This is a genomic window from Amycolatopsis sp. NPDC003865, assembly GCF_053605345.1.
This window is the reverse complement of sequence record NZ_JBSGJA010000008.1, coordinates 1-55521: the sequence shown is the minus strand read 5'-3', so window position 1 is coordinate 55521 and position 55521 is coordinate 1. Positions and strand designations below refer to the sequence as shown.

The 55521-nt window shown below is 73.1% G+C and carries 53 protein-coding genes and 1 pseudogene (1 of these 54 only partly in view); 26 read left to right on the top strand and 28 right to left on the bottom strand.

What is annotated here, in order from left to right; genetic code table 11:
• The 3 genes from ACWEVP_RS20145 to ACWEVP_RS20135 form a co-directional block, all read right to left on the bottom strand.
• Positions 1-54, bottom strand: partial view of a sulfatase family protein gene (locus ACWEVP_RS20145; RefSeq protein WP_452064068.1) — the 5' portion only. The gene continues 1407 nt to the left of window position 1, outside the view; only the first 54 of its 1461 coding nucleotides appear in the window; its start codon is at positions 52-54; the stop codon falls past the left edge of the window.
• Between the two features lie 89 nt (positions 55-143).
• Entirely contained in the window at positions 144-728 is a 585-nt protein-coding gene (locus tag ACWEVP_RS20140) for a DUF3885 domain-containing protein (protein WP_452064067.1), read from the bottom strand.
• A 122-nt stretch (positions 729-850) separates the two neighbouring features.
• Positions 851-1756, bottom strand: a complete 906-nt coding sequence (locus tag ACWEVP_RS20135) for an oxidoreductase (RefSeq protein ID WP_452064066.1) — start codon at positions 1754-1756, stop codon at positions 851-853.
• A 133-nt stretch (positions 1757-1889) separates the two neighbouring features.
• Here ACWEVP_RS20135 and ACWEVP_RS20130 point away from each other — a divergent pair, with 133 nt between their 5' ends.
• On the top strand, positions 1890-2750 hold the full coding sequence (locus ACWEVP_RS20130) for a helix-turn-helix transcriptional regulator (RefSeq protein ID WP_452064065.1): 861 nt from the start codon (positions 1890-1892) through the stop codon (positions 2748-2750).
• A 13-nt stretch (positions 2751-2763) separates the two neighbouring features.
• Here the strand turns inward: ACWEVP_RS20130 and ACWEVP_RS20125 are convergent, their stop codons facing one another.
• Positions 2764-3498: a hypothetical protein gene (locus ACWEVP_RS20125; RefSeq protein WP_452064064.1), complete on the bottom strand. Its 735-nt coding sequence runs from the start codon at positions 3496-3498 to the stop codon at positions 2764-2766.
• A 226-nt stretch (positions 3499-3724) separates the two neighbouring features.
• A complete protein-coding gene (locus ACWEVP_RS20120) occupies positions 3725-4660 on the bottom strand; it encodes an amidohydrolase family protein (protein ID WP_452064063.1) in 936 nt (311 codons plus the stop codon).
• Between the two features lie 57 nt (positions 4661-4717).
• Between ACWEVP_RS20120 and ACWEVP_RS20115 the strand changes: the two genes are divergently transcribed.
• Both ACWEVP_RS20115 and ACWEVP_RS20110 read left to right on the top strand, forming a co-directional pair.
• Positions 4718-5176 carry a MarR family winged helix-turn-helix transcriptional regulator gene (locus ACWEVP_RS20115; protein ID WP_452064062.1) on the top strand — a complete coding sequence of 153 codons (459 nt, stop codon included), beginning with the start codon at positions 4718-4720 and terminating at the stop codon, positions 5174-5176.
• Positions 5177-5252: 76 nt separating this feature from the next.
• On the top strand, positions 5253-6101 hold the full coding sequence (locus ACWEVP_RS20110; RefSeq protein ID WP_452064061.1) for an SCO6745 family protein: 849 nt from the start codon (positions 5253-5255) through the stop codon (positions 6099-6101).
• 7 nt (positions 6102-6108) lie between these two features.
• On the opposite strand, the gene ACWEVP_RS20105 is transcribed toward ACWEVP_RS20110, so the two are convergent.
• Positions 6109-7440 (bottom strand): hypothetical protein, encoded by a 1332-nt coding sequence (locus ACWEVP_RS20105; protein WP_452064060.1) that lies wholly within the window; start codon positions 7438-7440, stop codon positions 6109-6111.
• Between the two features lie 317 nt (positions 7441-7757).
• On the opposite strand from ACWEVP_RS20105, the gene ACWEVP_RS20100 reads away from it, so the two are divergent.
• Entirely contained in the window at positions 7758-8108 is a 351-nt protein-coding gene (locus ACWEVP_RS20100) for a hypothetical protein (RefSeq protein WP_452064059.1), read from the top strand.
• Positions 8101-9102: a hypothetical protein gene (locus ACWEVP_RS20095; RefSeq protein WP_452064058.1), complete on the top strand. Its 1002-nt coding sequence runs from the start codon at positions 8101-8103 to the stop codon at positions 9100-9102. Before ACWEVP_RS20100 ends, ACWEVP_RS20095 begins: the two co-directional genes overlap by 8 nt.
• A gap of 67 nt (positions 9103-9169) precedes the next feature.
• Here the strand turns inward: ACWEVP_RS20095 and ACWEVP_RS20090 are convergent, their stop codons facing one another.
• The 3 genes from ACWEVP_RS20090 to ACWEVP_RS20080 all read right to left on the bottom strand — a co-directional run bounded on the left by ACWEVP_RS20090 (position 9170) and on the right by ACWEVP_RS20080 (position 14114).
• Positions 9170-12457, bottom strand: a complete 3288-nt coding sequence (locus tag ACWEVP_RS20090) for a hypothetical protein (protein ID WP_452064057.1) — start codon at positions 12455-12457, stop codon at positions 9170-9172.
• 88 nt (positions 12458-12545) lie between these two features.
• Positions 12546-13076 carry a GNAT family N-acetyltransferase gene (locus ACWEVP_RS20085; protein ID WP_452064056.1) on the bottom strand — a complete coding sequence of 177 codons (531 nt, stop codon included), beginning with the start codon at positions 13074-13076 and terminating at the stop codon, positions 12546-12548.
• A gap of 90 nt (positions 13077-13166) precedes the next feature.
• The gene (locus tag ACWEVP_RS20080; RefSeq protein ID WP_452064358.1) at positions 13167-14114 is read right to left on the bottom strand and encodes a ketopantoate reductase family protein; all 948 of its coding nucleotides are present in this window, start codon (positions 14112-14114) and stop codon (positions 13167-13169) included.
• An 89-nt stretch (positions 14115-14203) separates the two neighbouring features.
• On the opposite strand from ACWEVP_RS20080, the gene ACWEVP_RS20075 reads away from it, so the two are divergent.
• The 4 genes from ACWEVP_RS20075 (at position 14204) to ACWEVP_RS20060 (ending at position 19391) form a co-directional block, all read left to right on the top strand.
• Positions 14204-14773 (top strand): TetR/AcrR family transcriptional regulator, encoded by a 570-nt coding sequence (locus ACWEVP_RS20075; protein ID WP_452064055.1) that lies wholly within the window; start codon positions 14204-14206, stop codon positions 14771-14773.
• Positions 14774-14893: 120 nt separating this feature from the next.
• Positions 14894-16258: a hypothetical protein gene (locus tag ACWEVP_RS20070; protein ID WP_452064054.1), complete on the top strand. Its 1365-nt coding sequence runs from the start codon at positions 14894-14896 to the stop codon at positions 16256-16258.
• A gap of 360 nt (positions 16259-16618) precedes the next feature.
• Positions 16619-18049 (top strand): amidase, encoded by a 1431-nt coding sequence (locus ACWEVP_RS20065; RefSeq protein ID WP_452064053.1) that lies wholly within the window; start codon positions 16619-16621, stop codon positions 18047-18049.
• A gap of 364 nt (positions 18050-18413) precedes the next feature.
• On the top strand, positions 18414-19391 hold the full coding sequence (locus tag ACWEVP_RS20060) for an ABC transporter substrate-binding protein (RefSeq protein ID WP_452064052.1): 978 nt from the start codon (positions 18414-18416) through the stop codon (positions 19389-19391).
• Between the two features lie 219 nt (positions 19392-19610).
• Here the strand turns inward: ACWEVP_RS20060 and ACWEVP_RS20055 are convergent, their stop codons facing one another.
• Positions 19611-20465, bottom strand: coding sequence for a DeoR/GlpR family DNA-binding transcription regulator (locus tag ACWEVP_RS20055; RefSeq protein ID WP_452064051.1), 855 nt, complete (start codon positions 20463-20465; stop codon positions 19611-19613).
• Between the two features lie 183 nt (positions 20466-20648).
• Here ACWEVP_RS20055 and ACWEVP_RS20050 point away from each other — a divergent pair, with 183 nt between their 5' ends.
• From ACWEVP_RS20050 to ACWEVP_RS20030, 5 genes are read left to right on the top strand one after another with little or no spacing between them, the layout of a single operon-like run.
• Positions 20649-21764, top strand: a complete 1116-nt coding sequence (locus ACWEVP_RS20050; protein WP_452064050.1) for an SIS domain-containing protein — start codon at positions 20649-20651, stop codon at positions 21762-21764.
• Between the two features lie 3 nt (positions 21765-21767).
• The gene (locus tag ACWEVP_RS20045) at positions 21768-22739 is read left to right on the top strand and encodes an N-acetylglucosamine kinase (RefSeq protein WP_452064049.1); all 972 of its coding nucleotides are present in this window, start codon (positions 21768-21770) and stop codon (positions 22737-22739) included.
• Positions 22736-23674, top strand: a complete 939-nt coding sequence (locus ACWEVP_RS20040) for a DMT family transporter (protein WP_452064048.1) — start codon at positions 22736-22738, stop codon at positions 23672-23674. Before ACWEVP_RS20045 ends, ACWEVP_RS20040 begins: the two co-directional genes overlap by 4 nt.
• Positions 23671-24618 carry a 1-phosphofructokinase family hexose kinase gene (locus tag ACWEVP_RS20035; RefSeq protein ID WP_452064047.1) on the top strand — a complete coding sequence of 316 codons (948 nt, stop codon included), beginning with the start codon at positions 23671-23673 and terminating at the stop codon, positions 24616-24618. The genes ACWEVP_RS20040 and ACWEVP_RS20035 overlap by 4 nt, the downstream gene beginning before the upstream one ends.
• Entirely contained in the window at positions 24615-25439 is an 825-nt protein-coding gene (locus ACWEVP_RS20030) for a class II fructose-bisphosphate aldolase (protein WP_452064046.1), read from the top strand. Before ACWEVP_RS20035 ends, ACWEVP_RS20030 begins: the two co-directional genes overlap by 4 nt.
• Positions 25440-25454: 15 nt before the next feature.
• Here ACWEVP_RS20030 and mdlC read toward each other — a convergent pair whose 3' ends face one another.
• Together mdlC and ACWEVP_RS20020 are read right to left on the bottom strand one after the other, a co-directional pair.
• A complete protein-coding gene (gene mdlC, locus ACWEVP_RS20025; protein WP_452064045.1) occupies positions 25455-27041 on the bottom strand; it encodes a benzoylformate decarboxylase in 1587 nt (528 codons plus the stop codon).
• A gap of 9 nt (positions 27042-27050) precedes the next feature.
• Positions 27051-28253, bottom strand: a complete 1203-nt coding sequence (locus tag ACWEVP_RS20020; RefSeq protein WP_452064044.1) for an MFS transporter — start codon at positions 28251-28253, stop codon at positions 27051-27053.
• Between the two features lie 99 nt (positions 28254-28352).
• Between ACWEVP_RS20020 and ACWEVP_RS20015 the strand changes: the two genes are divergently transcribed.
• On the top strand, positions 28353-29429 hold the full coding sequence (locus ACWEVP_RS20015; RefSeq protein WP_452064043.1) for a DUF5937 family protein: 1077 nt from the start codon (positions 28353-28355) through the stop codon (positions 29427-29429).
• 101 nt (positions 29430-29530) lie between these two features.
• Here the strand turns inward: ACWEVP_RS20015 and ACWEVP_RS20010 are convergent, their stop codons facing one another.
• The 7 genes from ACWEVP_RS20010 to ACWEVP_RS19980 are packed head-to-tail and all read right to left on the bottom strand — an operon-like array spanning position 29531 to position 35883.
• The gene (locus ACWEVP_RS20010; protein ID WP_452064042.1) at positions 29531-31015 is read right to left on the bottom strand and encodes an FAD-dependent oxidoreductase; all 1485 of its coding nucleotides are present in this window, start codon (positions 31013-31015) and stop codon (positions 29531-29533) included.
• Positions 31012-31719, bottom strand: coding sequence for a class I SAM-dependent methyltransferase (locus ACWEVP_RS20005; RefSeq protein ID WP_452064041.1), 708 nt, complete (start codon positions 31717-31719; stop codon positions 31012-31014). Before ACWEVP_RS20005 ends, ACWEVP_RS20010 begins: the two co-directional genes overlap by 4 nt.
• Positions 31716-32033, bottom strand: a complete 318-nt coding sequence (locus tag ACWEVP_RS20000; RefSeq protein WP_452064040.1) for a lycopene cyclase domain-containing protein — start codon at positions 32031-32033, stop codon at positions 31716-31718. The genes ACWEVP_RS20005 and ACWEVP_RS20000 overlap by 4 nt, the downstream gene beginning before the upstream one ends.
• Entirely contained in the window at positions 32033-32389 is a 357-nt protein-coding gene (locus ACWEVP_RS19995; protein WP_452064039.1) for a lycopene cyclase domain-containing protein, read from the bottom strand. Before ACWEVP_RS19995 ends, ACWEVP_RS20000 begins: the two co-directional genes overlap by 1 nt.
• 1 nt (position 32390) lies before the next feature.
• Positions 32391-33335: a phytoene/squalene synthase family protein gene (locus ACWEVP_RS19990; protein ID WP_452064038.1), complete on the bottom strand. Its 945-nt coding sequence runs from the start codon at positions 33333-33335 to the stop codon at positions 32391-32393.
• On the bottom strand, positions 33332-34804 hold the full coding sequence (gene crtI, locus ACWEVP_RS19985) for a phytoene desaturase family protein (RefSeq protein ID WP_452064037.1): 1473 nt from the start codon (positions 34802-34804) through the stop codon (positions 33332-33334). Before crtI ends, ACWEVP_RS19990 begins: the two co-directional genes overlap by 4 nt.
• Positions 34801-35883 carry a polyprenyl synthetase family protein gene (locus tag ACWEVP_RS19980; RefSeq protein ID WP_452064036.1) on the bottom strand — a complete coding sequence of 361 codons (1083 nt, stop codon included), beginning with the start codon at positions 35881-35883 and terminating at the stop codon, positions 34801-34803. Before ACWEVP_RS19980 ends, crtI begins: the two co-directional genes overlap by 4 nt.
• Before the next feature lie 179 nt (positions 35884-36062).
• On the opposite strand from ACWEVP_RS19980, the gene ACWEVP_RS19975 reads away from it, so the two are divergent.
• On the top strand, positions 36063-37073 hold the full coding sequence (locus ACWEVP_RS19975) for a DUF5914 domain-containing protein (protein ID WP_452064035.1): 1011 nt from the start codon (positions 36063-36065) through the stop codon (positions 37071-37073).
• Positions 37074-37227: 154 nt separating this feature from the next.
• Here the strand turns inward: ACWEVP_RS19975 and ACWEVP_RS19970 are convergent, their stop codons facing one another.
• Positions 37228-37755: a MarR family winged helix-turn-helix transcriptional regulator gene (locus tag ACWEVP_RS19970; RefSeq protein WP_452064034.1), complete on the bottom strand. Its 528-nt coding sequence runs from the start codon at positions 37753-37755 to the stop codon at positions 37228-37230.
• A gap of 165 nt (positions 37756-37920) precedes the next feature.
• On the opposite strand from ACWEVP_RS19970, the gene ACWEVP_RS19965 reads away from it, so the two are divergent.
• The gene (locus ACWEVP_RS19965; RefSeq protein ID WP_452064033.1) at positions 37921-39933 is read left to right on the top strand and encodes a phosphocholine-specific phospholipase C; all 2013 of its coding nucleotides are present in this window, start codon (positions 37921-37923) and stop codon (positions 39931-39933) included.
• Between the two features lie 2 nt (positions 39934-39935).
• Here the strand turns inward: ACWEVP_RS19965 and ACWEVP_RS19960 are convergent, their stop codons facing one another.
• Positions 39936-40850 (bottom strand): AraC family transcriptional regulator, encoded by a 915-nt coding sequence (locus tag ACWEVP_RS19960; protein WP_452064357.1) that lies wholly within the window; start codon positions 40848-40850, stop codon positions 39936-39938.
• A gap of 80 nt (positions 40851-40930) precedes the next feature.
• Between ACWEVP_RS19960 and ACWEVP_RS19955 the strand changes: the two genes are divergently transcribed.
• Positions 40931-41731, top strand: a complete 801-nt coding sequence (locus ACWEVP_RS19955; protein ID WP_452064032.1) for an NAD(P)H-binding protein — start codon at positions 40931-40933, stop codon at positions 41729-41731.
• On the opposite strand, the gene ACWEVP_RS19950 is transcribed toward ACWEVP_RS19955, so the two are convergent.
• Positions 41715-43223 carry a DUF2235 domain-containing protein gene (locus ACWEVP_RS19950; RefSeq protein ID WP_452064031.1) on the bottom strand — a complete coding sequence of 503 codons (1509 nt, stop codon included), beginning with the start codon at positions 43221-43223 and terminating at the stop codon, positions 41715-41717. The genes ACWEVP_RS19955 and ACWEVP_RS19950 overlap by 17 nt on opposite strands.
• A gap of 111 nt (positions 43224-43334) precedes the next feature.
• The gene (locus tag ACWEVP_RS19945) at positions 43335-44033 is read right to left on the bottom strand and encodes an ArsR/SmtB family transcription factor (protein ID WP_452064356.1); all 699 of its coding nucleotides are present in this window, start codon (positions 44031-44033) and stop codon (positions 43335-43337) included.
• 80 nt (positions 44034-44113) lie between these two features.
• Here ACWEVP_RS19945 and ACWEVP_RS19940 point away from each other — a divergent pair, with 80 nt between their 5' ends.
• Together ACWEVP_RS19940 and ACWEVP_RS19935 are read left to right on the top strand one after the other, a co-directional pair.
• Positions 44114-45313, top strand: coding sequence for an MFS transporter (locus ACWEVP_RS19940; protein ID WP_452064030.1), 1200 nt, complete (start codon positions 44114-44116; stop codon positions 45311-45313).
• Entirely contained in the window at positions 45303-46253 is a 951-nt protein-coding gene (locus tag ACWEVP_RS19935) for a threonine ammonia-lyase (RefSeq protein ID WP_452064029.1), read from the top strand. The genes ACWEVP_RS19940 and ACWEVP_RS19935 overlap by 11 nt, the downstream gene beginning before the upstream one ends.
• On the opposite strand, the gene ACWEVP_RS19930 is transcribed toward ACWEVP_RS19935, so the two are convergent.
• On the bottom strand, positions 46243-46776 hold the full coding sequence (locus ACWEVP_RS19930; protein ID WP_452064028.1) for a hypothetical protein: 534 nt from the start codon (positions 46774-46776) through the stop codon (positions 46243-46245). The two genes, ACWEVP_RS19935 and ACWEVP_RS19930, sit on opposite strands and share 11 nt — an antisense overlap.
• A 67-nt stretch (positions 46777-46843) precedes the next feature.
• Here ACWEVP_RS19930 and ACWEVP_RS19925 point away from each other — a divergent pair, with 67 nt between their 5' ends.
• From ACWEVP_RS19925 to ACWEVP_RS19900, 6 genes are read left to right on the top strand one after another with little or no spacing between them, the layout of a single operon-like run.
• Positions 46844-47479, top strand: coding sequence for a helix-turn-helix domain-containing protein (locus ACWEVP_RS19925; protein ID WP_452064027.1), 636 nt, complete (start codon positions 46844-46846; stop codon positions 47477-47479).
• A gap of 37 nt (positions 47480-47516) precedes the next feature.
• Positions 47517-48662, top strand: a complete 1146-nt coding sequence (locus ACWEVP_RS19920; protein WP_452064026.1) for an NAD(P)/FAD-dependent oxidoreductase — start codon at positions 47517-47519, stop codon at positions 48660-48662.
• Entirely contained in the window at positions 48662-48913 is a 252-nt protein-coding gene (locus ACWEVP_RS19915; protein WP_452064355.1) for a (2Fe-2S)-binding protein, read from the top strand. Before ACWEVP_RS19920 ends, ACWEVP_RS19915 begins: the two co-directional genes overlap by 1 nt.
• On the top strand, positions 48910-50391 hold the full coding sequence (locus ACWEVP_RS19910; protein WP_452064025.1) for an FAD/NAD(P)-dependent oxidoreductase: 1482 nt from the start codon (positions 48910-48912) through the stop codon (positions 50389-50391). The genes ACWEVP_RS19915 and ACWEVP_RS19910 overlap by 4 nt, the downstream gene beginning before the upstream one ends.
• Positions 50388-51299 carry a dihydrodipicolinate synthase family protein gene (locus ACWEVP_RS19905; protein ID WP_452064024.1) on the top strand — a complete coding sequence of 304 codons (912 nt, stop codon included), beginning with the start codon at positions 50388-50390 and terminating at the stop codon, positions 51297-51299. Before ACWEVP_RS19910 ends, ACWEVP_RS19905 begins: the two co-directional genes overlap by 4 nt.
• Positions 51300-52301, top strand: coding sequence for a proline racemase family protein (locus tag ACWEVP_RS19900; RefSeq protein WP_452064023.1), 1002 nt, complete (start codon positions 51300-51302; stop codon positions 52299-52301).
• Here ACWEVP_RS19900 and ACWEVP_RS19895 read toward each other — a convergent pair.
• From ACWEVP_RS19895 to ACWEVP_RS19880, 4 genes and pseudogenes are all read right to left on the bottom strand, one after another.
• Positions 52298-52648: a darcynin family protein gene (locus ACWEVP_RS19895; RefSeq protein ID WP_452064022.1), complete on the bottom strand. Its 351-nt coding sequence runs from the start codon at positions 52646-52648 to the stop codon at positions 52298-52300. The genes ACWEVP_RS19900 and ACWEVP_RS19895 overlap by 4 nt on opposite strands.
• Positions 52645-53535: an NAD-dependent epimerase/dehydratase family protein gene (locus ACWEVP_RS19890; protein ID WP_452064021.1), complete on the bottom strand. Its 891-nt coding sequence runs from the start codon at positions 53533-53535 to the stop codon at positions 52645-52647. Before ACWEVP_RS19890 ends, ACWEVP_RS19895 begins: the two co-directional genes overlap by 4 nt.
• Positions 53536-53641: 106 nt before the next feature.
• A complete protein-coding gene (locus ACWEVP_RS19885) occupies positions 53642-55030 on the bottom strand; it encodes a family 2B encapsulin nanocompartment shell protein (protein ID WP_452064020.1) in 1389 nt (462 codons plus the stop codon).
• Positions 55031-55035: 5 nt separating this feature from the next.
• Positions 55036-55521 (bottom strand): annotated as a pseudogene (locus ACWEVP_RS19880) (Crp/Fnr family transcriptional regulator); the annotation flags it as partial.

The following is a 55521-nucleotide window of genomic DNA, read 5'->3' as shown; positions in this document are numbered from 1 at the left end:
CGAGGCGAGTGCCACGGTCAGTGCCGGAATCAGGAGACGCGTCACGGGGGCCATGCCTGCACGCTAAGAGCCGCACGACAGAGCGGGATCAGCGTGGTGTTCGGGTTCGGTAAAGTGCCCGGCGGCGCGTGAAGCCCGAATACTCAGTAGCCGGAAGGGTGGTCGGAGAGCCAGTCGGCGTGGCGGCGTTCGAGGGCGTCGCGTTCGTCGGTGGTGGGCAGCAGGATGTCGGCGCCTCCGTCGTACGGGTGATGTACGCGGTCGAAGGCAAGGCTGGTGATCATCACGCCGACGGTGGCGTCGTCGGCGGCGGCGCGGAGCAGTTCGTTCGCGAGGCCGGGTTGCCAGAGCCGGCAGCTGACGTAGAGGTGGGTGTAGCTGATGTAGTCGGGATCGGTTTCGTCCTCGTCGGTGAGCAGGGACGTCCAGTGTTCGGCGCCCGGGTTCCAGCGTGCGTGTTGTGCGGACAGCGCCGGGGGTTCGCTCGCGTCGGACCAACCGGTGGTGACGATCCGGACTTCCCGGTCGTGGAACAGTTCGTCCAAGACGGTGTTGTAGCGATTGAGCACGATGTCGTACTCGGCTTCGGTTTCGGGATAGCGCTGGGATTCGGGCAGGCTGTGAAACCGTACCCATCGGTCGCGGTAGGCCAGCTTGAGCTCATCGGCGAGCGGAGGGCAATCGGGCCACTGCCGCTGCCACAGCGCTGACAGTTCGTCGTCCGGCACGCGATCAACTTCCCTGGTACTCGGGTGAAGTCGCTGAAACTACGCGCCAAGTGCTCCGCGTGCATCCTGTTATCACCTCATCGGCACGAGAGGGCGGACGGCCGTTCGGCCGGTGGCCGAGTTCAGAGGTAATCGACCCCGGTCAGTGCCTGGGCCGCGGCCCAGAGCCGCCGTCCGGTGGTCGGGTCGGCTGCTTTCGGGGTGAGCCGAGCCTCGGTGACGCGGCCGCGCGTCTCCGCGAGGCCGGCCGGTCCGAAGAACTGGCCGCCCTGCACGCCGGGTGCCGTGGCGGCGTACAGCTGGGGCAGCGCGCCCCGTTCCACCGGCTGGGTGGCCAGCAGGCCGAGCCGCGCGATCGTCCGCCCCAGCCGGCCACGGTGTTCCCAGGCGCGCGGGGTCAGGTTGGTCCGGGTGATACCGGGGTGGGCCAGCACGCTCGTGATCGGCAGCCGCGCGGAGCGCAGACGACGGTCCAGCTCGAGCCCGAAGATCGTGGTGGCGAGCTTCGACCGGCCGTAGGCGGTGGCGGCCCGGTACCCGCGCTCGTACATCAGGTCGTCGAAGTCCAGGTCGGCGGTTTTGTGGGTGATGGAGCTGAGGTTGACCACCCGCGCGTCCTTCCCCGCGGCCAGGTTGTCCAGCAGCAGGCCGGTCAGGGCGAAGTGGCCCAGCACGTTGGTGGCGAACTGCAGCTCGAAGCCGTCGGCCGAGGTGCGGCGCGGGCCGAGCAGAACCACACCGGCGTTGTTGACCAGCAGGTCCAGCGCCGGGTGGTCGACGGCCAGCTTGGCGGCGAAGGCGCGGACCGAGCCGAGGGAGGCCAGGTCGAGTTCGCGCACCTCGGTGTCGCCGCCGATCCGGCGAGCGGCCTGCTCGCCGGCGGCGGTGTCGCGGACGGCGAGGACGACGTGGGCGCCGTGACGAGCCAGTTCGGTGGCGGTGACCAGGCCGAGGCCCGAGTTCGCCCCGGTCACGACGGCGACGCGGCCGTGCTGGTCGGGAATGCGGTCGGCGGTCCATCCGGTCATCTGCTGCTCCTGCGGGAGGTCGGGGTCGCTGTGCCGACGACGTTAGGAGCCGTCCGGGCGGACTCGGTCGGTCTCGGGTGCCTGGGTCTGCGCGAACCACCCTGGGCACCCGCGGAGCAGTCACACTGGGGGTATGAGCAGTCCGCATCCCTTCGCCCGCGAACTCGGGGAGTTCCTGCGGGCCCGGCGCACCCGGTTGCGTCCCCACGACGTCGGACTGGAGCCCGGCGGCAGGCGCAAGGTCACCGGGCTGCGGCGCGAAGAGATGGCGTTGCTGGCCGGGCTGAGCACCGACTACTACCAGCGGATCGAGCAGGGCCGCGACGTCCGCCCGTCCGACGACGTCCTGGCGGCGCTCGCCGGCGCGCTCGGCCTCGGCGAAGAGGAACGCCGGCACCTGTTCGCCCTGGGCCACGCCGCCCGCCGCCCGGCGCCCGTCCCGGTAACCCGCGAGCCGGAGCGCGTGCCGGACCGCACCCGCCGGCTGCTGCGGGTGATCGACACCCCGGCGGTCGTCCTCGGCAGGCACCTCGACCTGCTCGACTGGAACCCGATGGCCGAGGCGCTGCTCGGCGACCCGGACGACTACCCGCCGGACCGGCTCAACATGCTTCTGCTGCTGTTCGACGACGCGCGGACCGCGCAGAGGAGCTGTCCGGACTGGGAGAAGCAGGCGCTGGACTACATCGGCATGATGCGCGCGGCCGTCGCCACCGATCCCACCCATCCCCGCGCCACCGCGATCGTCGGCGAGCTGAGCATCCGCAGCGCCGAGTTCCGCCGGTTGTGGGCGCGCCACGACGTCCGCGAGTCGGTGCGCGGCACCAAGACCTTCCGGGTCCCCGCGGTGGGCGACATCCTGCTGGACTGGGACACCTACCCGCTACCCGGCAACCCCGGGCCGGTCATGCTGGTGTTCACCGCCGAGCCGGGCAGCCCCGACGCGGACTGGCTGCGGCTCTTGGCGTCGTGGCACGCGTCCCGCGTCGTCTGAGGCGCGTCGCTGCCTAGCCGCGACGAAGACCGGCTGCGACGGTCCGCCGGTACGCTTGGTTCACGCGGGCGAACCGCAACTCGTCGACCGCAGCCGGATCCGTCGACAACGCGATCACAGCCGCGCCACCGGGGGATCGGCGGATGTCGGCGCCAAGCTCCGCGGTGACGGGTGCGGGCAGCCGGTGGTGGTCGGCGGCGAAGTAGGTCCACCAGCTCAGCCAGTCCGGCCAGGCACCCCGAGCCGGCGGAGCGTCCCCGGCGAGCGGATCAGGGAGCTCGGACCAGATCTGCTCCAGCGACCACTCGTCCTCGACGCGACCGAACAACGCCCCGGTCTCGTCCGCGATCGCGATCCACAGTTCGGTCAGCAGCCGGTGCAGCCGCCGGAACGGTTCGGCCCTGGCACCACCGGGAGTCCGCGCGCAGTAGCACGCGTCCAACGACAGGTAGGCGAAGTCCCAGCCACTCCCGCGGTCCGGCTTGGTGGACAGCCAGACGTCCTCTTCGGCGGCGGTCCACAGGTTGGTCGACCACGATCCGGTCGCGAGGCCCTGCACCAGCTGGTCCCAGTCGTGCACCCGGTGCTCGCCTTCGCGGCCCGCCGCGTTGTCGAAGCCGTTGATCCCGCCACCCGGCCGGTGCGGCGTCAGCCCGGACGTGTGCGCCAGGTCCAGCAGCAGCTCGATCGTCGCGGGGTTCAGGGTGCCGCTCGGAAATGACAACGTCCAGTCCCAGTCCGAGCCCATGATCGCATCCTCGCACGGACCGCCGCACCGACGCCTTGGCGGTCACCAGTTTGCTGCAAGGCAGCGACAGCTTCTGAGGGAGGACCGGAACTACGCGTCGTGGAAGGGTGCCGGTTCGGCGGGGATCCGTTTGGACATCGGACAGGACGGGCGAGCTCCTCGTCCTGTCCGCGATCGGTGGGGCAAACGTTGATGCGCGCCATGCTGCGTGACAGCGCGAACGACGTCAGCCGGTGGTGAGCCGGGGGAACAACGCCTCCGCCGCGCCGCGGTCGATGTCGGGGAACCGTTCCGCGCCGGGGCCGTCGTAGGTGGTGAGGTACCGGTCGAACTCGCCTCGCCACTCCTTCGGTGCGAACGGGAAATCACTGCCGTAGAGGACGTGCCCCGGCTCGGCGAAGGCGAACAGCGACGGCAGCGACGTCGCCGAGGCGGACAACGCCGTGTCGAAGTAGAACCTGCGCAGCCCGGCCAGGATGCCGTCCGGAGTGGTGCCGGGGTTGAACATCGCCGCGCCGGTGAACCGGTGCGCCGCGAACGGCAGGAACCCTCCCGCGTGCGAGAGGATGATCCGCAGCTGCGGGTGCCGGTCGAACACCCCGTGCGCCACCAGGTCGAGTGCGGTGCGCGTGGTGTCGAACGGGAAGTCCAGCAGCGGGCTCGGCAAACCGTCGAGGCGCGCGATCGGCGGCTCGGCCGGGTGCACGAACACCACGGCGCGGCGCGCGGCCAGCTCCGTCCACAGTGGTTCGTACGCGGGGTCGCCCAGGTAGCGACCCCGGGCGTTGGACAGCAGGACGACGCCGTCGGCGTGCAGCTCGTCGAGTGCGCGCACCGCCTCGGCGACCGCGCCGTCGAAGTCCGGCAACGGGAGCACGGCGAAGTGCCCGAAGCGATCAGGGGCGTCCTTGACGAGCTCGGCCTGGAAGTCGTTCACCTCGCGCGCCAGGTCGCGAGCCGCGGCGTCGTCGCCGAAGTGGACACCTGGTGCGCTGAGGGACAGCACTCCGGTGGCGATGCCCGCGTCGTCCATCATCGCGGTCGCGTCGCCGGGACTCCAGGAAGGCGTCGGCCACCCGCCTGCCGTCGTGCCGCTGCTTTCCAGTGCTGCCCGGTAGCGGGCGGGGAGGAGATGCTGGTGGACGTCGATCCGGTCGCTCATGGTGCCTAGCCTCCTAATAGCTAGGTTGCTAACTATTGCTTTGCTAGACTAACTCGCATGACGACGACCGGCAACCACCCGCCGACGGCCGCCGAGGTCGACGAGCTCGTCCAGGCGGCCGACGCGGTGTTCTTCGCCATGCGCAAGGCCCGCTCGGCGGGCGCGGACCGCGACGGCGGGCTGTCGCTACCCCAGGTCACGCTCCTCGAGCCCCTGGCGGCCGAACCGGAACTGCCGGTCGGCCGGCTCGCTGCCGCGGCCGACGTGTCCATCCCCACGGCCACCCGGATGCTCCAGCAACTGGAAGCCGCCGGAGTCGTGGTGCGTCGCCGGTCACCCGAAGACGAGCGCAAGGTCCTGGTGACGTTGACCCCGAACGGCAGCGAACGGCTGACCCGCCTGCTGGCCCGCCGGCGCGAGCGTCAGGCGGAGGCCTTCGCCGCGTTCTCTCCCGCGGAACGCCGGCAGCTCGTCGCCTTGCTCCACAAGCTCGTGCCGGTGATCACTCTCGGCTGACCTCGCGAATCGCACTCGAGTGGTGCCGTGCCGCCGGAAGGCCACCGCCGTACCGACCGGCTGGTATGTTGACCCGGTGATCGAAACGGCGCGGCGGACCTGGCGAGTGCTCGAGCCCTACCACGGAATGATCTACTTCGCTCCGGAAGCCGTGGCCGCGTACGGGGAACTCGGCCTCCGGGGCCATGCCGGCTACTTCGCGTCGCGGTCGGCGGCGCTCGGCGCGGTCCCGGCGCCGGTCGTCGTCGCCACCTTCTACAACTTCAACCCGGTCCTCGTCGAGGAGTCGATGGCCGGCGCCTGGTCCGTGACCGGCCCGGCCGCGGTCATCGCCGCCCGCTACGCCGCGGCCGATCGGGCCCTGCGCGGCATCTTGGGGGACGCGATCACCTCCCCCGAGATGCGCCGGGCCGCCGCACTCCTTCGCGAGGCCGCCGAGACGGTGACCGGCGACGTCACCGGCCGTCCCTTGTTCGCCGCTCACGCGGCCCTGCCGTGGCCTGCCGAACCCCACCTGGTGCTGTGGCACGCGCAGACCCTGCTCCGTGAGTACCGCGGCGACGCCCACGTGGCCGCTCTGCTGACGGCCGGCCTCAGCGGCATCGAAGCGCTCGTGACCCACGCGGCATCCGGTGCCGTTCCCGCCGAGTCCCTGCGCACGTCCCGGGCGTGGTCCGCGGCGGACTGGAGCGAAGCCGTCAGTGGTCTGCGTGAGCGGGATTGGCTCACCGGCGACGCCGACCTGACGTTCACCCCCGAGGGTGCCGCCCGCCGGGCGGAGATCGAGAAAGCGACCGACGAGAACAGCGTGACGCCCTACGCGCACATCGGCGAGTCCGCCTGTACCGAACTCCAGGACCTGGTCCGCCCGTTCAGCCGGGCGCTCGCCGCGAAACTCATGCCCTGGGCCCTGGCGAGGCAGTAGCGGGCCGTCACCGGCGCGCGCTGCGCTGGGCGGCTGCCGGCAAGTTCAGCCACCACGTGACTCGTCGGCTCACCCGGGAGTCGGCGCGCAGGGTCCAGAGGGTCGCGCGGTCCTGGTTCATGCCGGCCGCGTAGGCGACCGCTCTGACGACGTCCGGCACCGGGTGCAGTGCCAGGACCCGCAACCAGGTGGCGGGGTCGGTCCGACCGGGCAGGTGGGCCAGTCCCTGGGCGGCCGCGGCGACGGCGCCGGGAGCGGGGGTGGTCAACACGGACTCCAAGGACTGTCGGTGGGTGGCGTCGCCGAGGCTGCCCACGAGATCGGCCAGCGCCGCCACGTCGTCGGGGCGGCGGCCGCTGCCGGGCTCCGCGAGGTGCCGGCACGCTGCCGCCACGAGCGTCGCGCGGAACGGTGACGCGCCGAGCACGTTGACAGCGTTGACCTTCGCGTCGCTGTTCGTGCTGTACATCGCCTGGTGGATGAGAGCGGGGAGGGCCGAGCCGTCGTCGACGGCGTCCTGGACGGCCGCGGTGAGTGTGGCGACCACGGCGGAAGCCGACGTGGGCGTGATCAGGGCACGGTGGTCGAGGATGGCACGAAGGTCCTGGTCCACCCGCAGCCCCCGGCGGACGTGGCGCACGCCGGTGTCGAGCGTGTCGGCGGGGCAGGTGGCGAGGAGGTCGGCCGCCGCTCGCCGCACCGCGGGCGGCTGGCCCGGGTCGAGGAGGTGCCCGGCGGCCACAGCGGCGATACGGCGTACGACGTCGTCCGACGTGCCGGTGGTGCGTACCGACCAGGCGACCATCGCCGCGCGCAGGTGGTGCTCGTCGGGCGGGTGCCGGAGCAGCCGTAGGAGCACCGGCTGGGCCGAGGGGTGCGGATTGGCGGCCAGGAGGGCCAGCGGATCGGCGATCACCTGGCACGACGGGGAGGTGACGAACTCGGCGATCACCGGCACGAGTACGCGGCCGGCTTCCGGGTGGCGGTGGAGGCGGTGGAGCGCGGTCAGGCGGAGGAGGTAGTGCCAGCCGACGGAGACCGACATCTCGGTGAGCAGCCGCGTCGCCAGCAGGTGCCAGTCCCGCGTCGGCAACAGGTTCCGGGAGGCGACGAAGAATCCGATGAGCTCCAGCCAGTCGACGCCGCTCAGTTCGTCCGCGCCGAAACACCGGTCGAGCAGGTCCGACGTGCGGGAGCGCACCCTCGACGTCGTGTGGTCGACGGCGGCGCGGTTCGGTCCGTACCCCAAACTCGTCAGGACCGCCGTGAGTTGTCCTGCCGGCAGGTTGCACAGGTTCTCGTAGCGACCGACGGCCGCCGCCGGCATTTTCGTGGTCAACCGCTCCCAGCGGGATATCGTGCTCGCGTCCGTGGGCCCGTTCAGTGCCGTGGCGAACCCGCGTACCGTCGACAGAGCCGGATCGGGCGAGTGTGTCCGGCACGTCCGCAAAAGCCACCGCGCCGCGCTCCGGTTGGACACGGTGCCGAAAAGATCTCTTTCGATGTCGTCGGGGAAGGTGTTCGGCCTGCCTCGCCGCGGTGGGGTCACGCCACCAATGTTGCACCAGCGGATCGGTGAAGCAACAAAACCCGGCGCCGCGCCTTCGGGGCGTACATTTCGATGTTCACCCTGACGGACGAGCCGGAGGGCGCCGCATGCGGATGAACGAGACCCATGAAGATTTCGCGCGAATTCGGATGGTGCAGGAAAACGTCCGGCAGGCCCTCGGTCGCTGGGACGCGAGCGAGGAGAAGTCCAGGGACTTCGGCGACCTCGCCCTGGTCGTCGGCGAGCTGGAAGACGCGCTGCGAGAACTGCAGCGGCGTCGCGCGAAGGCAAGCGCCGCAAGGCTGTCCCGGCTCGGCGGGTGGGCCGGTTCGGCGGCGGGCCTGGTGTTCCTGGCGCTGGCGGCTTTCGGTGGATGGAACGCGGTGTTGCTCGTCATGACAGTGGTGGCCGTGACGTCCGGCGCACTCCTGCTGGTCGTGGGAGGCCGACGTGTCTGACGGCCGCGACGAGCTGACGAGCGCGCTGCGCGAGTTGCATGAATGGGCGTCGGGCGAGCTGAACAGCACCAGGAAACTCGTCGCCGAATCGCAGCGAAAACTGGCCGATGAGGTCGGCGAGCGGATCCGGAAGATGAACACAAGGCTCGACGAGGCGGGAAGGGAATGGAAGAAACTCCTCGGCGAGCAAAGCGGTTCTGTGGACAAGAAGTTCGCCGCATTGAGCAAGGAGGTGACCTCGGTCGCGAAGAATGCGGAAAGCGCACAGCGCCAGTGCGTCGTCCTGAACCGGCAGATCCGGATGATCCAGGCGCCGGGAATGACGGCCGAGATCGACGACTGGGCGGCCGGCCAGGCCGAACTCGGCGTGCTGGCGGCCGACGGCCGGGAGGCGGCGCACCAGTTGCGCGGCATGACGGACACCCGGGAACCGACGGCCCGGATCAAGCAGTACCGCGACGAGGACGCCGCTTACCAGCGCCATCTGCACGAAGCCGTCACGGCCGCTCGTCAACTGACCACAGTGGATCCGACGACGAGCAGGAGGGTGCTGGCCGAGCTGGTGGAACGGTGGGCCGGTAACCGAAAGGAGGCAACGCGTCTCGCTCAACTCCTTCCTCACGTGAAGGCCGATGCGCGCCGGGCACAGGACGACCTGGACACCGCCTCGCGGAAAAGGGCCGACCTCCGGCACCGCGCCGAACGGGGTGAACAAGCGGAACGCACCCTGTACCAGAACATCGATACCTTCCTCTATCCCGTTCTCGACGGCGGGAAAGTGCTGCCGCTCTGGTTCGACCTCGCGCTGGGATGCGGCATAGCCGGGCGGGACTGGCCCGACTGGCTGGACACCGCCATCCGCCTGATCCGCTACCGGATCGTCTACCAGGTACCTCCGGGATGCGACGCACTCGGGCCGCGTCCGACAGCCGAAGGACAGCAGAGCGCCGAGTACGACCGGCTGCGCGCGGACTGCGCCGCGTACCGCCTCTGACGTACGACGACACGTGGATGTCCACGCGGGCTCGGCGGCTGCGGTCGCCGCTGCCGGGCCGGGCGCATCACTCAGGAGCGAAGAAGATGCGCGACGCGCGTTCGCGGACGTCGGCGTCCGGGTGGTCGCGAAGCACCGACACCAGCTCCCGCCACGGAGCCGGCCACCCCGCGTGCGGGCCGGCCTGACCTGCGATGGTCGCTGCCAGCAAGGCCTCCGCCGGGCTCGCCGTGAGTGCTCGCGCGGTGCCGAGCAGCTCGGGGCGGCCCGGGTCGTGGCCGGCCAGCCAGGCGGCCAGCCGGTGCGTCACCTGCCACGCCGGCACGGGACGGTCGGCGAAGGCGGCGATCCGGCGGAGGTCCGGCAGCAGGTCGCCCCGGCGGGGGAGGGCGGTGACGGCGAGCAGCAGTGCGTCCGATCGGTACTCCGCCCGTTCCGCCAGCGTCATGGCCAGCCGCTGCGCCGCAGCGCGCATCGTTTCGCCCCCGGTGTCCAGGCAGGCGGCGAAGTGCACCAGGAAGTGACGCAGTCGCTGCCACGCCGGCTGGTCCCGGCCGTCGACGACGACGTCGCCCAGGCCGGCGAGCGTCGTGACCACCGCGTGCAACGGCGCCGGATCGCCGGTGACCGCGCACGCGGCGAGCAGGGCCCGGACTGCGGACCGCCACGTCGCCGTGCCGGTCAGGTCACCGATCAGGGTGACCAGCGCGGCCGGGCCTTCGCGGTCCCAGGCGCTCCACGCGGGCCAGGCGGCCAAGCCGACCTGTGCGGTGTCCGGGTCGGCGCTGCCCGCCACGGACCGCACCAGCGCGCCGTAGCGGGCACGGTGCTTCTCGGCGATGGTCAGCGGGCCGGCTTCGGTCACCGCGGTGGCCACCGCGGACGTCGTGGTCGCTTCGGCCAGCCACTGCCACGCGCGTTCGTCGTCGAGCAGCCGGCGCGCGGCCGACACGATGGCGCGGCGGAGGTCGCGGTGCAGATCCGGATCCGCCCACAGGGTGGCCAGTTCGCCGGCCGCGCCCGGGACGCGGTGCTCGGCGAGCAGCCGGATCGCCTCCTTGCGCGACGTCACCTTCTTCCCGGCCAGCACCGGCCGGAGTGCGGCGCCGAGTTCGGCGGGCGGGACGGTCCGGGCGGCCCGGCCGGCCGCGTACACCGCGACCCGCGCGCGTTCGGTGTCGGCGTACCCGAGCAACGTGCCCAGCGCGTCGCCGGGCCGGTCGATCTGGGCCAGCCCGGCCAGCGCGGCCTCGACCACGGCGACTTCGTCGTCGAGGAGGAACGGTTCCACGTCTTCGGCGACGGCGCCGGGCAGGCTCGCCAGGCGCCGCACGGCCGACAGCCGCTCCCAGACCGGCTTGCGGGGTGCGGTGGCGAGGTCGGCCAGCAGCTCGCCGTACCGGCCGACCTGACGCGGCAGCCAGTGCCGCGACGAGCCGCCGAACGTCGGGACCAGCCGGACCCCGCGCGCGGCGAACCGGCCGCGTGGCGGCCGGTCCAGCACCCGGTCGAGCAGGTCGGTCCGGCGCCCGCCGACCGCGTTCGCCACCGCGGTGACGGTGATCGTGGACGAGTCGCGGCGGAGTACGGCCGCCACGCGTTCGTCCCGGGTCGCGGGCGGAGCCAGCCACAGCTCGATCGCCCGGCGGACCGTGCTGTCGTCGGCCGCGGCGGTCGCTTCACCCACGGCGTCCTGGAGGTCCGGCATCGTCCACGCGCGCCGCCGCAGGCCCGCGGCGAGGGACAGGACCAGGCCGTAGCGGCCGGCGCGGGCGTCGGCGGCGATGCGAGGCCGCAGCGCCGAGAACACACCGTGCTCGGCGCCGCGGGGGAGGGCCTGGTCGAGCCGGGGCAGGGTGAGGGTGTGCGCGTGGCTGCCGGACAGCTCCAGGATGTGCAGCCCGCTTTCGACCAGGTCGGGCCGCGTCGTGAGCGTCCCCTGCCGGATCACGGTGACGGCCAGCGTGCCGACGGCCTGACGGGTGCCCCAGGACGCATCCCTGGCCTGGACGGCGTCGGTGGCCAGCTTGACCAGCACCGCCGGATCGGCCGACCGCAGCAGCCAGCCCGGGATCGCGGCGACGGCCGCGAGGGCGGCGTGGCGAACCGGATCCTGCTCGTTGGGCAGCCGGGTCAGCGAATCCAGCAGGCCGGCGACGACGTCCGGGTCGCGGGTCGCGGCCGCCGCGCCGATCAGCAGCGGATAACCGAGGCCGCGCTCCGCGGCGGCCGGCCGGGCGGTCACGACGCGCAGGGCGGGCTCGGCTTCCGGCCACGGCAGCCGGGCGGTCGCCTCCCGCCGCAGATCGGGGTGGTCGGCCACCGGGCGGGTGCCGAGCAGCAGGCGGGCCTGCTCGTGCCGGACCTGCCACGGCAGCAGGTCGAGCAGCGTCAGCGGCAGCCCGGCCTGCTGGAGGTTCCGGCCGCCCAGCGCTCCACTCAGGACGGTCGCGCGCCGGGCGGGCGGGAGCCCGCGCAGCAACGCCGTCAACCGGGGCACGTCGGCGAAGCAGGTGCGCGCCAGCGAGGTCAGTGACTCGTCCGATGCCCGCCGCAGCGCGCGCTCGGCGCTCCGGCCCGGCCGGAACCGGATGCGCCGCACGGGATCGGCCAGGATCGCGACGACGCGGTCCGGATCGGCCGCGATCGCCGTGGCCAGCCAGCGGTCCGCGCCGGCCGGGAGCCCGGTGAGCGGTCCGGAGCGCGCGAGCAGGCCGACGAGTTCGGCGGGGGCGTGCCGGACCAGCCGGCCCAGCGCGGGACCGAAGCGCACCCAGGTGGCGTCGCGGCCGGCGTCGCCGGCTTCGGTCAGCCTCCGGCGAAGGTGCCCGAGGACGGCAGCGGGGTGCCGGCGGGTCAGCGCGGCGAGGTTGGGCACGGCGAAGTCCAGTTCCGGCAGCAGAGCCGTCACCGTGCCGGCCTCGCAGGCCGCGAGCATCGCGGCGGCCTCGTGGTCCCCGAAGCGGGCGCGCACCGACGGCAGCAGGGCCTCGGCCCACTCGGTGGCGCCGGTGGCGCGCAACACGCGGTACAGGGAGTGCCGCCACGCGAGCGGAGCGGTCGGAAGCGCCGCCGCGACGACGTCGAAGTGCCGGCCGCGGCGGACGCAGTGGTTCATCGCCAGACCGGCGACCCGGGTGTCGGCCGCGACGAGGCTGTGGCGCAGGTGCGTGTCGTCGTCCGCGATGACGGCCATCATCACGGCCCAGACCCGCGGAAGCCCGGGGTGGGCGTCCAGTTCCGCGAGCAGAGCGGTCAGCTCCGGCGAACCGGCCAGCGCGCGAGCGGTCTCGGCGAAGACCCGCCGCCGGGCCGGCGCGGCCAGCGGATCGATCCTGGAGAGAAGAGCGCGCATGTCCATTCCGGCGATTGTTCCCGATCATGGAGGGCCCACCAACGCAATTCTCCCGCGCAGTGCTCGCGGTGACGTACTGGCGGGCCGGCTACGGCTGCCCCGCGTCGACTTCGTAGACGATTCCCAGCCCGAGCTCGTCGTCCCGGTGCTCGCCGATTTCGACGAAGCCGTACTGCGATGCCAGCCGGGTGGAGGCGAGGTTGCCGGGGCTGATCGTGACCCGGACGGTGCGCACCCGGGGCTCGTCGGCGGCTCGGCGCAGCAGGGTTTCCAGTGCTGCGCGGGCGTAGCCGCGGCGTCGGTGTGCCGGTTCGACGGCGTAGCCGATCTCGACCGTCCCCGCCGGGTCGGGAGGCCCGTGGTAGCCGGCCCGGCCGACGGCCAGGTGCCGCTGTTCGTCCCAGATGACGCCGGTGACCCAGGTCGCGGTGGCCGGGTCTTCGTCCACTTGGGTGCTGCGCGTCCGCCACACCGCGCGCCAGTCCGGGCCGGCGAAGTAGGCGGAGAGGGGGACCGGACTGACCGCGTTCGCCGCCGCCAGGTCGCCGCGTGCGAGGGCGTGGAAGGCCGGACCGGTCAAGTGGACGATGCGTACCTTCGGCTTCGGGTGATCGGTCATGGGGCAACCCTCGCAGACCAACCGGGCGGACGCCGTCCGTTTTCGGCATCCACGATCCGGCATCAGCGGCGCGTCCGGCGAACTCCTCGCTCAGGCGGCGAAGCTCGGCTCCGCCGCTTCCAGCCGTGGTACCGCGATGCCCAGCCGCCGGGCTTCGGACAGAGCGTCCCGGCACACCTCCCGCGGCTCCTGGGCTCCAGGGTCGGACTGGCCCTCGAAACTCCTGCGCACCAACGGAACACGCCTCGTCAGCCACGCGAACGCGGGGGCCGTCAGCCAGGTCGGCGCCCGGAAACCCAGCGTGCCACGCCAATGGCGCCGCAGGTCGACCCCTCGCGCCTCGAGCAGCGGCAAGAGCTCGCGGCCGGTCAGCAGCGCCTCGCGCAGGTCTTTCGTCGACCCCGCCAGATCGGACAGCGTTCCCCGTCGCAAGCCCTGCGCGTGCAGGCCGGCGTTCACGGCGAAATGAATCCACAGCCAGCTGCGGAAATCGCGTTTCTCCCGCACCCGGAAGCCGGCGTCGCGAAACACCCGCCGCGTCGCCTTCTCACGCTCCGTCGCGGGCCGATCGATCGTGCCGAAGACGACCCCCGGCAGCAGCGTTGCGCGGAGTACGCCGTCTTCGCCGAAGCCGCCGCCCGCCAGGGGGAAGCCCCACGCCACCTGGTCGAGGGGAAGAGCGCCGATCGCCGCGGGTGGCTCGGCCCAGATGTTGCCGAACACCAGCACCGTGGCTTCGCCGACGCGCGGTGCCAGGAACGCGGCCGCTTCCGCGAGGCGGTGGTGCGGCACGCTCAGCACGATCAGGTCGAAATCGTGGCCGGGCGCCAGCTGCTCGCGGTAGCGCACCGGCCACGCCTGGACGACGCGCCGCCCCCACACCCGCTTGCGCGCGTCGAGCAGGTCGAGGTCGGTCGCCTCCCCGTAGGCCGACGCGCGGCCCGGCCGGACGTAGAACTCGACGTCATGTCCGGCCCGCTCGAGGGCCCAGCCGTGCACCGTGGCGATCACGCCGCGGCCGAACATGAGGATCTTCACGCGCACCTCGTCGGGTAAGATGAAATTGGAGGTCATCTCCACTTATCAAGCTAGGGAGGCGAGCCCCACTTGTCAACGCGAGGTGGCCGATGAACGCCGGCAAGCCGCTGCGTGCCGACGCCCGGCGCAACCGCGACGCCGTGCTGGCCAAGGCGCGCGAACTCTTCGACGACGGAAGCTTCTTCGACCTGCGCTTCGACGACTTCGCGCGCTTGGCCGGAGTGGGCACGGGCACGCTGTACCGGCACTTCCCGACGCGGGAGGCGCTGGCCGAGGCGGTCTACCGCGGGGAAGTCGCGACGTTGTGCGCCCACGCCCGCCAGCTGCGGGCCACGCAGCGCGCGGGGGAGGCCTTGGCGAACTTCCTGCGTTACCTGGTCGGCTACATCGACAGCTACCACGGCCTCGCCCGGACCCTGGCCACGCTGATGGCGACCGGGGCGGGCACCCTCGCCGAGGGCAGCCGCGAACTGGAGCAGGCCGTCACCGACCTGGTGGCCGCCGCGGTGGAGGAGGGATCCATCCGCGATGACGTCGGCGCCGGTGCCGTCCTGGTGGCACTGCACGGCATCGGCGCGGCCCACGACCGTCCCGGCTGGCGAGCCGAGGCCGACGGCCTCATCACCCTGGTGCTGGACGGGCTGCGCCGGTCGCCGTGAGGCGAGCCCACCGCGCACCAAAGGGCAGCCGGAACGGGCCGCTCGCGCACCCGCCCGGTCCTGTGGCGTCCCGGGCTTCCCGGCGACAATCGCGGCAGACCGACGTCAGGGGAGGAGCCGATGCGCGATCGCCGCCGTGACCAGCCCGCGACTGCCGTGTCTTCCGCCCCGGCGGCTCGCCCCGGCGCTCCGCGAGCCGAGCTCTTGCTGCACCTGCAGCGGACCGCGGGCAACCGGGCGGCCGGCATCGTCGTGCAGCGCGGGTGGGCCAAGGACAACGCGGACGGCGTCGCCGCGCAGATGAACGGCGACGACTGGAACCGGGAGGGCGGCCCCTGGTGGCTGCTCAACGGGCACAACCCGGAGGGGATCGTCGCCATCCTGCGGCAGCTGGGCGCGGCCCGCGCCAAGCTGGTCGCGCACCCTGTCGACGGCACCCGCTACGACAAGCCGCGGCTCGACCTGGCGATGGCCGTGGCGGCGCGGAAGGACGCTTCCGCGAGCGAGGTGACGGGCATGGACGCCCTCCGCAACGCGACGGCGGGCCGGATCACCTACGCCGAATGCTGGGCGACGCTGCTCGCGCTGTCGAAGGCCGCGCGAACCGGGCTCTACAAGCGCATGAGCCAGGGTGAGCTCGCGAGCCTGCTCAAACGGGTCAACGAGGCACCGTTCCCGAAGCAGCCCGCGCTGGAGGCCGAGCTTTCGCCGCTCATCGGGCCGCCGGCCACCGAGCTGAAGCTGGAGTTCGTCCCCGACGTGTCCACAGTGGTCGAAAGCGGCCTGGTGCAACCGATGGGGGAACTGAGGGTCTTCGTGAAGGGCAAGCTGACGAAGACCGTGCCCGCCCGCGGCGGTCCGCCGGAGTCGAAGAAGGACGAGAAGAACCCCGGGCACACGTTCAACCCGACCACGGCCGGGACCTTCACCCTCGGCGAGGGCAGCCCGGTCGTGGGCGACTCGTGGAAGTACTCGCAGCTCGCGAACGGCACCCCGGTCAAGGACACCGGAACCGACATCCTGTTCCAGCGCGACGGCAAGTGGATCTCCGTGACGAAGCTGAAGACCAAGCTCACCCGGGCGCAGATCCTGTTCGAGACGACGAGGGTGCTCGCGCTCCACGAGCTGGCCGACGACCGGAGCAAGACCGCGGAGGTGAACACGGAGATCGAACAGGCACGGGCGGGCGGGCCGTTCCGGCCGCTGCCCGGCACGTGGATCCTCAACGACTTCGGCAAGGAGGGCTTCCGGCTCACCGGGACCAAGGGCGACATCATCCACACGACCCCGGAGACCGACGACGCTTCCCGGGCGCTGGAGGCGGGAGACCTGGTCATGTCCCACGGATGCATCCACATCCTGGCCGGTGACCGGAAAGAGCTCATCGAGGAAGGCGTCTTGCGGGGCGGGGTGACGATCACGGTCCGGCCGTACGACCCGGCCAAGATGACGCTTTGGGGCAAGCCGCCGGCCAAGACGCCGTGACGGAGGCAACGACGATCGTGGTGGTGGACATCGCGGGTCCTCGCGCGGCTGCGGGCGAGGTCCGCACTGACGCGGATGACGCGCGCCGCCTTTCGCGGGGTCGGTTTCGGGTGGTGGCGGCTGTCCACCCAGGAACGGCGGTGACGGGCTCCTCTTCAACGTCCCGCCGGGAGTGTCCAAGGGCGAAGCAGGCGTCCCACGAGGTGCGCGGCTCCCCGGGCGTGAGTGAGACGTCCGTCCCGTTGCGCGCGGTGGCGTTTCGTGGCTGTCCAGGTGGACGCGGCCCTCGGCCCGTTCGGCTTTCCCGTTGCGCGAAAGGGAATTTCGTGTCCCCGGCGGCTGGTCGCTAGCTTCCGGCTCATGGAATTCAGCTATCGGACGGCCGAAGAGCTCCTCGCCGCGTTGCGTGCCGGTGCGGTCACCTCGGCCGAACTGACCGACGAGGCGATCACCCGCATCGAGCGCGACGACGAGGTGGTCAACGCGATCTGCGTACCGGACTTCGACCGCGCACGCGCTGCCGCGCAGCGGGCCGACCAAGCACGCGCCCGCGGCGAGGACCGGCCGCTGCTCGGCGTTCCGGTGACGGTCAAGGAGTCCTACGACATCGCCGGGCTGCCCACGACCTGGGGCATGCCGCCGCACCGGGACTTCCACCCGGCCGAGGACGCGGTCCAGGTGTCGCGGCTCAAGGCCGCGGGCGCGGTGGTGCTCGGCAAGACCAATGTGCCGTTGGGACTGCAGGACATCCAGAGCTTCAACGAGATCTACGGCACCACCACCAACCCGTGGGACCGCGACCGCACCTCGGGCGGGTCGTCCGGCGGGTCGGCGGCGGCGCTGGCGTCCGGGTTCGGCGCGCTGTCCATCGGCTCCGACCTCGCCGGCTCGCTGCGCACCCCCGCGCACTTCTGCGGTGTCTACGCGCACAAGCCGACCCTCGGGCTGGCGGCCGGCCGCGGCATGGTCCCGCCCTCGGAGCCGGCGTTGCCGGTCGATCCGGACCTGGCCGTCGTCGGGCCGATGGCGCGCTCCGCCCGCGACCTCACGCTCCTGCTCGACGTCATGGCCGGGCCGGACCCGCTGACGCACGGCGTGGCGCACCGGCTGGCACTGCCGCCCGCGCGCCACGAACGGCTCGGCGACTTCCGGGTCCTCGTCCTCGAGGACCATCCGCTCATCCCGACCGGGGCCGCGGTGCGGGCGGGCGTGCACCGGGTGGCCGGCGCGCTCGCCGACGGCGGTGCCCGCGTCGAACGGCGCAGTCCGCTGCTGCCCGACCTGACCGAGGCGGCGACCCTCTCCATGCAGCTGCTGATTTCGGGGTCCGTGGCGCGGTTTCCGCTCGATGCGCTCGAACAGCCGAGCGCGGGCGACGAGAGCCTCGACGCCGTGCGGCTGCGCGCCCTGGCGTTCAGCCACCGCGACTGGCTGGAGGCGAACAACCGCCGCGAAGCGCACCGCCACGGCTGGCGGCGGCTGTTCGCGGAGTTCGACGCCGTGGTGTGCCCGATCACGCCGACGCCCGCGTTCCCGCACGACCACACCCCGAATCCGATGCGGCGGCGCATCGCCGTCGACGGCGTCGAACACCCGTACTTCGACCAGCTCGTCTGGGCGGGCCTGGCCACCATGCCCGGGCTGCCCGCCACGGCCGTTCCCGCCGGCCGGTCTCCCGAGGGCCTGCCGGTCGGGGTGCAGCTCATCGGTCCGATGTTCGAGGACCGGACCCCGCTGCGGCTGGCCGAACTGCTCGAACCGGAGATCGGCGGTTTCCAGCCTCCGAAGTAGCCAAGCGTTGTCGCGAGACGCGAACATTCGACAATTTCGATGACTCGTGCGAATTGGCGAATTCGGACAGGCCGAGCGCTTTTCGTCGTGCATCGGCAAAGTCGACTTTACGTTGAGTGATCGTTTACGGCGAGTGGAGCAGTGAATGTAGGCCAGAGGCCAAAAGAGTGATGCGCATCACTCGCACGGGTCTTGATCTACCCCATTGTGAGCTACCAGTCATTTTCTCTACAGTGTCCCGCGTGACTCTGGGGAATGAGTCACTCACTCCCACTGGATTCGGTTCGCGAACCGTTATTTTTTCTAGGAGCAGACCTTGCTTCCATTCGCCGTGAGCAGGGGCCGGGGTCGTACCCGTCGCGCCGTGCTCGGGCTCGCCCTCACCGTCGCCGCCGCCACGGCCTTGACCGGCTGCAGCGCGCTCGGCTCGGACGACAACTCGAGCGCCCCGCCGAGCGGGGGTGGCCTGGAGAAGACGAAGATCAAGGTCGCGGTCCTGCCCACCGTCGACACCGTCCCGCTGTGGCTCGCCCAGGACAGCGGGTACTTCAAGGACGAGGGCCTCGAGGTCGAGGCCATCGTGGCCGCGAGCGGCCAGGCGGCGATGACGAAGGCGATTTCCGGGGAAACCGACATCGCGATCTCGAGCTACATGCCGTTCTTCGTCGCGAAAAACACCGGCTCGGCGGACCTGCAGCTCGTCGCGGACGCGACTTCGATCAGCCCGAAGTCGATCGCGATCGTCACGGTGCCGAATTCGCCGGTCAAGACGGTCAACGACCTTGCCAACCGGCGGATCGCGATGACCGCCAAGAACACGGCCAGCGACCTGCTCGTCAAGTCCATCATGAAGGACCACGGCCTCGACCCGACCAAGGTGAACTGGTCCCAGATCCCGTTTCCGAACGTCGCGGCGGCACTGCAGCAGGGCCAGGTCGACGCGGCTTTGCTGCCCGAGCCGTTCATTTCGCAGGCCGCCAAGGCCGCCGGCGCGATCCCGCTGATCGACGTCAACACCGGCGCCACCCAGGACTTCCCGCTGTCGGGCTACGGCGCGAACCGGAAGTGGGTGCAGGCGAACCCGAAGACCCTGGCCGCGTTCCAGCGCGCATTGCAGCGGGCCACCAGCGAGACGAACAAGGACCGGTCCAAGATCGAGCCCCTGCTGGTCAAGTACGCCAAGATCGACGAGGACACCGCCAAGCTGCTCACCCTGCCCAGCTTCGGCGTCAAGCTGGATCCCCGGCGCCTCCAGCGGGTCCCCGACCTGATGCTCCAGATGGGCGCGATCACGTCCTCCGTGGACGCCGCGTCGATGATCGCCCCGCAGTCGACCAGCTGACGCGACGGAGAACGCTCCTCGACCGGGCCGGCCCGGCCGGCTTCCTCCTCCTTCGAGAGGTCGCCGCCCGGGCCGGCCCGGTCGTCGTTCGCGACCCGGAGCCCGGCGGCGGGGCCGCCCTCCGGCTTGCCCTGGAGCGCGCTCCAAGTCCGCCGAGATCGTCGAGCAGTCGCCGTCGCAGCGCGATGAGAACCGGCGTCGATCGTCCGGGTCGGACGCTCAGGCGATCGACCGGCCGGTCCCGGGCCGCGCGGGCAGGTCGACGACCGTCACCCGCACACCCGCGGCGCGGATCGCCGCCACGCTGCCGGAATCGGCCGAGGGATCCGTGATCAGCTCGTCGACCTCGGTGATGTCCCCGATCCGCGCCAGCGTGCGCCGGCCGAGCTTGCTGCCGTCGGCGATGACGACCACCCGCTGCGCGCGGCCGAGCATCGCGCGGTTCGTCCTGGCTTCGTTCTCGTCGTGGGTGGTGATGCCGCCCGCCGCGTCGATGCCGTCGACGCCGATGAAGGCCGTGCCGATGTTGATCGACGCCAGGACCTGCTCCGCCCACGGGCCGACCAGCTCGTAGGACCGCGGACGCGAAACGCCGCCGACGACCACGAGCTTCACCCGGGGCCGCAGCACGATCTCCATGGCCGTGTTCAGCGCGTTGGTCACCACCGTGAGGTCCGCGCGGTCGGGCAGCTCCTTCGCCAGTTCGCCCGTGGTCGTGCCGCCGGTCAGCGCGATCACGTGCGGGCCCACCGGCAGCCGGCGCACCGCCTGCCGGGCGATCGCCCGTTTCGCGTCCCTCGACCGGCCTTCCCGGTACCGGACCGGCAGCTCGCCGGCCACCCCCTGGGCCAGGGCGCCGCCGTGGGTCCGGGTCAGCAGCCGCTGCTCCTCCAGCGCGGTCAGGTCCCGGCGCAGCGTGGCTTCGGAGACGCCGAACCGGCGCGCGAGCTCACCGACGCGCAGGCGGCCCGTTTCGCCCAGTTCGCGCACCATCTCCGCCATCCGTTCGGACCGGGGCGCGCGCCGTCGCGGCCGCTCCTCCGCCGTCGGTTCGGCGACATCGGCAAGGCTCATACTTGCACACTATACGACTGATTCGAACATTTTCGTGCATCCATCCGACAACTCACCAGCGGTAACACGCCAAACGAACATCCGCGATGCTCGTTTGCGCGGCAACTCTTGCTCCCCGGACCGGCGCGACGTACCAAGAGCGGACCGCATGGCCGAACCGGCCACGACCGAAAGGTGAGGTGGGTGTCAGTGCACCAGAAGCAGCCGGGCGAAAGCCGCACCGCCGGCGAGATCCGGCAGCAGCCCGGCACGTGGCCCGAGGTGGCGCGGACCGTCGCGGCCGCGCGGGCCGGCATCGACCGCCTGCTCGGCGACGCGCTCGCCGACCCGCGGACCCGGATCGTCCTGACCGGCGCGGGGACCTCGGCCTACATCGGGGAAGTCGTGGCGCCCGACCTCGCCCGCCACCTTCGCCGGCCGGTCGAACCGATCGCGACGACCGACATCGTCGCCGCCCCGCGGTCGGTCGCCGACGACCGGCCGGTGCTGCTGGTGTCGTTCGCCCGCAGCGGCGACAGCCCCGAATCCGCCGCCGCGGCCGAGCTGCTGCAGCGGCTCACCCCCGCGCTGCACCACATCGTCATCACCTGCAACGCCGCCGGCGCGCTCGCCCGCCACTGGGCCGACGCCAAGAACGCCGTCGTGCTGACGCTGCCCGAGCGGCTGAACGACCACGGCTTCGCCATGACGTCGTCGTTCACCGGGATGACCTTGGCCGCCCTGCTCGCCCTGGGCCTCGAGGTGGACGTCGAAGCCGCGGCCCGGGCGGCGGAAGACGTCCTGCGCACCGCGGCGACCCGGGCGAAAGCGGTGGCCGCCGCCGATCCGGCCCGGCTGGTCTACCTCGGCTCCGGCGCGTTCAAGGGCCTGGCCCGCGAGGCCGCGCTGAAGTGCCTGGAACTCACCGCAGGCGCGGTCGTCGCGGTCGCCGACACCCCGCTGGGCTTCCGGCACGGCCCCAAGTCGGTCCTCGACGACCGGACGGTCGCGGTCGTCTTCCCCTCCGGCGATCCCCACACCCGCCGCTACGACGACGACATCGCGCGCGAACTGGTCGAGTCCCTGGGCCCCGAGCGGGTTCTGGTCATCGGCGGCGACGACGGCGACTGGCCGATCCCCGGGACCACGCACCTGCCCGACTCCGCGCGGGCCATCGTGGCGGCGATCCCGGCGCAGTCGATCGCCCTGGCGTGTTCGCTCGCCCACGGCCTGACCCCCGACAACCCGTTCCCCGGCGGTGAAGTCAACCGCGTGGTCCGCGGGGTCGTCATCCACGAGTTCCCGACCCCGGAGGGCTGAGCCATGTACCTCGGTGTGGACGGCGGCGGGACGAAAACCGCCTTCTGCCTGGTCGACGCGCACGGGCACGTCGTCGCGGAAGCCCGCACGGCCGGCCTCTACTACCTGCAGCAGGGCATCGGCATCGTCGAACCGTTGCTGCGCCGGGGAATCGGCGAGGTCTGCGCCACCGCGGGCATCGACGTCACCGATCTTTCCCACGCCTTCTTCGGCATTCCCTGCTACGGCGAGATTTCCGCCGACGTGCCGGTGCTCGACGCGCTCCCCGGCCGGATCCTGGGCGGGGTCGGGTACGCGTGCGGCAACGACATGATCTGCGGCTGGGCGGCTTCGCTGGGCGGCGCGGACGGGATCAACGTCGTCGCGGGCACCGGGTCCATCGCCTACGGGGAACACCGCGGCCGCCAGTGGCGCGCCGGCGGCTGGAGCGAGCTGTTCGGCGACGAAGGTTCCGGCTACTGGGTGGCGGTCCAGGGGCTCGGCGCGTTCTCCCGGATGAGCGACGGGCGCCAGCCGGCGACCGGGCTGGCCGAGGAGATGCGCCGGGCGCTCGGGGTGCGCACCGACCTCGACGCCATCGACATCGTCATGAACCAGTGGCACGGCGACCGCGGGAAGATCGCGGACCTCAGCAAGGCCGTCACCCGCGCCGCGGAGGCGGGCGACCCCACCGCGGCCGTCATCCTCGGCCGCGCCGGGCGGGAGCTGGCCCTGCACGTCGAAGCCGGGGCCGCCGCGCTGGGGTTCGAACCGGAGCAGACCGTGCCGGTGTCCTATTCGGGCGGCATGTTCGGCTCGGCCCACCTGCTGGCCTCCTTCCGCGAAGCGCTCGAACACGGCAGCCACGGCTACGAGCTGCGCGAGCCCCTGCTGCCACCGCACGTCGGCGCGGCGGTCTACGCCGCCCGGCTCGCGGGCCACCCGATCCCGCTCGACCGGATTTCCGCCGTCCCCACCTTGGAGGGGTTGTCATGACCGCATCGAAGCGCCGCGCCGCCTGGATTCCCTACGCCGGCCTGCTGGTCCTGTTCTGGGGCGTCTGGGGCGCGTTCTCCAGCCTGCCCACTTCCCGCTACGGCTACCCCGACCCGATGGTCTACGTCATCTGGTCGATCACCATGCTCATCCCCGCGTACTTCTCGCTGCGCGGGCAGAAGATCGACCGCCGCCCGATCGCCGCGGTCTACGGGCTGCTGATCGGGCTGACCGGCGCGGGCGGGCAGCTGGTGCTGTTCAAGGCGCTCACGATCGGGCCGGCCTACATCATCTTCCCGATCGTCGCGCTGTCGCCGGCGATCACCGTGCTGATGGCGTTCGCCGCGCTGCGGGAGCGGCTCACCGCGCTCAGCTGGATCGGCGTCGTCCTCGCGCTGGTCGCCATCGTCCTGTTCTCGGTGTCCTCGGGCGACTCGCAGGAGACGAGCGGAACCTATCTGTGGCTGGCGATCGGAGTCTGCATCGCCTGGGGCGTGCAGGCGTACTTCATGCGCAAGGCCGCCGTCGTCGGGGTCAACGACGCGACGACGTTCGGCTGGATGACGGTCAGCGGGCTGCTGCTGATCCCCGTCGCCCTGATCATGATGGGCGGGCTCCCGCTGTCGTTCCCGTGGCAGGCACCCGCGTTGACCGCGATCACGCAGCTGCTCAACGCGGTGGGCGCGCTGTTCCTCGTGATGGCCATGAGCCGGGGCAAGGCCACGATCGTCGCCCCGATCACCAACGCGCTGGCGCCGGTGCTGACCATCGTGCTCTCGCTGATCGTCTTCCAGACCCTGCCGACCGGGTTCCAGCTCGCCGGCATCGTGCTCGCCCTCGTCGGTTCGTCGCTCATGGTCTACAGCACGGAGAAGAGCGGCGAAGAGCCGGCCGCCGCCCCCGCGCCGGCCGATCGGCGGGAAGCCGCGTCGTGAGCCGGATCCTGACCGTCACCCTCAACCCCGCCATCGACGTCACCTACCGGGTGGCCGGGCTGGCGGTCGGCGAGACCGTCCGCGTGGCGAGCGTGCGCAGCCGGGCCGGTGGCAAGGGCGTGAACGTCGCCGCGGTGGCCCGGCAGCTGGGCGGCGACAGCGTCGTCCTGGCGTTGTGCGGGCGAGAGGAGCCCGACGAGTTCCGGGCCGGTCTCGACCGGCTCGGGTTGCCCCACCGGCTGCTCCCCGCCCTCGACGCGGTGCGCCGGACGGTGGCGGTGGTCGAGGACGACGGCGTCACGACGAGCTTGCAGGAACGCGGCAACGCCGTGGCGGCCGGGACCCGGGACGACGTGGTCGCGGCCTTTCGCGCCGAGCTGGCAGCGGGGGCCGGCGCAGTGGTCATCTCCGGGAGCGTGCCGCCCGGCCTCGGCGACGAGGTGCCCGCCCGGCTGGCGGGGCTCGGCGCCGAAGCCGGCGTCCCGGTGATCGCCGACGTCTCCGGCGCCGCCCTGCGTGCCGCGGCGAGGACGGGGAGTGTGCTCGTCCCGAACCACGACGAACTGGCCGAACTGTCCGACCTGTCCGGGACGCACCTCGACGCCGTCGCGGCCGGCCGGCAGCTGGTCCGCGACGGCGCCGCCGCCGTGGTCGCCACGCTCGGCGAAGAGGGCGTGGTCGCGGTGACCGCCGACCGGGAGTTCCGGGTCCGGCCGGCCGAACGGGTCGTCGGCAACCCGACCGGCGCCGGCGACGCGGCCGCCGCCGCGCTGGCCCGCCACCTGGCCGCCGCCGGCGACGTGTCCACAGTGGACTGGCCGGCCGCGCTGGCCGACGTCGTCGCGACGTCGGCCGCCGCCGTTCTGCGCCCCGTCGCGGGCGAAGTCGATCTCGAAGCCCGAGCCGGCTGGCTCGAGGCACTCGCTGTGAAGGAGACCGCGTGAACACCGACGCCCGGACCATTTTCACCGGCCTGCGCGGGGCGGCCGGGGCGTTCAACGCGATCCTCCTGGAGCACGCGGAGGCCATCGTGGCGGGCGCCGAGCAGGCCGGTCTCCCGGTCATCCTGCAGATCTCCCAGAACGCCGTCCGCTACCACGGCTCGCTCGACCCGTTCGGGACCGCGTGCCTGAGCATGGCCGGCGCCGCCTCGGTGCCGGTGCTGGTGCACCTCGACCACATCGACGACGAAACCCTGGTCCGCCAAGGTCTCGCGCTGGGCATCCGGTCGATCATGTTCGACGCCGCGAGTTCGGCGTACGCGGAGAACGTGACGCGGACCCGGGCGGTGACCGAGCGGTGCCACGCGGCGGGGTGCTGGGTGGAGGCCGAAGTCGGCGAGATCGGCGGCAAGGACGGCGCGCACGCCCCGGGCGTCCGGACCGACCCGGCCGAAGCGGCCGCGTTCGTCGCCGCCACCGGCGTCGACTCCCTCGCGGTGGCGGTGGGGTCGTCGCACGCGATGGCCGGGCGCGACGCGGTGCTGGACGACGAGCTGATCGGCCGGCTCGCCGCCGCGGTGCCCGTGCCCCTGGTCCTGCACGGCTCGTCCGGCGTCCCCGACGACGGCGTCCGGCGGGCGGTCGGGCACGGCATCCGCAAGGTCAACGTCGGCACCCGGCTCAACCAGGTCCTGACCGGCGCGGTCCGCGCGACGCTCGCCGAACGCGAAAGCCTGACCGACCCCCGCCGGTACCTCTCCCCAGGACGCGACCGGATGCGCGACGAGGTCGCGCGGCTGCTGGAACTCCTGGCCGGTGCCTGACCGCCCCTCGCCGTGCTAGTACGGCGACTTCTCCGACGACGTGACACGGATGTGCACCAGCGTCGGGCGCTTGTCGGCGAAGGCCGCGGTCAGGCCCGGGACCAGACCGGACGGCTCGGTGATCGTCACGCCCTGGCAGCCCAGGCTCGAGGCCAGCACCGCGAAGTCGATGCCGCCCAGCTCGGTGCCCGGGAGCTTGCCGCCGCCGATCGAGTCGCCGAAGATGCGGACCGCCGCGTACTCGGTGTTGTCGAGGATCAGGATCGTCAGCGGGACGTCGTGGCGCGCGGCCGTCCAGAGGGCCTGGATGCCGTACATGCTGGAACCGTCGCCGATGACCCCGACGACCGGGCGGTCCGGGCAGGCGAGCGCCGCGCCCACCGTACCCGGGACGCCGTAGCCCAGCGTCCCGCTGGCCATCGTCAGGAAACCCGTGTCCGTCGCCGTGATCGGCAGGTGGTCGTGCAGGACGCCGCGGTGGCTGGGCGCCTCCTCCACGACGATCGCGTTGTCCGGCAACAGCTTCGCGAGCGTCGAGTAGACGTAGGCGCCGGTAAGCGTTTCCCCGCTCGGCTTCGCTGGCCGCTTGTGCGGCGCCGGAGCGGGCCGCTCGCTCCGGCCGACCGCGTTCAGCAGGGCGCGGATGCCGAGCTTCGGCGTCGCGCGGATTCCGGTGCCGTCGTAGGCGCGCGCGAGGATCTGCTCGTCGTCGCTGACGATGAACAGCGGCGGCATCGGAGCTTCGCCGCGGCCGCGGTCGACGTGGTAGGTGAAGGCGGGTGCCCCGAGCACGACGACGAGGTCGTGCCCCGCAAGCCGATCCGAGACGACACCGCGTTCCGGCTCGAGGAAGCCCTGGAACAGCGGGTGGTTTTCGGGGAACGAGCACCGGAACGACATCGGCGCTACGTACACGGCGGCGTTGAGCCGTTCGGCGAGCGCGACGGTCTCGACGACGGCGGCGTCCTGGTCGACGGCGCCGCCGACGACGATGGCCGGCCGTTCGCTGGCGTCGAGCGCGGCGGCGAGTTCGTCGATGGCTTCGGGGTCGGGTGCGAACCCGCGGATGCGCGGACGGCTGATGATCGGCCGTTCGGTGGTGGCGCTCCAGTCGTCGGCGGGCACGGAGACGAAGACGGGACCGGAGGGCGCCTGCGTCGCGACGTGGTAAGCGCGGGCTAATGCGGCCGGGACGTCTTCGGAGGTGGCGGGTTCGACGGCCCACTTGACGTAGGGCTTGGGGAATTGGGGCGCGTCGACGGCGCCGAGGAAGGGGTCGTGCGGCAGGAGGTTCCGCGTCTGCTGCCCGGCGACGACGATCAGCGGCGTCCGGTTGTGGTAGGCGGTGTAGAGGCTGCCGAGCCCGTGCCCGACGCCGCCGGCGGAGTGCAGGTTGACCAGCACGGGCCGGCGCGAGGCCTGGGCGAAGCCGTCGGCCATCGCCACGACAGAGGACTCCTGGAGACCGAGGACGTAGGTGAAGTCGTCCGGCCAGTCGGTGAGGAACGGAACCTCGGTGGTGCCGGGGTTGCCGAAAACCGTGGTGAGGCCGAGTTCGCGGAGGAGCTCGCGGGTGGCGTCCAAGACCGTGCGCTTGTTCATGGCGCAAGACTAATGCTTAGTCTTGCGAAGGAAAGCCCCCGCGTGGCGGCTTTCGCCGGCGACGGCGGAGGCGGAGACGAGCGTCGCGGCGGCGAGACCGCCCCAGAGGACCACCGGGCCGCGGGCGGCGAGAGCGGTGATGACCGCCGGGGAGACGGCGAGGCCGAAACCCGTCGAGAGCTGGAAGCGGGCGAGGGCGCGGCCCAGGACGTGGGGAGGGGCGAGGGCGGCGACGAGCGCGGTCGCGCTGCCGGCGTAGACGATCTCGCCGACCGTGCAGACCACCGACACCGCGGCGACGGCCGCGGCGCTCCCCGAGGTGGCCACGAGGAAACCGAGGTAGGACGGGGCGAGCACCACGCCGCCGAGAGCCAGCGCGGTCCGCCGGGTGAACCGCGACAGCAGGACGGTGACCGGCACCTGCAGGGTGACCACCAGCACCGTGTTCGCCACGAAGATCACCGCCGCCCACACCGGGGAGGCGTGCAGCTGGGTCACCAGCACCAGCGGGAGCGCGACTTCGGGGACGTTGAGGCAGAAGACGTAGACCACGTTGGCGGCCGGCAGCGCGCCCATCCGGGGTGCGGGCCCGGCGGCCGCGGCCGGGGTGGGGGCCGGCTCCGCGCGGAGGCGGACCGACCACGCCAGTACGGCCGCGGCGAAGTAGGCGAGCCCGGTGACGGCGGCCAGCGCCTGCAACGCCGTGGCGCCGCCCGCCAGGCACGCGGTGGCGAGGAGCCCGCCCGCACCCAGGCCGGCGTTGCGCAGGGCGCGGCCGGCCGCGAGCGCGGCGTCGCGTTCCCGTCCCTCGGCGACCGTGGCCACGAGGGCCGCGTGGGCGGCCGGCCACGCCTGGTTGCCGATGCCGAGGAAGAGCGCCGCCGTCGCGAACAGCCAGACGTGGCCCGCGGGCGCGGCGAGCAGCAGCGCGACACCCAGCACCCGCACCAGCATCGACGCGGCCACGGCCGTGCTGCGCGCGCCCCGGTCCAGCCAGTGGCCCACCGCGGGCAGGCACCCCAGGCCCACGACCACCCCGGCCGTCATGGCGATGCCGGTTTCCGCCGCGGACAGCCCCAGCACCAGCACCCCGTAGAGCAGCAGGAAGGGCCGCAGCAAACCGGTGCCGAGCGCGTCCACGAGCAGCGCGAGGGCGTAGCGGGGGCCGCCGGAAGCCCGCAGGAGGGCCCGCGGCCGGATCTTGGTCGTCATGGCGTCCACGGTGCGTTCGCCCGCCGGTCCGGCCACGCCGGTTGACGGTGTTCGTCAACCGGCGCGGCCACCGGCGGGCCGACCGGCGAGAATGCGGGGATGACGCTGCGGATCGACATCGGCGGCCTGCCGCCCGGAGGGCTGCGGTTCGCGGCCTCCCCGCTGGCCGAGCTGACGGCGATGCTGCACGTCCTGGCCGAACCCGGGCACCACCCGCGGCTCGCCGGCCGGGCGGGGGAGGTCTGGGCCGGGCTGCGGCCCGAGCTGGCCGAGCGGCTCCGGGAGGCGGAGTTCCTCTGGCGTTCTTCGCGAGCCGACTTCCTCGTTCCCGCCCGTCCCCGGCCGACGCTGGCGGCGGAACTGGACGATGTGGACCGGATCGACGACGAAACCTACGTGACCGCGGCGCTCGTCACCACGTGCGGCAGCAGCCGCGTCCACTTCGGAGCGCCGTCACCGCTCGCCGACACGGCGGCGCGCGAGCGCGCCCTGGACCTCGCCCAGGCCCGCGGCGCGCTGCAGGAGGCGTTCGCGGAACGGCTGCTGGCGGACCCGGCGGCCGTGCGGGCGCGGGTGCGGGACACCCTCGAACAGTGCGCCGAAGCCTTCTTCGACGCGGCCTGGACGGACGTCGCCGGGCAGCTCGCCGCCGACCTGCGCCGGAAGAACGACCTGCTGAACCGCCAAGGGATCGGGGCGGCGCTCGCGTCGGTCTCCGGCGCCGTGGCGCTGTCGCCGGACGGCACCCGCATCGTCGTGGACAAGCTCCAGGACACCGCGACCACCGCCCGCGACACCGGCGTCACGTTCCTGCCCAGCGTCTTCGGCCACCCGCACCTGGTGGCGGTCCACGCGCCGGGGTGGCAGCCGGTGGTCCAGTACCCCGTGGCGAGGGCGGAGCCGGTTCCGCTGGAGACGGTCACGCGCCGCCTGGAGGCGCTGGCGCACCCGGTCCGGCTGAGGTTGCTGCGCACGCTGGCCCGCGGCCCGCACACGACCGGCGAGCTGGCCCACGCGTGGGCGCTGTCGGCCCCGGAGGTGTCCCGCCACCTGGCCGTCCTGCGGCGCGCGGGCCTGCTCACGGCCCGGCGGCAGGGCCGGTACGTCCGGTACACCGTCAACGTGCCCGACCTGACGGCGCTGGGGTCCGACGTGCTGGCGGCGGTGCTGCGCTGAGCGGCCGGTCAAGAACCTGGCGTCGTTCGGCCGCGTCCCGCCGGCGATCCTCGGCCAGACGGGACGCCCTGCCCGACGGTGTGGCAGGCGACCGCGACGGCTCACGCCAAGCGGTCCAGCAAGCGGAGCCGCCCGCGGTTGGGGACCGAGCGCAGCGGGTGTCCCGCCACGCCCCAGCCGGTCAGCAGCTCGTTCGCCGCCGCCCAGCCCGTGGTCGCCGCTCTCTCCATCAGCGCCACCGGCAGGTCCACCCGGATCGCGTCGCCCGCCAGGACCAGGCCCGGCTCCGGGGTCACCACGCCCGGCCGCGACGCGAACCCGCCCACCGGGAACAGCGGGCAGTCCTGCCGCGTCACCGTGATCTCGCCCAGCACCCGCGCCGCGGCCGTCTCGGGGTACAGCTCGTGCAGGCGCCCGTCCAGGCCCGCGCCGTCCGGTGACGCGTACGCGTGCGTCTCCACCACCGAACCACCCGTGCGCGCCGCCCAGCGGCGGGCTTCGCCCTCGTAGCGGTTCAGGACGCTGATGTTGTCCAGCGGCGGGAGCCCGCCCGTGCCCAGGAACGCCGGCCGGTCGGCGCGCACCGGCCGGTCGAGCCACAGCCGGCGGACCACGAACGGCGGTGCCGTGCGCAGGCCCGCGACCGCCGCCCGCCACGACGCCGTGCCCACCTCCGGCGAAGCCGCCACGATCCGGCGCAGCCCCGCCACGTCGCAGGCGAGCACCACGGCGTCGAACCGCGCGCCGTCGACGAGGAACCCGTCGTCTTCCCGCGCCACGCCGTGCACGGCCGTGCCGAGGCGGATGTCGGCTCCCCGGCCGGAAAGGTAGTCGCCGAGGGGGTTCCACAACGCCTGCGGGAACGGCTCGGCCGGCACGTCGAAGAGCAGCCCCTCGGCCGACCCCAGGAAGTACAGGTGGAACATCGTCGCCAGCTCGGCCGCGGACAGCTCGGCCGGGTCGGCGAAGAAGCTGCGCGAGAACACCTCGAACGCCAGGTGCCGTGCCGCCTCGGGGAAGTTGATCGCGCTGAGGAACGACGCCGCGTCGAGGTGGTCGAGCTGCTCGTACACGCGGGGGACGCGGACCGTCGCCAGCGGCAGCGCGCGCCGTCCGTCCAAGCGCAGCAGGTCGCGCGCCCGGAACGTCGGGCTGCGCAAGGCGAACGCCAGCGCGTTCAACGGCGGCTTCAGCGGCAGGCCGGCGAACGTGTCGGTGCGCCCGTGCGGGTCGACCAGCGGGTAGTCGGGCACCGCGACCAGCCGCGCCAGGCCCGGGTCGGTGCGCATGAGCAGCGCCCGCAAGTTGTAGTACTGGCGGAAGAACGCGTGGAACCCGCGGCTCATGGTGACTTCCGTGCCGTCCGGCAGCCGCTCGGGCCAGCCGCCGGCGCGCCCGCCCAGGTGGCCTTCCCGCTCGAACACCGTCACCTCGACCCCGCGCTCGGCGAGCCCGGTCGCCGCGGTGAGCCCGGCGATACCGCCGCCGACGACGGCCGCGCGCGGACGGCGGCCGAGCCGCCCGGCGTCGGGCAGCCCGCCGGGTGCGGGGTGGGTCTCCGCCCGGCGGTCGCGGCCCGCGATCACGGTGCCGTGCCCAGTACCGTGTGGACGATCCCGCGCGACCAGCCCGGCATCGTGCCGGTGCGGACGTCGGTGAAACCCGCCCGCGACAGGCGCGCGCACAACTGGGTGACGCCGTCGAAGGCCACGACGCTGCGGCGCAGGTGCCGGTAGAGCGTGGCGTCGCCGGTGGTGAGCTGGCCGAGCGGGATGACGATCGCGCCGCACACCGCGTTCCACACCCAGCGCGCGCGGCGGGAGTCGCGCACGGAGTACTCGTGCAGCGCCAGCTGCCCGCCGGGGCGCAGCAACCCGCGCAGCGCCCGCAGGGTGGCGTCGGGGTCGTCGACGTTGCGCAGCAGGTACGCGGCGAGGATCGCGTCGAACGGGCCCGCCACCCCGGCCAGCTCCTCCACCGGCGTGTGCCGGAACTCCACTGTGGACGGCCACGGTTTGGCGCGGGCGCGGGCGAGCATCGCGCCCGACGCGTCGATCGCGGTGACGCGCGCGTCCGGGGCGACCGCCAGCAGCGCGGCGGTCGACGCGCCCGTACCGCAGCCCGCGTCGAGGATCCGCAGTCCCTGATGTCCCGGCCGGATGAGCCGTCGCGCCGAGAGCCGCAGGTCGCGGTGGTAGCCCGGGTTCAGCCCGACGAGCCGGTCGTAGGCCGCCGCGCCCGCGTCGAACGCCGCCGGCACTTCGGCGCGGGGCAGGCCGTTGCCTTTCATGCACTGTCCTTTCGCGACTTCCCGCGCTCCCACAGGAGCAGGACCGCGGTGACGAGGGCGTAGCCGAACAGGAAGTCCTCCACCGGGATGTCCCACGGGAACCGCCAGCCGGTGATGCCCGCGGGGGAGTAGCGGACGATCGGCGCCGACAGCTTGGTCAGCCACCCGTCCACCGGGATCTGGAAGGCGATCACGATCACCATGGTGACCCAGTACGTCATCCGCCGGAACAGCCCGGTGCGCAGGAGGAAGACCTCCGCCGCGACCACCGCGAGCACGGCGGCGACGGCGGGAACCGTGTAACCCCATGGCATCAGCGCCGCACCCGCCGCCGGTCGAGCAGCGGCCGGACGAGCCGGCGCAGCAGGTTCCCGGTCAGCTCGACCGCTTCGTAGGTCAGGACGCCGCAGACCGGGATCACCACGAAGAACAGCACCTCTTCCAGCGGAATCCCGAACGGGACGCGCAGCCCGGTGACGAACGCCGGGTCGAAGTCCCAGGCACCGGCCGCGATGGCCAGCGCGTCCCAGACCAGGAACACCCCCGCGACCGGCAGCACCGCGCGCGCCAGCCGCGCCGGACGGCGCCACGCGCGGGCGCCCGCCAGCTCCAGCGGCAGGGTCACCAGCACACACGCGCCGAGGACGGCCAGGTATTCCCACCGGCCCACCTCACGCCACCGCCGGATGACGGCGCCGGGCCCACTGCGCGCGCACGAGCGCGTCGCAGGCCGCGGCCAGCCGCCGGTGCCGGGGCACGCGGGCGCGTCCGGCGAACACGTTGTAGCCCAGGTCTTCGATGCGGTCGAGGATCCCTCCGTAAAGGACGTACGCGGTCCGCACGCACGGCCGGGACGCCGGGTGCAGCATGGCGATGCCCGGCCGGGCCTCGGCGTAGACGCGCCGGGTGGCCGCGACCTGGTCGATCAGCGCCCGCCGCACCGCCGGGTCGAGCCGGCGCGTCCGGGCGCACCAGCCGAGCCGGTCGCGGTCGACGCCCGCCGCGGCCAGCTCGTCGGCCGGCAGGTAGACCCGGCCGCGCTCGAGGTCCTCGGCGACGTCGCGCAGGAAGTTGGTCAGCTGGAACGCCTTGCCGAGCGCGGCGGCCCGCGGCGCGGCCTCCTCCCGGGAGACCACGGTGCCGAGGATCGGCAGCACCTGCAGCCCGATGACCTCCGCCGAGCCGTGGACGTACTCGTCGAGCGCGGCGCGCGTCGGGTAGCCGGTCACGGTCAGGTCCATCCGCATCGAGGCGAAGAACGCGCGGAAGTACGGTTCCGGGATGGCGTACCGGGTCGCGGTGTCGATGACGGCGGTGCGCAACGGGTCGTCGCTCGTCCCGGCGGCGAGCTCCTTCAGGAACCCCTCTTCGACCTCGAGCAGGGTGGCGGCGATCGAGTCCGGCGTGGCGCCGGGTTCCGGTTCGTCGACCAGGTCGTCGAGCTGCCGGGCGAACCCGTAGAGCGCGTGGACCGCGGGCCGCTGCGCGGGCGCGAGCATGCGGGTGGCGAGGAAGTAGGTGCGGCCGTGCCGGGCGTTGAGCTCCCGGCAGTGCCGGTAGGCCTCGCGCAGCCCGGACCCGGTGATGCCGGCGGCGTCGAGTTCGCGGCGGGTCATCGGCCTCCCTCCCCGGTGATCCGGTCGGCGGCCAGCCTGCCGGACAGCAGTACGGTCGGGACGCCGACGCCCGGCACGGTCCCGCCGCCCGCCAGCACGACGTTTTCCGTGCCCGGCGGGAGGTTCCGCGGCCGGAACGGTCCCGTTTGGACGAACGAGTGCGCGTAGCTGAACGGCGTTCCCGCGACCATCCCGCGCCGGGCCCAGTCGGCCGGGCCGATGACGTGCCACGCCTCCGGCTCGAAGCCGGGCAGCAGGCCGGCGCGGACGTGGTCGAGGATCTCCTTGGCGTACGGCTCCGCTTCGCTGTCCCAGTCCCGCGGTCCCCGCCGCAGGTTCGGCACCGGCGCGAGGATCGAGAACAGCTGCCGCCCGGCCGGCGCCAGCCCGGGGTCGGTCGCCGTCGGGCGGGTGATCAGCAGCGAAGGGTCGCTCATCCGGCTGCCGTCGGTGATGAGCTCGCGGAAGGTCGACGCCCAGCCGTGGCCGAAGGAGATCGTGTGGTGCCCGACCGGCCAGTCCCCGGGACCGCCGGCGTGCAGCACCAGCGCGGACGGCGCCGGGCGCAGCGGCACCGGCCGGCGCGGCACGCGGCCCAGCAGCCGGTAGCTTTCGTGCGGTTCCGTCGTCAGCACCACGGCGTCGCACGGGATCCGGCCCCCGGCCGTGCGGACGGCCGTGACCCGGGCCCCCCGGCGTTCGAGCGCCGTGACCGGTTCGCCGAACCGGAACTCCGCGCCCGCCTCCTCCGCGACCCGGGCCATCGCCCGGGGCACCGCGGCCATCCCGCCTTCGGGGAAGTACACGCCGCCGACGGTGTCCATGTAGGAGATGACCGCGTACAGCGCGAGCGCCCGCATCGGCGACTCGCCGGCGTAGAGCGCCTGGAAGGTGAAGACGCGCTTGAGCCGCTCGTCGCGGAGGAAGGTGCCGATCTTGCGGTCCAGCCGCCGGAACCCGCCCAGCGCGACGAGCCGGGCGAGGTCGCCCGAAACCAGCCCGAGCGGCGAGTCGATGTTGCTCGCGACGAACCGGTCGAACTCCGCGGCATACAGCCGGGTCAGCCACGTGCGCAGGCGGCGGTACCCGGCCGCTTCGTCCGGGCCGGCGAACTCGCGGACCGCGTCGGTCATCCGGCCGGCGTCGGTGTGCACCGGCAGGATGGACCCGTCGGCGAAACGCGCGGTGTAGGCCGGGTCCAGCCGCGTCAGCCGCAGGTGGCCGGCCAGGTCCGCGCCCGCGGCGGCGAAGGTGTCGGCGAGGATCGAGGGCATGGTCAGCACCGTCGGCCCGGTGTCGAGGTGGTAGCCGCCCGTTTCGATGCGGCCGGCGCGGCCGCCCGGGCCGGGATCCCGTTCGACGACGGTCACCCGCCGGCCCCGGCCCGCCAGGTGCAGCGCGGCGGACAGCCCGGCCAGGCCGGCCCCGACGACCACGACGTGGCCGGTGCGCCCGGTGACCGTCCTCATCGGACACGCTCGGTGCAGCGGTTCGCCAGGACCGTGAGCGCGGAGGCCGCCTGCCGCGGCAGGGCAACGGGGTCGATCGCCTCCAGGGCGTGCCGGACGCGTTCGTCGACGAGCTTCTCCAGCTGGTCGCGGGCGCCGGTCGCGGTGATGAGCTCCCGGCAGCGGGCGACGGCGGCGTCGTCGACCTCGTCGCGGGCGAGCAGGTCGGTCAGCTCGGCGCGCTGACGGCGGTCGGCCAGGTCCCGCGCGAGCACGACCACGCTGGAGGCCTTGCGCTCGCGCAGGTCGTCTCCCGCGGGCTTGCCGGTGACCGCGGGGTCGCCGAAGACGCCTAGGAGGTCGTCGCGGAACTGGAACGCTTCGCCCAGAAGACCGCCGTAGGTGCCGAGCGCGGTGATGACGTCGTCGGGGCAGCCGGCCAGCGCCGCGCCGAACTCCAGGGGACGGCGGACGGTGTAGTTGCCGGACTTGCGGCGGATGACGTCGAGGACGTCGGCCCAGGACGGCAGCGTGCGGGCGTCGTTGACCAGGTCGCCGAGCTGGCCGACCGCCAGCTCGGAGCGCAGCAGGTCGTAGGTGGGCCGGCCGCGGGCGAGGACGCGGGCGTCGAGGCCGCTTTCCTGCAGCAGCTGCTCGGACCAGACGAGGAACAGGTCGCCCATGAGCACCGCGGCCGACTCGCCGAACCGGGCCGCCGAGCCGCTCAGGCCCTGCTCTTCGTGCCAGCGCGCGAACCGGACGTGCAGCGACGGGCGGCCGCGCCGCCGGGCCGAGCCGTCCATGACGTCGTCCTGGGCCAGCGCGAAGCAGTGCAGCAGTTCCAGGCTCGCCGCGGCGCGCAGGGCCGCGGGGTCTTCGGGACCGCCGCAGCGCCAGCCGGTGTAGGCGAACATCGGCCGGAGGAACTTGCCGCCGGTGACGAACTCCGGCAGCGCGCCGGCCGCCGGGGTTCCGGCCGCGCGTCCGGTGAAGTGCTCGCGCACCCGCTCGCTGACGAAGGCGTGGACATCGGTCGCGCAACGCCGGCGCAGCGCGTCGAGCCACGCCACCGGTCCGGCGGCCGTGGCGGTCGCGGTCATCCGGGTTCCTCTCTGGCCGTCTTGCGATGCATATTCGATGCACGCTCGGCGAGCATCGAGGGGCGCGTCGGATGAACTGGCTGATACCTCGGTTCTACCGTGATAAACGCCGATGCGCTCGCTGAGCAGCTGAATTCGGTGACGTTGCGAGCCCGATGCGGATCGGCCACGATGGTCCGATGAACGTCAGCCGCCGGATCGCCGCGCGGTGGCCGCGGCGATGGCCTGTCCAGCCGTTCGCCGAACCCCGCTGGGCGAAGCAGGAACCGACCTACCGCGACTGCTCGCCCGCCGTGATCGAAGCGGCGGGCAAGCGCGCCTCGGCCCGCCCGTCGGGCAACTGGTTCGTCGTCGCGGCGAGCCGGGAGGTGCGGGCCGGCCACCCCTTCGGCGTCACCGTCGGCGGCCGCGAGCTGGTCGCGTGGCGCGGGCCGGAGGGAGACGTCCGGATCGGTCCCGGCGCGTGCCCGCACCTGGGCGCCCCGCTCGCCGACGCGCGGGTGGACGCCGGCAGCCTGGTCTGCCGCTGGCACGGCCTGCGGATCGACGGCTCCCGGTGCGGGACGTGGTCCCCGGTCCCGGCGCACGACGACGGCGTGCTCGTCTGGGCGCGCCTGGACGGCTTGGGCGGGGAACCGCCGTCGGACTCGCCGGTGGTGCCGGCCCGTCCGGCGAACCCGGCCCGCATCGACGCCGTCGCGACGCTGACCGGGACGTGCGAACCCGAGGACGTGGTGGCGAACCGCCTCGACCCGTGGCACGGCGCGTGGTTCCACCCGTATTCGTTCAGCCGCCTGCGGGTGCTCGAAGCGCCGCAGGGGATCGACGTGCCCGACGCCGAGGACCGGTTTCTCGTCGAGGTGACGTTCCGGCTCGCGGGCCGCTGGGGCGTCCCGGTGCTGGCGGAGTTCACCTGCCCCGGACCGCGCACGGTGGTGATGCGGATCGTCGAGGGCGAGGGGGTGGGCAGCGTGGTCGAGACGCACGCGACCCCGCTCGGCCCGGGCCCCGACGGCCGCCCCCGGACGGCGGTCATCGAGGCGACGATCGCGGCGTCGGAACGGCCGGGGTTCGCGGTGGCGGCGAAGCTGGCCCCGGCGATCCGCCCGCTGATGCGCCACACGGCGGCGCGCCTGTGGCGGGACGACCTCGCCTACGCCGAACGCCGGTACGCGTTGCGCGCGGGCTGAGGCCGGCGGCGGCCCGGGCGCGGGCCCGCGTTTGTGCGATGGCGAGCCGGGTAAACGCCTCGCGGCGGTGCCCGCCCGTGTTCGAGCTCAGCCCGTGGTCTCCGTAAAACCCGGGCAGTCGGGCGGGCACCGCTCTCCCGCGCCCGGAGATCGGTCACCGGTTCTCGAGGTGCCGGGCGAGCTGCTGCTGGTTCGCCACCAGCCGCAGGCAGAGGTGGCGCAGCCGGGTCGTCTCGGCGTCGGTGAACCCCCGGAACAGCGCCGCCATGGCCAGCTGGGACGGCCGCCGGAACTCCTCGAGCCACCTGCGGCCGTCGTCGGTGATGCGGACCAGCACCGACCGGCGGTCGTGCGGGTCGGGGACCCGCGCCGCGTGCCCGGCCCGTTCCAGGGTGTCGACCAGGCCCGTCACGTTCCGCGAGCTGACCCCGGCCGACGCGGCGAGGTCCTTGATGCGGGCTTCGGCCGCGCTGAGCCGGATCAGGAGGTCGAGGGCGCCGGAGCTGAGGCCGCGGCTGTCGGTGCCGTGCGCGCGCAGCTGGTCCAGGCCGCGCGCGGCCGCGCGGACGGCGGCGGCCGCTTCGAGCGCGCCGGTGTCCTCGCCGTCGGTGAATCCGGCGAGCGCGCTGCGGACGTCGGGGGAGTAGAGGGAGTCGTCGGGGTCGTTCGAGAGGTCGTTCATAGTGAAGCACTACATTAGTACGTGCTTCCGTATTTGTGTCAAGAGCTCGTCCGGCCGAAGCCGTTTACCGGAGTTTCGCCCGGAGTTAGCCTCGGCCCCGGCGCAGGTTCTCGTAGGCCCACGCACAATGGCCCGGCTCTCCACCCCGACACCCCCGGAGTCCTCATGACGGACGTCAACCGACGGCGTTTCCTGCAGCTGGCCGGCGGCACCGCCGCCCTTTCCGCGCTCTCCACGAGCATCGCCCGCGCGGCCGAGATCCCCGCCGCCCGGCGTACCGGGACGCTGCGGGACATCGAGCACATCGTGGTCCTCATGCAGGAGAACCGGTCGTTCGACCACTACTTCGGCACGCTGCGCGGCGTCCGCGGCTTCGGCGACCCGCGGCCGGCGACCCTCTCGAACGGCAAGCCGGTGTGGGCGCAGTCCGACGGCAAGCGGGACATCTACCCCTTCCGTCCCGACGCGGACAACCTGGGCCTGCAGTTCATCCAGGACCTGCCGCACGGCTGGAACGACACGCACGCGGCGTGGAACGGCGGCAAGTACGACAAGTGGGTGCCCGCCAAGGGCTCGACCACGATGGCGTACCTGACGCGCGAGGACATCCCGTTCCACTACGCGCTGGCGGACGCGTTCACCATCTGCGACGCCTACCACTGCTCGTTCATGGGCTCGACCGACCCGAACCGCTACTACCTGTGGACGGGTTACACGGGCAACGACGGCCAGGGCGGCGGCCCGGTCCTCGGCAACGACGAAAAGGGCTACTCCTGGACGACCTACCCCGAGCGGCTGGAGCAGGCCGGGGTGTCGTGGAAGATCTACCAGGACATCGGCGACGGCCTCGACGCCGCCGGCGGCTGGGGCTGGATCGACGACGCCTACCGCGGCAACTACGGCGACAACTCGTTGCTGTACTTCGACTCCTACCGCAACGCGAAGCCCGGCGATGCGCTGTACGAGAAGGCGCGCACCGGCACGAATGCGAAGGCCGGCGAAGGTTACTTCGACCGGCTGCGCGCCGACGTCAAGGCCGGGAAGCTGCCGCAGGTCTCGTGGATCACCGCGCCCGAGGCGTTCTGCGAGCACCCGAACTGGCCGGTGAACTACGGCGCCTGGTACATCGCGCAGGTGCTCGACGCGCTGACGGCGAATCCGGAGGTGTGGAGCAAGACCGCGCTGTTCATCACCTACGACGAGAACGACGGTTTCTTCGACCACGTCGTCCCGCCGTACGCGTCGGCTGGTCAGTCCACTGTGGACACGGCGGGCGAGATCTTCGCGGGGTCGGCGGCGAACCCGGCCGGGCCGTACGGGCTCGGCCAGCGCGTCCCGATGCTCGTGGTGTCGCCGTGGAGCAAGGGCGGTTACGTCTGCTCGGAGACGTTCGACCACACCTCGATCATCCGGTTCGTCGAACGCCGCTTCGGCGTGCACGAACCGAACATCACGCCGTGGCGCCGCTCGGTCTGCGGCGACCTGACCTCGGCCTTCGACTTCGCGCGCACCGACTCGCGGGTGCCCGCGCTGCCGGACACCGCGGGCTACGAGCCGCCGGACCGCGTACGGCACCCGGACTACGTGCCCGCCGTCCCGGCGAAGAACGTGCTGCCCAGGCAGGAACGCGGGCTGCGGCCGGCGCGGGCGCTGCCGTACGACCTGTCGGCCGACGCCCGGCTCGCCGACGGCACGCTGACGGTGACCTTCGCCAACCGCGGCCGTGCGGGGGCGGCGTTCTCCGTCGTGACGCCGTCGGGCGAGCCGCGCACGTACACGGCCGGCGCGGGCAAGTCGCTGGCGGCCGCCCTGCCGGCTTCCGGGGCGTACGACTACACCGCGTACGGGCCCAACGGGTTCGTGCGGCAGTTCCGGGGCGGTGCCGCCGGTCCCGAGGTGAGCGTCCGCCAGGAGGGCGGCGACCTCGCGCTGGTCCTGACCAACAGCGGCACCCAGCCGATCCGGCTGACGGTGGCGGACGCCTACGGCCGCTGTTCGACGACGCGCCGGCTCCGGCCGGGCGCGCGGGTCGTCGAGCACGTGGACACCCGCCGCAGCGGCAACTGGTACGACGTGTCGGTGACGTCGGACGGCGATCCGAAGTTCCTGCGCCGCCTGGCGGGACACCTCGAGAACGGCCGGCCGAGCACCAGCGACCCGGCCACGCTCACCGACTGACGTCACACCCCGCCGCGGCGCCAGTCCGACGGGCTGGCGCCGCGGTGGCGTTTGAAGGCCACGCTGAACGCGAACGGGTCTTCGTAGCCGATCGCCTTCGCGACCGCGGCGACGGTGTCTTCGGTGTCGCGCAACAGATCCGCGGCGAGCGTCATCCGCCAACCGGTCAGGTAGGTCAGCGGTGGCTCGCCGACGAGGCGCGCGAAGCGGGCGGCGAACGCGGCTCGTGACAGCCCTGCCCGCGCGGCCAGCGAGGCGACCGTCCACCGGTGCGCGGGTTCGGCGTGCAGCAGCCGCAGCGCCTCCCCGATGCCGGCGTCGTCGAGCGCCCGGTACCAGGCCGGCGGCGTGTCCGTCCCCGCGCACCACGCCCGCAGGGCCAGCACGAGGACCAGGTCCAGCACGCGGCGGAGCACCGCGTCCTGGCCCGGTTCGTCGTGGGCGATCTCGCCGGCGAGGAGGTCGAGAGCCGCTCGGGTCCGAGGCCCGGCGCGCACGACCGCCAGCGGCGGGAGCGCGTCGAGGAGCCGCTCGGCGGCGGCGCCGTGGAGTTCGTAGGCGCCGCGCAGCATCGCCGTCGCACCGGGTGCGCCGTCACCGTACGTGCGGGGCGCCCGCGGTCTCGCGTCGGCGGTGATGGGGTACTTCTTCGCACCTCGGATCACCACCTGGGGCGCGGTCGCCGGGTCGTCCGCGATCGTGTAGCCGGCCGTCGTGACCAGGGCGATGTCACCGGCGGCGAGGCGGACCGGCGCGGCGCCGCGGAGGCTGACGAACGCGTGCCCTCCCAGCGTCGCGACCAGCGTGAGCGGCGGGGCGTCGGCGAAGGTCATCGACCACGGCGGCCGCTGGATCAGCTGCCGCGCCAGCGCGTCCGAGGCGTGGGCCCGGTGCAGCAGGTCGCTCAGGACGTCCATGACCTGACCGTAGACGATCACAAAGGAATCCACGACCATCTCCCATGGATCGTCTTGGCGGCCCGCGCTTGGCTGAAGCCATGCCAACAACCTTGATCCTCGGCGGCACCGGCAAGACCGGCCGCCGCGTCGCCTCGCGCCTGGCCGGTGCGCGAATCGCTTCGCGTACCGGCGGTTTCGACCTCGGCGACCCCGCGAGCTGGGCGGCCGCGCTCGACGGCGTCACGGCCGTCTACCTCGTCGAACCGGATCTGCGGGCGGCCGCGCGCCTGCCGCGGTTCGTGGACCGCGCGGTCGCGGCCGGTGCGTCCCGGCTGGTCCTGCTGTCCGCCCCGCGCGCTGGGGAGGAGGGGCATCCGCTGCACGCCGCCGAGCGGGCCGTGCGGGATTGCGGGGCGGGCTGGACGATCCTGCGCCCGCAGTGGTTCGCGCAGAACTTCAGCGAAGGCCCGTGGGCGCCGGCCATCCGCGAGGGTGTCCTGGCGCTGCCGGCCGGACGCGGGGGAGCGCCCTTCGTCGACGCCGAGGACATCGCCGACGTCGCCGCGGCGGCGCTGACCGGCGACCGGCACCACGGCGAGGTCTACGAGCTGACCGGACCGCGGGTGGTCGGGTTCGGCGAAGCGGTCACCCTGATCGCGCGGGCCGCCGGGCGGGAGATCGAGTACGTCGACCTCGAACCCGAGGCCTTCATCGAGCGGCAGATCGCCGTCGGTGTCCCGGAAACCGTGGCCCGCCTGCTCACCGGCTTGCTCGCGGAGCTGCGCGAGGGCCGGGGCGCGGACCTCGGCGACGGCGTCGAGCGCGCGCTCGGCCGGCCACCCCGGTCGTTCGAGGAGTTCGTCGCCGGGACCTCGTGGCCGGTCAGCCGATCCGCGTGACCGTCAGCTTCAGCGAACCCCGGTTGCTGGAGTAGCCCAGCCAGCTGTCGTTGGCGTAGGCGTAGAAGTAGCCGGGGTTTTCGTTGGTCCACCGCCGCACCCCGGCGCCGATCGGGATGGCGTCGTACGGCTGCTGGACGTCGTGGACGTCGAGGTCCGGGGCCGCCACCGTCCCGATCAGGGCCATCCACTTGGCGTCTTCGCAGCGGCGCCCGCCGAACGCGCGGGCGTCCGCGTGGTTCAGCCGCGCCAGCTGGGTCTGGAGCCAGGCCGACGTCGTGGCCAGCGCGTGCAGCATGTCCTGGAAGTCCAGCCGGGCGTCGGCTTCGCTGCCGTCGGGGCGGTGCGCGACCTTCCCGTTCAGCCACGTGCCCTCGGCCGTGAACGCGTACTCGCCGCGTTCCAGGTGGAGGCCGGTCCAGTTCCACGGCTTTCCGGCGTAGACGTCGACGGTGGCGGAACCGCCCACCTCGAGCCGCCGGCCGGGGCGGTACGGGCCGGTCGTGATCGGCGGTGTCGCCTGACGCTCCACAGTGGACTGGGCGATGCCGGCGGAGTCCTTGGCGATGAACGGGAAGGCGCGCGGAGCCGGGCACAGGACCGTGTAGACGCTGTGGAGCGAGTCGTGCAGCACGTCCTGGGCGTCCGGCGCGATCTGGTGGTACATCGCTTCGTCGAAGACGATGTCCGGGACGGCGGCGCGGCACTCGTCGATCATCCACCGCAGCGCGGCGTCGGACAGGCCGGTGCGGTCGTGCCCGCCGCCGACGTCGCAGTGGTCGCCCGGGAACCAGACCTGCTCGACGTCACGGCCTTCCTCCACACCGGACCACAGCGTGGGCATGAACGGGCCGCGCATCTCGTCGATGGCGAGGGCCTGGCGGGCGTGCCGCACGTGGCCGCCGAGCTTCGTGTCGTGGAACCGGGGCAGGTGCCCGACGTGGTCTTCGACGAGCTTCAGCGGGCCGAGCCAGTCCGGGATGCCGAGCGATCCGACGGTGTCCCAGACGCCGAGGAACTCGATCGGGACCGCCTCGGCCGCTTCGCCGGACTCCGCCCGGTAGACGTCGGTGAAGAGCCGGTCGACCTCGGCCCAGAACCCGGTGGATTCGGCCGTCTTGAGCGCCGCGGGCAGGCCGCAGCGCTTGAGCATGCCGGAGAGGCTGCGGACGGTGAACGCCCCGCGGCTGAACCCGAACAGGTGGATCGCGTCGCCGGGCTCGTAGGTGCGGGCGAGCCAGGCGTAGGCGCTCTTGATGTTCTCGGACAGTCCTTTGCCGACCAGTCCGCCCTCGAGGTGGTCGAGCAGGCCGGGCCCGGTCCCGACGCCGGGGTGGTAGTACCGCAGCTGGTTGGCGCGGTCGGCCACGGTGTGGTGGATCCGCGCGACGTTCGTCGGGGCCGGCCGGCCCTGTTGCTGCTGGTCCGGTGTGTTCCAGGTGCCGTCGCAGCAGACCACCAGGTGCCGCCGTCCGCCGTTCGCCTCGCTCATCCGATCCACCTTCGCTCCACTCGGGATGCTCAAGAGTCGCGTCGATCTCGGCCGCGGTTACAGTCCCGAGGTCTTCAAGAGGCGGAAGGGGGCTCGCCGGATACCGCCGGCTCAGAAGCCCGGCAGCAGGGCGCCGAGCCTCCGGCGGCCGAGCGGGGTGACGGTGAGCTCGCGGTCCGCGTCCCCGCGCCGGACGAAACCCGCGTCGAGGAGCGCGTCCAGCACCCGGCCGCCGAGGACGCCGCCGAGGTGCGGGACGCGGTTGGTCCGGTCGAGGCACGCCGTCGCCCAGCGCCGCCGGCCCGGGTCCACGGTGGCCGGGTCGACGCCGAGATCGTGGAACGCCGAGACGTCGCCGCCCAGCGTGAGGTCGGCGGCCGAGCCGTCCGGGGGCCGCAGCGCACCGCGGTCGACCAGCATGGCGAACACCGCCACCCCGAGCCGGCCGGCCGCGTGGTCGTAGCACGTGTGCGCGACGTCCACAGCGGACTCCGCCGGGCGCGGCGGCGTGAGGGAATCGTTGCCGCCGTAACGGGCGAGCGCGGTGAGCACCGGCAGGAGGTCGTCGCGGCCGACGCGGTACAGCGCGTGGCGGCCCGCGTGCTCGACCGTCACCAGCCCGGCCGCGCGCAGCCGCGCCAGGTGGTTGCCCAGCCGCGGCGCGGTGACGCCGAGGGCGTCGGCCAGCTGCACCATCGTGTGCGGGCCCTCGGCCGCCAGCAGCTGCACCGCCGTCAGCCGCACCGGGTCCGACAGCTCCCGCGTCAACCCGACGATCGCGGCCTGGACCGCGCTGTCCGGTTCGACCATTCCGCTCACCCTGCGACCCTAGCACCCTTCATGGGAGCCTGAATGATGATACCGTTCAGGCTCCCATGAAGGGTGGTTGCATGAGGAGTCTCCTGTGGGGCCGCGGCGTCTCCGCGCTCGGCGACGGCCTGTGGTTCACCATCTGGGCGCTCTACTTCACCCGGATCCTCGGGCTGCCGGTGGTGACGGTGGGCGCGGGCATGGCCGTGGCGAGCGCCGTGGGCATGGCCGCCGCGGTGCCGCTGGGCGCGTTCGCCGACCGCGCCGGCCCCCGCGCGGTGCTGGTGGCGGTGACGCTGGTGCGCGCCGCGGCGATGGCCGGCTACCTGGCGGTGGACGGCACGGCCTCGTTCCTGGCCGTCACGGTGCCGTTCACCGCGCTCGCCACCGGCGGGACCGCGATCCGGACGGCGCTGGTCACCGGCCTGGTCGCCGACCCGGCGCGCCGGCTGCGCGTGCTCGCGCAGCAGCGGGTCGCCCAGCACGTCGGGTACGCCGCCGGCGCCGGCCTCGGGGCGCTCGTGCTGACCGCCGACGCGCCCTGGGCGTACACGCTGGCCATCGCCGGCAACGCGCTGAGCTTCCTGGTCCTGGCCGGAACGACGCTGCTGGTGCCCGCGCCGGCGGCGGTCCCGGCGGCCCGGCGGGCGGGCGCCCGGGCCGTCCTGCGTGACCGGCCGTACCTCTGCGTCGCCGGCGTGACCGCGGTGCTTTCCCTGTGCTGGGCGATGTTGTCGGCCGGGTTGCCGCTGTGGCTGGCCGGCTCGACGCGGTTGCCGCTGGGCCTCGGCGGCGTCGTGGTCGTGCTCAGCTCGGTCGGCATCGCGGTGTTCCAGGTGCCGTTCGCCCGCTTCGGCCGGACCGCGCGCCAGGCGGCCCGGACGGCGGTGGTGTCCGGCGTGGTCCTGGCGGCGAGCTGCCTGCTGCTGGCGACCACCGCCGGCGGCGGGGGAGCGGCCGCGGTGACGGTGGTCGTGCTGGCCGCGGTGCTGCACGTCGTGGGCGAGCTGAGCTACGTGGCCGCGAACTGGGGACTTTCGGTGCGGCTCATGCGTGAAGAAGCGAAGGGGGCCTACCAAGGGGCGAGCGAGGCGGCCACGGCGACGGTCCAGATGGTCGGACCCGGGGTGTTCACCCTCGCGGTCGGCGGCCTCGGCGCCCTGGGGTGGGTGCTGGTCGCCGTGGTGTTCCTGGTGGCCGTCGCGCCCCTCCCGCGGCTGACCCGCTGGGCGCTCCGGACCCGGGAACCGGCGGCTATGCTCGCCGACCGTGCGTCTTGACCTCGACCGGATCCGGGCCGCCCGCCGGGTGATCGATCCGGTCTTCCTCGACAGCCCGCTCTACCGCTGCGAACCCCTCGAACGCGAACTCGGCTGCCGGGTCGCCGTCAAGCTCGAAACCGCCAACCCCGTCCGTAGCTTCAAGGGCCGCGGCACCGAACTGGTCGCGCACGGTCTCGCCGGACGCGGTGAGCGCGCCGCCGTGTGCGCCAGCGCCGGCAACCTCGGGCAGGCTCTCGCGGTGTCCGGACGGGCTCGCGGGATCGACGTCACCGTCGTGACCTCGCGGTTCGCGCCCGCCGCGAAGCTCGAGCGCATCCGGGCTTTCGGCGCTCACCTGGAGCTGGTGGACGGCGACTTCGAACTGGCGAGACGGCGGGCGGCGGACCTCGCGCGGCAGCGGGGTGTCCGGCTCGTCGAGGACAGCCTGGACGTCGAGACGTGCGAAGGCGCGGCGACCATCGGCCTCGAACTGGCCGGGGCCGGGACCTTCGACGCCGTCCTCGTCGCCCTCGGCGGCGGCGCGCTCGCCACCGGCGTCGGTCACGTCCTGAAGTCCCTCGCCCCCGGCACCGAAGTGATCACCGTCCAGCCCGAGCGCGCGCCGGCGATGACGCGGTCGTGGCACGAACGCCGCGTCGTCATCACGGACTCGGCGGACACCATCGCCGACGGGGTCGCGGGCCGGTTCCCCATCCCGGAGGTCCTCGGCGACCTGCTGCAGGTCGCCGACGACGCGGTCCTGGTGCGGGAGGCGTCGATCATCTCCGGGATGCGGCTGTTCCTGGACCGGGCGGGGCTCGTCGTGGAACCGTCGGCGGCGCTCGGCTTGGCGGCGGTCCTCGAAAACCGCGAGCGCTTCGCCGGGCGGCACGTGGCCACCATCGTCTGCGGGAGCAACGTCGACCTGGCCGCCTACCGCGGGTGGCTCAGCGCTTGAGCAGGCCCTTTTCCCGCATGGCCGCGCGAAACGCTTCGGTCTGCGCCGCGTCGAGGACGTTCGCCGGGAACGCGAGCGTGCCCTCCGACTCCGTCTTCAGCACCCAGAACCCGCGCACCAGCGCGGCGCTCTTGAACGTCGGCCACAGCCGGCTGACCGCGCGCCCGGACGATTCGCCCGCGTACCCGGCGTCGGTCAGCGCGATCTTGGCGGTCGTGGGCTCGGCGTAGGGCCGCAGCGCCCGGGAGACCCGGCGCGCGTAGAAGACCGGCCAGCCGAGCCCGAGCAGGAGAACCACGACGCCGACGGCGAGCCCGACCGGGTCCACGTCCGCGCCCTCGAGAGCTTCGAGCAGGGCCAGGATCCCGAGCACCACGTAGATCCCGGCCGGCAGCCACCGGGCCAGCGGAGCCCGCGGGTGGCAGGCGCGGAACGACTGCGCGGCCATTTCGGGCGTGTAGACGAACGACAACGAGATGTCCACGGAAGCGCTCTCCCCGGGGTGGTGATCGTGCGCGCTCATTCTGGCACGCGGGTCCGGCGTGGCATCATGGGCCGCGATCGGCGAACCGAACGAAAGACAGGGCTCGATGGACGCTTTACCGAACGGTGGGACGACCGCGGCCGAGCCGTCGATCCGGGACATGCTCGCCGTCAACCTGCGCGCCGCGCGGGCTGCCCGCGGCCTGTCGCTGTCCGAGCTCTCGCGGCGGTCCGGCATCGGCAAGGCGACTCTCTCGCAGCTGGAGGCGGGCACCGGCAACCCGACGATCGAGACCGTCTTCAGCCTGTCCCGCGCCCTCGAAGTCGCCATCTCCGACCTGCTCGACCACCGGCCCCGCGGCGGCCTGACCGTCGTGCGCGCCGCCGACGTCGAAGTTCTCCGCGGCGAGGGCGTCGACCTGCGGCCGCTGCGCCGGATCGAGGACGGGACCAGCGTCTTCGAGGTCTACGACCAGGTCGTCCGCGGGGACGCGCCGCAGCGGTCGCGGGGCCACGTCGGGGTCGAGCACACCGTCGTGCAGACGGGCGGGCTGCGCGTCGAGGTGGCCGGCCGGACCGTCGACCTCGGCCCGGGGGACTACGTCGCCTTCGACGCCCGCGAGCCGCACAGCTACACCGCGCTGGCGGCACCCGTGCACTCGGTGCTGCTGCTGCAGTACCGCGACGGCGAACGGCTCGACGGGCGGCCGCACCCGTTGACACCCCCGGTCCCGGAGACCTAACCTCCGATCGTTCGCTTTACCGAACACCGGAGGGTCGATGAACCGAACACGAGTGGTGGTGATCGGGGCCGGTGTCGTCGGGGCGGCGTGCGCCCGGGAACTGACCCTCGCCGGGTTCGACGTCCTGGTCGTCGACCGCGGCCGGCCCGCGGGCGGAACCACCTCGCACGGCGAAGGCAACCTCCTCGTCTCCGACAAGGGCCCGGGCGCGGAACTGCGGCTCGCGCGGCTTTCGGCCCGGCTGTGGCCGGAGATCGCGGCCGAGCTCGGCGACGCCTGCGAGTTCGACCCCAAGGGCGGCATCGTCGTGGCCACCACCGAAGCCGGCGCCGGCGCGCTCACGGCGTTCGCGGCGGCGCAGGCCTCGGCGGGGGTGCGCGTCGAGAACTTGTCCACAGTGGACCTCTTCGCCGCCGAACCCGCGGTGACCCGCGCGGTGACGGCGGCCGTCCGCTACCCGGAGGACGCCCAGGTCCAGCCGGCCGGGGCGACCCTCGCCCTGCTCGGCTCGGCCTTGGCGCGCGGTGCCCGGCTGCGCACCGGCGCCGAGGTCACCGGAGCGGTCGAGCGTGGTGGCCGGATCACCGGGGTCCGCCTGTCCGGCGAGGTCGTCGAGGCGGACGTCGTCGTCAACGCGGCCGGCCCGTGGGCGGGCGAGGTGTCCGCGCGCCTGGGGGCGCCGATCGCGGTCCGGCCCCGCCGCGGCGAGGTGCTGGTGACGACGCCGATGCCGGGGCTGGTGCGGCACAAGGTGTACGACGCCGACTACGTCGGGGCGGTGGGGTCCGGCGACGGCGAGCTGCAGACGTCGGCCGTCGTCGAGTCGACGCGCGGCGGCACGGTCCTGATCGGGTCGTCGCGCCGCCGCGTGGGGTTCGACGACGCGATCCCGCCGTCGGTGCTGGGCGCGATCGCGGCCACGGCGCTGCGCTTGTTCCCGTCGCTGGCGGACGCCGCCGTGATGCGCGCGTACGGGGGTTTCCGGCCCTATGTGGACGATCACCTCCCGGTCCTGGGCGAGGACCCGCGGCTCGGGAACCTCTGGCACGCCACGGGACACGAAGGCGCGGGCATCGGGCTGAGCGTCGGCACGGCTCGGCTGCTGCGTGAGCTGCTGACCGGGGCGCCGCCGTCGATGCCGGTGGAGGAGTTCACGGTGGACCGTCCGGCGGTGGTCGCGTGATCGAGATCAGGGTCGACGGCGAGCCGGTCGCCGGCGTGGCGGGCCAGACGGTGGCCGGGATCCTGCTGGCGGCCGGGCGGACGTCGTGGCGCACGACGAGGTCGGGCGCGCCGCGCGGGGTGTTCTGCGGGATCGGGGCGTGCTTCGACTGCCTGGTGACGGTGAACGGGGTGGCGGACGTCCGCGCGTGCCGCCGCCGCGCGGCCGACGGCGACGAGATCCGCACCCAGTCCCGCCAGGAGGACGCATGAGGGTGGTGATCATCGGTGCCGGGCCGGCGGGACTGGCGGCGGCCGAGCACGCGCTGCGGGCGGGCGCCGAGGTGACGGTCCTGGACCAGGCGGACGCGCCGGGCGGGCAGTACCACCGGAGATTCCACGGAGACCCGCACGGCTTCGGGGAGGTGCTGAGCCGCTGCGAGTGGTGGCCGGAGAGCACGGTGTGGGCGATCGAAGGCGCCGGCTGGGCAGGCAGCGCCGGGCTCGGCAAGGCCGCGGCCGGCGGTCGCGGTGCGGGCGGCTCAGCGTCCGGTCTCGGCGGCGGTGCCGCGGGCGATCCTGGCGCAGGTGGGGCTGGCGGCCCCGGCGGGACAGGCAGCGCCGGGCCCGGCAAGGCCGCGACCGGCGGCCCCGGCGCGGGCGGCTCGCCACCCCCTCTCCGGATCCACGTCCTGCGCGGCCCGGCCGATGGCTCCGCCCGGCACCGCGTCACCCTCGAACCCGATGCCCTCGTCCTCGCCACCGGCGCGCACGACCGCGTCCTCCCCTTCCCCGGCTGGCAGCTGCCCGGCGTCTACACCGCGGGGGCCGCCCAAGCCCTCGCCAAGGGGGAGCGCGTCGCCGTCGGCGAGCGGGTCCTCGTCGCCGGGGCCGGTCCCTTCCTGCTGCCCGTCGCCGAATCGCTGCTGGCCGTCGGCGCCGGCGTGCTCGCCGTCCTCGAAGCCAATCCCGCCGCGACCGTCCTCAAAGGATGGTCCGGCCGCGTCCATCCCGGCAAAGCCGCGGAACTCGCCCGCTACGCCGCCACCCTGGCCCGCCACCGCGTCCCCTACCGCTTCGGCCGCGTGGTCGTCGAAGCGCGCGGCGACGACCGGGTCCGCGAAGCCGTCACCGCGCGCGTCCGCGCCGACTGGTCGGTCGTCCCCGGCACCGAACGCGCCCACGCCGTCGACGCCGTCTGCGTCGGCCACGGCTTCGTCCCGCAACCCGAACTGGCCGTCGCCGCCGGCTGCGTGCTCGACGCCGGCTTCGTCCGGGTCGACGACAGTCAGCGCACCACCGTCGGAGGGGTCTTCGCCGCGGGGGAGACCACCGGGATCGGCGGCGCGGACGCCGCCCGCGCGGAGGGCGCGGTCGCCGGCTGCGTCGCCGCCGGCGGTACGCCGGCCCCGGACCTGCTCCGCAAGCGGGACCGCACCCGGGCGTTCGCGCACCGGTTGACGACCGCCCACCCGATCGGCGCCGGGTGGCCCGGCTGGCTGCGCGAGGACACGATCGTCTGCCGCTGCGAAGAAACCACCTACGGCCGGCTGAAGGAAGCCGCCGCCGACCCCGCCGAGCCGGGCCCGCACGCGCTCAAGCTCGGCACCCGCGCCGGCCTCGGCCCGTGCCAGGGCCGGATGTGCGGCCCCGCCGTCGCCGAGCTCTGCGGCGGCGCCGAACGCCACCACCGACCCATCGCCCAGCCGATCCGCCTGGGCGAGCTCGCCGCACCCGAAGGAGAGTCATGAGCACCCGCGATCTCGGCGGCGTGGTCGTCGCCGCCGCGCTGCCGTACCGGACCGACGACGCCGCCCCCGCCGGGCTGGCCGTCGACTACGACGCCTACGCCGAACACTGCCGCTGGCTGGTCGGGAACGGCTGCCGCGGCGTCGGCCCGAACGGCTCCCTCGGCGAGTACTCCTCGCTCACCGACGACGAACGCCGCCGCGTCGCCCGTACCGCGATCGAAGCTGTCGGCGACGACGGGATCGTCGTCGTCGGCGTCCACGGACCCGGCGCGCACCAGGCCAGGCACTGGGCCGAGACGGCGGCCGAGGACGGCGCCCACGGCGTGCTCTGCCTCCCGCCGACGCTCTACCGCGCCAACCGCGGCGAGGTCATCGCCCACTTCGAGGCCGTCGCATCCGTCGGCCTGCCGGTGATGGTCTACAACAACCCCTTCGACACGAAGGTCGACCTCACCCCCGGCCTGCTCGCCGAGATCGCGCAGATCGACAACGTCGTCGCGGTCAAGGAGTTCTCCGGCGACGTCCGGCGCGTGCTCGAGATCCGCGAACGCGCACCGGGACTCGCCGTCGTCAGCGGCGCCGACGACGTCGTCGTGGAGAGCCTGCTGATGGGCGCGACCGGCTGGTTCGCCGGGTTCCCCAACGTGTTCCCGGCCGAGTCGGCGCGCCTGTTCGAGCTGGCCACCGCGGGCAAGCTCGACGAGGCCCGCGCGCTGTACGAGCCGCTGGTGGCCGCGTTCCGCTGGGACTCGCGCACCGAGTTCGTCCAGGCCATCAAGCTCGGGATGGACATGGTGGGCCGCTACGGCGGGCCGTGCCGGCCACCGCGCGGGCCGCTCTCCGACGTCCACCGCGAGCAGGTCCGCGCCGACATGGGCCGGGCGCTCGCCGCGCTGGGGGTGGCGTAAGTGCGGTCTTCGCGCGCGATCACGGCGGTCGACTCGCACACCGAGGGCATGCCCACCCGGGTGGTGACCGGCGGCGTCGGCCCGATCCCCGGGGACACGACGGCCGAGCGCCGCCGGTACTTCATGGCGCACCTCGACCACCTCCGGCAGTTCCTGATGCACGAACCGCGCGGGCATTCGGCGATGAGCGGCGCGATCCTGCAGCCGCCCTGCCGCGACGACGCCGACTGGGGCGTGGTGTACATCGAGGTGTCCGGGTGCCTGCCGATGTGCGGCCACGGCACGATCGGCGTCGCGACGGTGCTGGTCGAGACCGGCATGGTCGAGGTGACCGAGCCGACGACCGTGGTCCGCCTGGACACCCCGGCCGGGCTCGTGCACGCGGAGGTCACGGTCCGCGACGGGCGCGCCGAACGGGTCAAGCTGCAGAACGTGGCCTCGTTCCTCGCCGAGCGGGACGCCGTCGTGGACGTGCCCGGCTTCGGCGAGGTCCGCTACGACCTGGCCTACGGCGGGAACTTCTACGCCATCCTCGACCTGTCCCAAGTGGACATCCCGTTCGAACGGTCCGAAAAGGACCGCATCCTGAGCGCGGGCCTGAACATCATGGCCGCGATCAACGAGCAGCGCCCGCCGAAGCACCCGGCCGATCCGCTGATCGGCGGCTGCAAGCACGTCCAGTTCCTCGCACCGGGCTCGGACGCGCGCCGGTCGCGGAACGCCATGGCGATCCACCCCGGCTGGTTCGACCGCTCGCCGTGCGGGACGGGCACCTCGGCCCGGATGGCCCAGCTGCACGCCCGCGGCGAGCTGCCGCTGCACACGCCGTTCGAGAACAGCTCGTTCATCGGCACGACGTTCACGGGCGAGCTGGTGGGCGAGACGGAGGTGGGCGGCGTGCCGGCGGTGATCCCCGAGTTCTCGGGGCGGGCCTGGATCACCGGGACCGCCACCTACCTGCTCGATCCCGATGATCCCTTCCCGACGGGTTTCGTGCTCTAGGAGGTGATGGTGGCGACCGCGTCGACGCCGTAGTTCCTGGCGTACCCGTTTTCGACCCCGACCAGGATCTCGGCGACCTCGAACCAGCGGTCCCAGAACGGCGTTTCGCGCAGGGCTTCGACCAGGAGCTGGTAGGCCTCGTGGTCGGCGGCCTCCCACACCCACACGTCGGTCACGCGCGCCGAGTAGAACTCGGTGTCGTAGAAGCGGGACCGGACGCCTTCGGTCTTCTCTTCGACGACCGGGACGATCTCGGTCCGGAACGCCTCGATCCGCCGCTCGACCGTCATGGCCAGCCACTCGGGCGTCGTCTTGACGAGCATGAAGGCGGTCACCGTCGCGGTCACGCGTACGCACCCCCTTCGATGTCCTCGACCAGCGTCGGCCCGGACGGCGTCCAGCCGAGCAGCTCCCGCGTGGCCGTGCTCGACGCGGACATGTCCGTCGCGAAGAAGCGGCCGACGAACCCGAAGTGCTCCGCCGCGGTCTCGGGGGCGACCGAAATCGCCGGCAGGCCGAGCGTGCGGCCGATCGCTTCGGCGATTTCGCGCGTCGTCACGGCTTCCTCGGCGACCGCGTGCAGGCGTGCTCCGGCGGGGGCGGCCTCGAGGCCGAGCCGGACGAGCCGGGCCGCGGCCGGGCGGTGGACCGCCGACCAGGCCGCCGCGCCGTCGCCGACGTACGCGGACACGCCGTGCCGGCGGGCAGCCGCCGTGATGGACGCGAGGAACCCGTGGTCGCCGACGCCGTGCACCGAAGGCGCGAAGCGGACACTCACCACGCGGACACCCTTGCCGACGTACTCGAACGCGAGGTTCTCCCCGCCGCCGCGCATCGAGTCCGGCCCGACCGCGGGGGAGACGTCGGATTCGCGGGCGGGCCGGCCTTGCACCAGGCCGGCGAGCGCGCCGGCGAGCAGGAACGGCCGGTCGGTGCCCGCGAGGGCGCCGGCCATGGTCTCGATGGCGGCCCGTTCGGTCCGGTTGTTCTCCGCGGGGTTCGCCCAGTCGTGCTTGTTGCCCAAGTGGACGACGGCGTGGGCGTCGATCGCGCCGTCGCGGAGACCGTCGAGGTCGTCCAGGTCGCCGCGGCGGACCCGGGCGCCCGCCTTGGCGAGCTTCAGGGCCGCGGCGTCCGAGCGGGCGAGGCCGGTGACCTCGTGCCCGGCGCCGAGCAGTTCGTCGACGACGGCGGTGCCGATCCACCCCGTCGCTCCGGTGACGAACACGTGCATGGTGCTGCTCCTTCTTCGGGGGAACTCTTGACTTCTCCGAAGTTAGGAGCCGAGAGAGTGCTCGTGCCACGCAACTTTGGCAATCGACTATTGCGTGAAGCGCAAGTCAGGATCCCGTCTCGACGTGGTCCAGTACGCCGAGCGCGTCCGGCACGAGCACGGCGGCCGAGTGGTAGGCACTGACCAGGTAGGACGTCACCGCGCGGTCGCTGATGCCCATGAACCGGACGGTGAGCCCGGGCTGGTACTGGTCGGGAAGTTCCTTCGGGCGCAGGCCGATGACGCCGGCGTCGTCTTCGCCGGTGCGCATCGCCAGGATCGACGTCGTTCCGGTGTCGGTGATCGGGATCTTGTCGCAGGGCAGGATCGGGACGCCGCGCCAGGCGGTGACGCGTTTGCCGTCGAGCGAGGTCGTGCCCGGGTAGACGCGGGCGCGGGTGCATTCGCGGCCGAACGCGGCGATGGCGCGGGGGTGGGCGAGGAAGAACTTCGTCTTGCGGCGCCGGGTGAGCAGGCCGTCCAGGTCCGACGGCGTGGGTGGGCCGGTGCGGGTGGTGAGCCGGTGTTTGAGGTCGGCGTTGTGCAGCAGCCCGAAGTCGGTGTTGTTGATCAGTTCGTGTTCTTGCCGTTCCCGCAACGCTTCCACCGTCAGCCGTAGCTGTTGTTCGAGCTGGTTCATGGGGTTGTTGTAGAGGTCGGTGACGCGGTTGTGGACCCGCAGCACGGTTTGCGCGACAGCCAGTTCGTACTCGCGCGGCGAGGGGTCGTAGTCGACGTAGGTGCCCGAGAGGAGGGGTTCGCCGTCGTGGCCGGCGGAGAGGTCGATGCTGGCTTCGCCCTTGGTGTTCTGGGGTTTGCGGGGGCGGCCGAGGACGTCGGCGACGTGGGCGCGCAGTGGTTCGGATCGGCCGTTGAGGCGGGCGTAGGCGTCCGCGGGCAGGACGAGGGCGATCACGTGGGTGGCGGCGCGGGCGGTGAAGGGCCAGGTCGCGTCGTCGCGGGCGAGGAGTTCGGCGCCGAGGTGGTCGCCGTCGGTGGCGGTGCCGAGGTGGGTTTCGTCGCCGTATTCGCCGCGGCCGTGCCGGGTGACTTTGCCGTGGGCGAGCAGGATCAGCGTGTCGAGCGGGGTGCCGGCGGTGAAGATCGTGGCGCCGGGTTCGTATTCGCGTTGCTCGAACGCTTCGGCGAGGGCGCCCAGTGCCGTTTCGTCGCCGAAGCCGCGCAGGAGTTCGAGTTCGGTGAGTTCGGCGGGGACGACCTGGACGCGGGCGCCGGTGGTGTAGAAGGAGACTTTGCCGTCGCCGATGGTGTAGGTGAGGCGGCGGTTGACGCGGTAGCTGCCGGCGGGGACGTCGACCCAGGGGAGCTGGGAGAGCAGCCAGCGGGTGGTGATGCCGCGCATCTGCGGCAGGGTCTTGGTCGTGGTGGTCAGCGTCCGGGCGGCGGTGACGCTCAGCGACAGCTGCAGGGCCGCCGTTTCCTCCGTGACGGTCACCGGTTTCAGCCTTCCCGGCCGAGTTCGACGCTTTCCAGCACGGCCAGCGCGTCGGGGACGAGGACGGCGGCGGAGTAGTAGGCGGAGACGAGGTAGGAGATGATGGCTTGGTCGTTGATGCCCATGAACCGCACGTTGAGTCCCGGCTGGTATTCGTCGGGGAGTCCGGTTTGGTGCAGCCCGACCACGCCCTGGGCTTGTTCGCCGGTGCGCATGAGCAGGATGGAGCTGGTGCGGGTGTCGGACACCGGAATTTTGTTGCAGGGCAGGATGGGGATGCCGCGCCAGGCGGGGACGTGGTGGCCGCCGAGGTCGGCGGCGTCGGGGTAGAGGCCGGCTTTGGTGCATTCGCGGCCGAAGGCGGCGATGGTGGTGGGGTGGGCGAGGAAGACGGCGGGGTCTTTCCAGACCAGGGCGAGCAGGTCGTCGAGGTCGTCGGGGGTGGGTGGGCCGGTGCGGGTGGGGATGCGCTGGGCGAAGTCGGTGTTGTG

Coding starts and splice junctions, on each gene's coding strand:
- ACWEVP_RS20135 (WP_452064066.1), bottom strand. CDS start 1,756: ATGACCGGATGGACCGCCGACCGCATTCCCGACCAGCACGGCCGCGTC.
- ACWEVP_RS20130 (WP_452064065.1), top strand. CDS start 1,890: ATGAGCAGTCCGCATCCCTTCGCCCGCGAACTCGGGGAGTTCCTGCGG.
- ACWEVP_RS20125 (WP_452064064.1), bottom strand. CDS start 3,498: ATGGGCTCGGACTGGGACTGGACGTTGTCATTTCCGAGCGGCACCCTG.
- ACWEVP_RS20120 (WP_452064063.1), bottom strand. CDS start 4,660: ATGAGCGACCGGATCGACGTCCACCAGCATCTCCTCCCCGCCCGCTAC.
- ACWEVP_RS20115 (WP_452064062.1), top strand. CDS start 4,718: ATGACGACGACCGGCAACCACCCGCCGACGGCCGCCGAGGTCGACGAG.
- ACWEVP_RS20100 (WP_452064059.1), top strand. CDS start 7,758: ATGCGGATGAACGAGACCCATGAAGATTTCGCGCGAATTCGGATGGTG.
- ACWEVP_RS20090 (WP_452064057.1), bottom strand. CDS start 12,457: ATGCGCGCTCTTCTCTCCAGGATCGATCCGCTGGCCGCGCCGGCCCGG.
- ACWEVP_RS20085 (WP_452064056.1), bottom strand. CDS start 13,076: ATGACCGATCACCCGAAGCCGAAGGTACGCATCGTCCACTTGACCGGT.
- ACWEVP_RS20075 (WP_452064055.1), top strand. CDS start 14,204: ATGAACGCCGGCAAGCCGCTGCGTGCCGACGCCCGGCGCAACCGCGAC.
- ACWEVP_RS20070 (WP_452064054.1), top strand. CDS start 14,894: ATGCGCGATCGCCGCCGTGACCAGCCCGCGACTGCCGTGTCTTCCGCC.
- ACWEVP_RS20065 (WP_452064053.1), top strand. CDS start 16,619: ATGGAATTCAGCTATCGGACGGCCGAAGAGCTCCTCGCCGCGTTGCGT.
- ACWEVP_RS20055 (WP_452064051.1), bottom strand. CDS start 20,465: ATGAGCCTTGCCGATGTCGCCGAACCGACGGCGGAGGAGCGGCCGCGA.
- ACWEVP_RS20045 (WP_452064049.1), top strand. CDS start 21,768: ATGTACCTCGGTGTGGACGGCGGCGGGACGAAAACCGCCTTCTGCCTG.
- ACWEVP_RS20040 (WP_452064048.1), top strand. CDS start 22,736: ATGACCGCATCGAAGCGCCGCGCCGCCTGGATTCCCTACGCCGGCCTG.
- mdlC (WP_452064045.1), bottom strand. CDS start 27,041: ATGAACAAGCGCACGGTCTTGGACGCCACCCGCGAGCTCCTCCGCGAA.
- ACWEVP_RS20020 (WP_452064044.1), bottom strand. CDS start 28,253: ATGACGACCAAGATCCGGCCGCGGGCCCTCCTGCGGGCTTCCGGCGGC.
- ACWEVP_RS20015 (WP_452064043.1), top strand. CDS start 28,353: ATGACGCTGCGGATCGACATCGGCGGCCTGCCGCCCGGAGGGCTGCGG.
- ACWEVP_RS20005 (WP_452064041.1), bottom strand. CDS start 31,719: ATGAAAGGCAACGGCCTGCCCCGCGCCGAAGTGCCGGCGGCGTTCGAC.
- ACWEVP_RS20000 (WP_452064040.1), bottom strand. CDS start 32,033: ATGCCATGGGGTTACACGGTTCCCGCCGTCGCCGCCGTGCTCGCGGTG.
- ACWEVP_RS19990 (WP_452064038.1), bottom strand. CDS start 33,335: ATGACCCGCCGCGAACTCGACGCCGCCGGCATCACCGGGTCCGGGCTG.
- crtI (WP_452064037.1), bottom strand. CDS start 34,804: ATGAGGACGGTCACCGGGCGCACCGGCCACGTCGTGGTCGTCGGGGCC.
- ACWEVP_RS19980 (WP_452064036.1), bottom strand. CDS start 35,883: ATGACCGCGACCGCCACGGCCGCCGGACCGGTGGCGTGGCTCGACGCG.
- ACWEVP_RS19975 (WP_452064035.1), top strand. CDS start 36,063: ATGAACGTCAGCCGCCGGATCGCCGCGCGGTGGCCGCGGCGATGGCCT.
- ACWEVP_RS19970 (WP_452064034.1), bottom strand. CDS start 37,755: ATGAACGACCTCTCGAACGACCCCGACGACTCCCTCTACTCCCCCGAC.
- ACWEVP_RS19965 (WP_452064033.1), top strand. CDS start 37,921: ATGACGGACGTCAACCGACGGCGTTTCCTGCAGCTGGCCGGCGGCACC.
- ACWEVP_RS19960 (WP_452064357.1), bottom strand. CDS start 40,850: ATGGACGTCCTGAGCGACCTGCTGCACCGGGCCCACGCCTCGGACGCG.
- ACWEVP_RS19955 (WP_452064032.1), top strand. CDS start 40,931: ATGCCAACAACCTTGATCCTCGGCGGCACCGGCAAGACCGGCCGCCGC.
- ACWEVP_RS19950 (WP_452064031.1), bottom strand. CDS start 43,223: ATGAGCGAGGCGAACGGCGGACGGCGGCACCTGGTGGTCTGCTGCGAC.
- ACWEVP_RS19945 (WP_452064356.1), bottom strand. CDS start 44,033: ATGGTCGAACCGGACAGCGCGGTCCAGGCCGCGATCGTCGGGTTGACG.
- ACWEVP_RS19940 (WP_452064030.1), top strand. CDS start 44,114: ATGAGGAGTCTCCTGTGGGGCCGCGGCGTCTCCGCGCTCGGCGACGGC.
- ACWEVP_RS19930 (WP_452064028.1), bottom strand. CDS start 46,776: ATGAGCGCGCACGATCACCACCCCGGGGAGAGCGCTTCCGTGGACATC.
- ACWEVP_RS19925 (WP_452064027.1), top strand. CDS start 46,844: ATGGACGCTTTACCGAACGGTGGGACGACCGCGGCCGAGCCGTCGATC.
- ACWEVP_RS19920 (WP_452064026.1), top strand. CDS start 47,517: ATGAACCGAACACGAGTGGTGGTGATCGGGGCCGGTGTCGTCGGGGCG.
- ACWEVP_RS19910 (WP_452064025.1), top strand. CDS start 48,910: ATGAGGGTGGTGATCATCGGTGCCGGGCCGGCGGGACTGGCGGCGGCC.
- ACWEVP_RS19905 (WP_452064024.1), top strand. CDS start 50,388: ATGAGCACCCGCGATCTCGGCGGCGTGGTCGTCGCCGCCGCGCTGCCG.
- ACWEVP_RS19890 (WP_452064021.1), bottom strand. CDS start 53,535: ATGCACGTGTTCGTCACCGGAGCGACGGGGTGGATCGGCACCGCCGTC.